The organism is Ruegeria sp. SAZD011, assembly GCF_059612545.1.
The window spans coordinates 276688-319879 of the sequence record NZ_JBXWQU010000041.1; the positions used below are offsets into that span (position 1 = coordinate 276688).

The following is a 43192-nucleotide window of genomic DNA, read 5'->3' on the forward strand; positions in this document are numbered from 1 at the left end:
GTTCTTCCTCGACCTCGATATCGTCGTCGTCATCCTCGTCGAAATCCGGGCTTTCGAAACGCAGGCCGAATTCCACCGACGGATCGACAAAGGTGCGAATCGCGTCATAGGGGATGTAGAGGGGTTCCGGCGAGTCGCCGAAATTGAGCGTGATGGCGAACCCGTCCTCGCCCACGTCGAGATTCTCGTACCAATGCTGCATCACGATGGTCATTTCGCCCGGATAGCGATCGGCCAGCCAGTCTGCCAGCTGAACCCCCTCGTACCGGGTATCGAATGTGATGAAGAAGTGATGCGCGCCCGGCAGGCCATGCTGTGCCACATCCGCCAGAACCGTCTTGATCAGGCCGCGCATCGCGGTGTGCATCAGGTTGCCGTAGTCGATGTCTCGCGACATGTAGTGTCCCCATTCCGTCTTGAAGCTCAGCATAGGGGATTCGGCTGGAAACAAAAGAGATCCCGGGCGCATTTCGCAGTTAGGGCGCGTCAGAGGAAATGGCTGCCAGCGCCGGCCAGCGCCAGCAGCAGCACGGTCTCGCCCATACCTCTGCGCAGCGGGATCATCCAGACCGCAGCCAGGGCCACCAGCGACAGGGCCAGCGGGTCCAGGCTGGTCCAGTCCGGCAGGGGCAGAGCGACCGGTCCTGCGCGCAGCTCCGAGATCTCGGTGAACAGGACATGCAAGGCGAACCAGAGCGACAGGTTCAGGATAACGCCAACCACAGCCGCAGTTATCGCGGCCAGCGCAGCCGCGGGGCGGGGACGTCCGGCGATATGGTCAAGGTAGGGCGCGGCGGTGAAAATCCAGAGGAAACAAGGGACAAAGGTCGCCCAGAGTGCAACCAGACCCGCGGCGACAGCCAGTGCCGGACCGCCGGCCAGATGGGCGCTCAGCATGGCCACGAACTGGGTGACGAGGATCAGCGGGCCAGGGGTGGTTTCGGCCAGCCCAAGCGCGTCGATCATCTGGGCGGTGGTGATCCAGTGGTATTGGTCGACCACAGTCTGTGTCATGTAGGCCAGTACGGCATAGGCGCCGCCAAAGGTTACCACGGCGAGCCGGGCCATGAACCAGCCGATATCGGCCAGCAGCGGCGGACCCGAGAGGTCCAACAGAACAAGCGGGACAAGCCAGAGCGCCAGCAAGGTCGCGGCGATGCGGAAGGGCGGAGGCGGCAGGACGGATTTGCCGGCGACGCCCGGCTTGGTCCCAAGAAAACCCCAGAGCGCCGCTGCGGCGACGATCAGTGGAAACGGCAGCGACAAGGCGAAGATCGCCGAGAAGGCGAGCCCTGCGAGGATCCATGCCGCCTGTGAGGTCAGCGCCCGCGCCGCCAGTTTGCGCAAGGCTTCGATGACGATGACGATGACTGCCGCCTTGACGCCCAGAAACCCGGCCTGCACCACAGGCACGGTGCCGATCTGCACATAGACCGCCACCAGCGCGGCGATCACCAGCGCGCCGGGCAGCACAAACAACGCTCCCGCCAGCAGGCCGCCCGTCACCCCGCGCAGACGCCAGCCGGCATAGGTGGCCAGTTGCATGGCTTCGGGGCCGGGCAGCAGCATGCAGAGCGACAATGCGCGCAGAAAGGTCTGCTCGTCCAGCCAGGCGCGGGCCCCGACCAGTTCGCGATGCATCAGAGCGATCTGCGCCGCCGGTCCGCCAAAGGAGAGCAGGCCGATGCGGCCAAAGACACGGGTCAACTGGGCAAGCGAAGGCGGCGGGCGCATCCCGGATGTCGCGGCCTCTCCGCCTTGCGCGTCAGATGCCGTCATGCCAGCGCCCCCTTCGCCATCCCGCCAAGTGCAGAGTGCGGAGCAACCCGGATCGGGAGCTTGCAGCGCTGCGGCCTCTCGCTATCGCGTCGGAGGGCGGGGCGTCAATGCCGCGGCGCGGTCACGCCCATTCCAGCCGCTGGCCCGTCATGCAGATGGGCAGGGTATCGGCCGGCATCTGCCCCAACTGTTCGAACAGCGAGATCAGGTCGAACTGGTTGTATGCCTCGACGATCTTGCCGTCCTTGTAACGGGCCATCACCTGACCCGTGACCTCGATCGGGGCGCCATTGTCGGCGCGCGAGGTATGCACATGCAGGATCGCCGACAGCCAGTCGCCGTTTTCGATCGTCTTGGGGATGTCCACCCGGATATTGCCCAGGTGATAGCGAAAGGCCGAAACGAATTCGCGGAAATCGTCGGCGCCCACCTGCATCTCGGGGATCAGACCCTCGGCCATCGTGTCGCCGGCAAAGAAATCATCGATCGCATCGACATCGCCTTGTTCCCAAACCCGGGCATACCATTCCTTCAACAACTCGGACTTGTTCATCTGAGCCTCCATCGTCGCTGTCTTCACAATGGGCCCGATTGGTGAACGAATGCTGAATGGCGTCGATGAAACGGTCATTAAAAACATACTTATTGAGAGAAAGTGCAGGTTTCTGTTGCCAGGTACCTGCGAACCCCGCCTTACGCTGCTAGGCGCAAGGGCTTAGATTTCGGTGTTTCGGACTGCTTACGCAGCCAGAGCGACCGGAGCACGATTGTCGTTGGCAATTATGCTTTACGGACCGATAACGGTGGTACCCCGCCGAGACAAAGCTAACCCCTTTAGACGTCCGTCGATCCTGTTTCGGCCCCAAGGTCCCCCAACGAGGGTATCTGGTGGAGCCGCCGGGTACCGCCCCCGGGTCCGATCCGCTTATTACGAGCGCGTTTATGTCCATAGTTCCCGAGGGAACGGCTTGAATATAGTCGCTCCAGCAGCGGTTGCAACGGCAACCGACATCCTGCGAGGATGTCGGCCTGTTTTCCTGCAAGGAAAACAGGCTGGCGGGGCGCGTCCGGAAATCCTCGCAGGATTTCCGCCCGTTTTCCGCGCCGGAAAACGGCTCAGACAAGGCGGCGGATCGGGGCGCTGTTGCAGAAGATGATGACCTGTTCGCGGTTCTGCACCGCCTGAAAACCACGCTGGCGGACTTCTTCCAGGAACCGTTTCATACCGACATATCGTTCGATATCGCGGGTCTTGCGGCGGATCACCTGACCATGGGTGACGGCCTTGCAGTCAAAGACATCCCGGAGCCAGATTTCGGGGGAGAATGGGCTGGTTGAGGCGAACATGCCCCGAACTTGCCCGGCAAGGGTAAATGCGCGGTTAAGACCGCGCCGCCGCGCGGGCCGCCATGACATCATCCTTGAGCGACATCGTATAGTGCATCAGCTCTGCCAGCGCGGTGTCGGCCTGCGCCGCATCCCGTGCGTCGATCGCCTCGGCGATCCGTGCGTGCAACGCCACGATGGTTCCGCGCGAACGGGCAGTAAAGGTGATCATGTTCATCAGCGGCTGCATCGCCTCGACCGCGCCGGCCAGGTGATAGGATAGCACCGGATTGGCGGCCGCATCGACCAGCGCACGGTGAAAGGCCACGTCCGAAGCACAGAACGCCTCGTCGCTGAGCTCGGGTGCGCCTTGCCGCCGAATCTCGGCCCGCATCGCGGCCAGATGCGTGTCGCCGCGCCGTTCGACAGCCAGGGGCGCACAGGCGCGCTCCAGCGCGAACCGCGCCTCGCAGGCGGTGTCGAAACTGACCGCGTTCATCGACAGAAGCAGGGTCAAGGTGGTGATCTGCTGCGCCTGCGCATCCTCGAAACTCAGCCGGTTCACGAAAGCGCCGCCAAAGGCGCCGCGCTGGGTCCGGATCAGCGATTGCGCCGCCAGTCGTTTGAGTGCCTCGCGCACCGTAGGACGAGACACCTGGAACTGTTCGGCCAGTTCCGCCTCGGATGGCAGGCGCTCGTCCACGATCAACGCGCCCGAGACGATCGCATCCTTGATCGCCTGGGCGATCTGAACCGGAAGATCGGTGGCGCTGTTGGGGTCTATCCGCATGTTCAGGGCCCTGAAACTCGAGAAAGCCGGCGCGGCGCCGACAAGAAATCATTTGTCTGACATTTAAAAGTCTGACATTTAGACCCTAGGACGTGAGTCGGTCGAGGGCAAGAGCCGGAATCGAGTTCCGCGGCGAGGGCGAACCGGCAGATCACCGCTGCGCCACGACATGCGCTCTTGTTTGGCCCACGTCCATGAACGCTCATCTGGAGGTCTGAGCATGGCAAGCATTTTCCCGTCCCGTCGGGTCCGGCGCACTCCCTTTTCGTCTGGTGTCGAGGCGGCTGGTGTCAAAGGTTATACCGTCTATAATCACATGCTGCTGCCCACGGTGTTCGAGAGTCTGCAAGCGGACTGCGCGCATCTGAAGCAGCATGTGCAGGTTTGGGATGTGGCCTGCGAACGGCAGGTCAGCATCAAGGGACCCGATGCGCTGCGGCTGATGAAGCTGATCAGCCCGCGTGACATGGATCGGATGGCCGATGATCAGTGCTATTACGTGCCGACGGTCGATCATCGCGGCGGCATGCTGAACGACCCGGTGGCGGTGAAACTGGCCGTCGATCATTACTGGCTGTCGCTGGCTGACGGAGATCTGCTGCAATTTGCGCTGGGGATCGCCATCGCCCGCGGCTTTGATGTCGAGATCGAGGAGCCCGATGTGTCGCCGCTGGCCGTCCAGGGGCCCAAGGCGGACGATCTGATGGCGCGGGTCTTTGGCGATGCGGTGCGCGATATCCGCTTTTTCCGCTACAAACGGCTGGCCTTTCAGGGGGTCGAGCTGGTGGTGGCGCGCTCTGGCTGGTCGAAACAGGGCGGCTTCGAGATCTATGTAGAGGGGTCGGAACTGGGCATGCCGCTCTGGAACGCGCTGTTCGCGGCGGGCGAGGACCTGAACGTGCGCGCGGGTTGCCCCAACAACATCGAACGTGTCGAAAGCGGGCTGTTGAGCTATGGCAACGACATGACCCGCGAGAATACGCCCTATGAATGCGGCCTGGGCAAGTTCTGCAACTCGCCCGAGGACTATATCGGCAAGGCCGCTCTGGCCGAACAGGCCAAGAATGGACCGGCACGCCAGATCCGGGCGCTGGTGATCGGTGGCGATATTCCGCCCTGTCAGGATGCCTGGCCGCTACTGGCCGATGGTCGCCGGGTGGGGCAGGTGGGGTCTGCGATTCATTCCCCTGAATTCGGCGTGAATGTCGCGATCGGCATGGTGGATCGCAGCCACTGGGCGCCCGGCAGCACGATGGAGGTGGAGACACCCGACGGCATGCGGCCGGTTACGGTGCGCGAGGGGTTCTGGCGTTAGAAGGGGGCGCTGCCCCCGCCGCGGCAGGCCGCGGCTCCCCCGGGATATTTTTGGCAAGAGGAAAGCTCCTCTGGGAAGGAAGTGATCAGATGTTCAATGCTTTGGTGGTCGACAAGGACGAAGAGAGCGGCAAGACACAGGCCGCAGTCAAGCAATTGTCGCTGGCGGATTTGCCCGAAGGCGAGGTGACAGTGGCGGTGGAATATTCCACGGTCAACTACAAGGACGGTCTGTGCATCGGGCCGGGGGGCGGTCTGGTGCGCAAGTATCCGCATGTGCCGGGGATCGATTTTGCCGGTACGGTCGAAGCCTCGTCCGATGCGCGCTATCAGCCCGGTGACAAGGTGGTGCTGACCGGCTGGCGTGTTGGTGAGGCCCATTGGGGCGGTTACAGCCAGAAGGCCAATGTGCGCGCCGACTGGCTGGTGCCGCTGCCCGAGGGGCTGGATACCCGTCGGGCGATGGCCGTGGGCACCGCCGGTTTCACCGCGATGCTGGCGGTGATGGCGCTGGAGGATCACGGCCTGACACCGGGTCACGGGCCGGTTCTGGTGACCGGCGCCGCGGGCGGTGTCGGCTCTGTCGCGACTGCGATCCTGGCTCATCTCGGCTATGAGGTGGCCGGGGTCACCGGGCGGCCCGAGACCGCCGATTACCTGAAATCGCTGGGTGCCACCCAGATCGTGGCGCGTGAAGAGATCAACGAGACCGTGAAACGCCCGCTGGAATCCGAGACATGGGCGGGCTGTGTCGACGCGGTCGGCGGTGCCATGCTGGCGCGGGTGCTGGGCCAGATGAAATACGGCGCCTCGGTTGCTTCGGTCGGTCTGGCCGGGGGCGCGGGCCTGCCTGCCACGGTGATCCCGTTCCTGTTGCGCGGGGTCAACCTGTTGGGCATCGACTCGGTCATGCAGCCTTATGACAACCGGGTTCGGGCCTGGGAGCGGATCGCCCGCGATCTGCCGATGGACAAGCTGGAGGCGATGATCCAGCCCGCCACCCTGTCCGATCTGCCTCAGCTGGGGGCCGATATCCTCAAGGGGCAGGTCAAGGGGCGCGTGGTCGTCGACGTCAACGCCTGATCCGGTATGAATGACATGAGGCCCCCGGAGACATTTCCGGGGGCCTCTCCTTGTCAGGCAGCGGCGGTTTCGAAGAAGCCCACCGAATTGCCGTCGAGGTCCTTGGCGTAAAAGAACCGCCCGGCCGGGAGCGGGATGGCGGGCGAGAGCACCTCGCCACCGGCTTCGGTCACGCGGGCCATGGTCTGTTCCAGCGCACCCTGGGCCGCAAGGTGCAGGGTCGGGCCGCGCCCGTCACCCGCGGGTTTTCCGGGATAAAGATGCAGGGCCACGCCGGTTTCGGTATTGGCGGGTTTGAACACGGCCATCGGGTTCGGGCCGCTGGTGTCGATCGTCAGTTCGGCGCCGGTGACGGTCTGATAGAACGCCAGGCTGCGCTCCATGTCGGTCACGGGCAGTTCGCCCCAGACCAGGAAATGCGCGGGTTTGTAGCTCATCGTCTTACCTCATTGTTTGCGATGAGGGCTATATCACCCGGCGTGTTGACAAATCCTGTCATCAGCGGAGTGGCTTGACCCCGCCCCAATCGGAAGGCATCCATTTGCCAGCAGAAAAGAGGGTCAAGATGGCGCTGGATATCGACTTTGTCCGCAAGCAGTTTCCCGCATTTGCCGAGCCGTCGCTGAACGGTCAGGCGTTTTTCGAAAACGCGGGCGGGTCCTATACCTGTCAGCCGGTGATCGACCGGCTGACCCGGTTCTATACCCAGCGCAAGGTACAGCCCTATGCGCCCTACGAGGCAAGCCGGCTGGGTGGTGCCGAGATGGAAGAGGCACGCACGCGCATGGCCGCGATCCTGGGGGTCGAAACTGACGAATTGAGCTTTGGCCCCTCGACCACCCAGAACACCTATGTTCTGGCGCAGGCGTTCCGGCAATGGATGCAGCCGGGCGAGGCGATCATCGTCACCAATCAGGATCACGAGGCCAATTCCGGCCCCTGGCGGCGGCTGGCCGAGGCGGGGATCGAGGTGCGCGAATGGCAGATCGACCCGGAAACCGGCCATCTCAACCCCGAGGATCTGGAGGATCTGCTGGACGAGACCGTGCGGCTGGTCTGTTTCCCCCATTGCTCCAACGTGGTGGGCGAGATCAACCCGGTGACCGAGATCACCGCCATCGCCCATGCCGCCGGGGCCTTTGTCTGTGTCGACGGGGTGTCCTATGCACCGCATGGTTTTCCCAATGTCGGAGAGCTGGGGCCCGATATCTATCTGTTCTCGGCCTACAAGACCTATGGCCCGCATCAGGGACTGATGGTGATCCGCCGCCCGTTGGGCGAGCTGTTGCCCAATCAGGGGCATTATTTCAACGCCGGGGTATTGTACAAACGGTTCACCCCCGCAGGACCCGATCACGCGCAGGTGGCGGCCTGTGCGGGCATGGCCGATTATATCGACCAGCTGGCGGCCCATCACGGGGTTGCCGAGACCGATGCTGCGGCGCGTGGGGCGGCGGTGCATGACCTGATGCGTGCGCATGAGGTGGCGCTGCTGCAACCGCTGCTCGATGCGGTGTCGGCGCGCAATTCGGTGCGCCTGCTTGGCCCGGACCGGGCCGAGAGGCGGGCACCGACCGTGGCGCTGGCGCTGAACCGCCCGGCGGAGCCGGTGGCGGCGGACCTGGCGCAATACGGCATCATGGCGGGGGGCGGCGATTTCTATGCGGTGCGCCCATTGGGGGCGATGGGGGTCGATCCGGCGCAGGGTGTGCTGCGGCTCAGCTTTACCCATTACACCAGCAAGGACGAGATCGCGCAGCTGATCGAGGCGCTCGACCGGGTGTTGTGATCCGGGAACGCCTTCGTCTCGTAACACCTTTGATGAGACGGAGATTTGCGTGACCGATACCCGACCGATCCTGTACTGGCTGCGGCGCGATCTGCGCCTTGCCGATCATCCCGGCCTGACCGCCGCCGCAGCCAGCGGGCGCCCGGTGATTGCGGTGTTCATCCATGACCAGACGGTGTCGGAACTGGGAGCGGCACCTGCGTTCCGGCTGGGCCTGGGGCTGGAACGGTTTGGTGCCACGCTGGGCGAGATCGGCAGCCGGCTGATCCTGCGGCGCGGCCCGGCGCTGGAGGTCTTGCAGGCGCTGATTGCCGAGACCGGCGCGGGGTCTGTCTGGTGGACCCGCGACTATACCCCCCAGGCCATCACCCGTGACAGCGCGGTCAAGGCGGCGCTGAAACAGGCGGGGATCGAGGCACGCTCGTTTGGCGGCGCGCTGCTGTTCGAACCCTGGACGGTAGAGACCGGCACCGGCGGTTATTACAAGGTTTACACACCATTCTGGCGGGCGGTCAGCCAGCGCGAGGTTGCCGTGCCCGATGCGGCGCCCGCGCGCCTGCGGGCGCCAGCGTCATGGCCGGGATCCGATGCGCTGTCCGACTGGCGGCTGGATGCGCCGATGCGCCGGGGCGCGGCGGTGGTCGCGGCGCATCAGGCGCCTGGAGAGGCGGCGGCGCTGGAGCGTCTGGACCGGTTCGTCGAAACAGGGATCGGCGGCTATGCCAAATGTCGCGACCTTCCCGCTGGTGAGGGCACCTCGACCCTGTCGGATGCGCTCAGCCTTGGCGAGATCGGGCCGCGCACCCTTTGGCATCGCGCGACCGAGGCAGCACGGCAGGGCGCCGCCGGGGCCGAGACCTGGATGAAGCAACTGGTCTGGCGCGATTTTGCCTATAACCTGATGTATCACACACCGCATCTGCTGAGCGACAACTGGCGTCCGGGCTGGGACGCGTTTCCGTGGAGTACCGAGCGAACCGATCCCGGCTTTGTCGCCTGGACGCGCGGGCGCACCGGTATACCGCTGGTCGATGCCGCCATGCGCGAGATGTATGTGACCGGGCGCATGCACAACCGCGCCCGGATGATCGCCGCAAGTTACCTGACCAAGCATCTGATGATACACTGGAAACTGGGGATGGACTGGTTTGCCGATTGCCTGACCGACTGGGATCCGGCGGCCAATGCGATGGGCTGGCAATGGGTGGCGGGCTGCGGGCCGGATGCCGCGCCCTATTTCCGCATCTTCAACCCCGAGACTCAAGGAAAGAAGTTCGATGCCGATGGCTGCTATCGCAAGCGCTGGATCGCCGAGGGGCAGACGCACCCGCCCAAGACCGCGCTTGCCTATTTCGACGCGGTGCCCATGCATTGGGGGCTGCGGCCCGATGCGGCCTATCCGGCGCCGGTGGTGACACTGAATATGGGGAGAAAACGGGCACTTGCGACCTATTCCGACGCCTTTCAGCGGGAGGCTGACGGAAAACTTGCCTGAGTCGGCATCGCGTCCTAACCTGTCGATCGAACCGCAACGGGGAGGGGCGGATGATCCTGACGTCAACAGAGGGGCAGCAGGGCCTGCCCAGATATTTTCCTCAGGTAATGCAGATGCTTGCCAGTATGGAGGCTGGTCGGCTCGACATTGCCTTGCCGGATGGGCGGGTGTTCCGGTCCGAGGGGGCCGAACCCGGTCCGGTGGCCCGGGTCGATATCCACGATACCGATGTCTTTGCCCGGCTGATCCGCGAGGGTGAACTGGGCTTTTCCGACGCCTATCTGGAGCAGGAATGGAGCACGCCGGACCTGCGCGCCTTCATGGATCTGGTGCATCAGGGCAACGAGACCGTCTATGACGGGTTTACCGGCCAGTTCCTGGCCCGCGCCTATGAGCGCCTTCGGTTCTGGCTGCAACGCAACCATCGCAAACAGGCCAAGAAGAACATCTCGTACCACTATGATCTGGGCAATGAGTTCTACGGGCTCTGGCTGGACGAGACGATGACCTATTCCAGCGCCCTGTTCGAGACCGGGCAGGAAAGTCTGGAAAAGGCGCAGGAGGCAAAATATGCCAGCCTGCTGGACGAGATGGGCGCGCAGCCAGGTGATCACATCCTTGAAATCGGCTGTGGCTGGGGCGGCTTCGCCGAATATGCCGCACGTGAGCGCGGGATGCGGGTGACCGGCCTGACGATCAGTCAGGAGCAGATCAAATTTGCGCGCGAGCGTATTGAAAAAGCAGGACTTTCCGAACAGGTAGAGTTCAAGTTGCAGGATTACCGCGACGAGCGTGGCAGCTATGACGGGATTGCCTCGATCGAGATGTTCGAGGCCGTGGGTGAGAAATATTGGCCGGTCTATTTCGACGCGGTGCGCGCGCGTTTGAAGCCGGGCAAGCGGGCGACGTTGCAGATAATCACCGTGGCCGACCGGCGGTGGGAGATCTACCGAAACGGCGTCGATTTCATCCAGAAATACATCTTTCCCGGCGGCATGCTGCCAGCACCGCGTATCCTGCGCGAGCAGGTGGCGAGGGCGGGGCTGGATTTCGTGCAATCCAAGGAGTTCGGCAAAAGTTATGACCTGACGCTCAGACGCTGGTACGAGACCTTCAACGACAAATGGGATCAGGTGGCGGAACTCGGCTTTGACGACCGGTTCCGGCGGATGTGGAATTTCTACCTCACGTCCTGTGGAGCGGCCTTTGACACCGGCACCTGCGATGTGACACAGATGACGGTGGCACGTCCGAACCACAGCTGAGACCGATCTCCCATGCCTACAGCCGCTCGCCTAGTCGCCGCCCTTTGCCTGGCCCTGCTGGCATTTGTCGTGTCCGAACAGGTCAAGCCGCAACTGCCCGAGGGAACCGATTTCGGCTATTTCAACTGGGTCAATTCCGGGTTGGGCGTGCTGTGCGGCTGGATCGTAATGGGGCCGCGCGCCGGGCGCGGCTTTGTCGGCGGCATCAACAACGGGCTGACCGGGGTTGGGGCGCTGCTGTTCTGGGGTCTGCTTGTGCACGGCGCTTATGAAATGTTCCGGTTGGCCATGCGCAATCGCTATGACGGCCCGTTCGACGCGGTACTGGCAATTTTCGAAGAGGGGGTCGAATTCGGAACCGCCCTGCTGGTGCCGCATATTTTGATAACTCTGTTGATTGGGGCGGTCTTGTCCGGCCTGGCCACCGATATTGCCTGGAAACGGTGGCGCTGACTTCATTTTCATCGAAGGATAGAGACATCCCGTGAGTGATTTGTTCTTTTATGGCACGCTGCGCCACGCGCCGCTGCTGAAACTTGTTCTGGGAGAGGCCGATCCCCTGCCGGATATCATGGCGGCCAGCCTGGCCGATCACGCGGTATTCGGCGTGCAGGATCAGCCCTTTCCGATGATACAGGCAAGGCCGGGGGCGCAGGCCGAAGGGCTGTTCGTGCGGGGCCTGACACCGCTGCAGCTGGACCGGCTGAATTTCTACGAGGGCGGTTTCGACTACGACCTGCGCCATGTCGAGATCACGCTTGCGGACGGGTCCCATGCCAGCGCGCAGGTCTTCTTTCCGCAACAGGGGCTCTGGACGCCTGACACACCGTGGCAGCTGGAAGACTGGATCGCGCAATGGGGGCCGCTCAGCCTGCATGCGGCGGCCGAGGTGATGGATTTCCATGGCCGCCTGACCCCGGAGCAGATCTCTCGCAGTTTTCCGGCGATCCGGCTGCGCGCGGCGGCGCGGCTGGCGGCGGCGGCGCGCCCGGCCGACCCTGACCGCGATCTTGCACGCGACGTCGTGGTCGAGCGCCATGAACGGGCCTATGTGAACTATTTTGGCCTGGACGAACTGGATCTGCGCTTTCGCCGTAACGATGGCACGATGAGCGAGTTGCTGAACCGTGGCGCGCTGGTCACCGGGCAGGTGGCCATCGTGTTGCCTTATGATCCGCTGCGCGACCGGGTTCTGCTGGTCGAACAGTTCCGCGTGCCGGTCTACATGATCGGTGATCCCGCCCCGTGGATGCTGGAGGCGGTTGCCGGCATGATCGACCCGGGCGAAACCCCGGAACAGGCGGCCGAGCGTGAGTTGCTGGAAGAGGCGCATTTGACCGCGCATCGTCTGGAACCGGCGGGCAGGGCCTATTCCTCATGCGGGTCGTCGACGCAATTCGCCCATCTCTTCGTCGCTTTGGCCGATATTTCCGAGGTAACCGACAGTGGCGGGCTGGAGAGCGAGGGCGAGGATATCCGCACCCATATCCTGACCTTTGACGCGCTGATGGAGCTGATCGACACCCAGCGGATCAAGGATCTTGGCCTGGTGGCGGTGGCCAACTGGCTGGCCCGGCATCGCGACCGACTGCGTGGCTGATCGCGCCCGCGCGCCGTTCCTCGCTTGAGGTCGGGGGCGCGCAGGGCTACATCGGGTGCAACAGGACAAGTTTGTGAGGGCGACATGCGCATTGCACGCGATCTGGCCGAGGCCGTTGGACATACCCCGCTGATCCGGCTGCGCCGGGTCAGCGAAGAGACCGGGTGCGAGATCTACGGCAAGGCCGAATTCATGAATCCGGGCCAGTCGGTCAAGGATCGCGCCGCGCTCTACATCATCCGCGACGCCATCGCGCGCGGTGAATTGCAGCCGGGCGGCACGATTGTCGAGGGCACCGCCGGAAACACCGGAATCGGCCTGGCGCTGGTTGGTGCCTCGATGGGGTTCAAGACCGTCATCGTGATCCCCGAGACCCAGTCCGAGGAAAAAAAGGACATGCTGCGCCTTGCGGGGGCCGAACTGGTGCAGGTGCCCGCCGCGCCCTATCGCAATCCCAACAACTTCGTGCGTTATTCCGAGCGACTGGCGCGCGAACTGGCCAAGACCGAACCCAATGGCGCCATCTGGGCCAACCAGTTCGACAATATTGCCAACCGGCAGGCGCATGTGGAAACCACCGGTCCCGAAATCTGGGAACAGACCGACGGCAAGGTCGACGGGTTTGTCGCGGCGGTGGGCTCGGGCGGTACGCTTGCGGGCGTGGCCGAGGCGTTGCAACCCAAGGGGGTCAAGATCGCGCTGGCCGACCCGATGGGGGCGGGACTTTACAGCTATTACACCACCGGTGAACTGGCGATGGAGGGCGGCTCGATCGCCGAAGGCATCGGTCAGGTGCGGATCACCCGGAACCTCGAAGGGTTCAAACCCGATTTCGCCTATCAGGTGCCCGATGCCGAGGCGCTGCCCTATATCTTTGACCTGCTGCGCCAGGAAGGGCTGGTCATGGGCGGCTCGACCGCGATCAATATCGCCGGCGCGGTGCGCATGGCGCGCGAGATGGGGCCGGGGCATACTATCGTCACCATGCTGTGCGACTATGGAACCCGTTACCAGTCCAAGCTGTTCAACCCGGATTTCCTGCGTGAGAAAAACCTGCCCGTGCCCGACTGGATGACCCGCGCGCCCAGTTCGATCCCTGGCGTGTTCGAGGACGTCTGACATGACGATGGGCCGGGCGCTGCGGTATCTGCTCACCGCGTTGCTGCTGTTGACGGCGACCGCGCTCTCGGCCCAGTTGACCGACGAGAGCCGCGCCTACTACGACCGGTGGGTACGTACGGCCGAGCGCGCGGAGGAGGTTATCAAACTCAACCGTGCGTCGCAGGCCGCGTTCGAGCAATTGCGTGCCGAGGTAAGATCTTACCGGGATACCTTTAACCGGGTTCGAGGCGAGAATTCGGACCGGATCAAGACGCTCGAGGCACAGATCGCGGCGCTGGGGCCCAAACCCGGTGACGGCGAGAGCGAGGCCGAGGACATCGCTCGGCTGCGCACCCATCTGAACGACCAACTCGCCAAGCTGACCGTGCCGCGCATCATCTCGGAAGAGGCCTATAGCCGTGCCAATGGCCTGATCAACGAGATCGACCGCATCGTGCGCGCGCGCGACACCAAGGAACTGCTCAAACGCGGGCCGTCGCCGCTCAATCCCGAATATTGGCCGGACGCGTGGAAGGACATCAAACAGGCGATGACGGCGCTGGCCAACGAGGTCGCGTTCAACATGCGCTCGGACGTGGTGCGCGAACGGCTGAAAAGCAATGGTCCCGGCATCTTGCTCTTGAGCGTCGTGGGGCTGGTTTTCCTCGCCCGCGGGCGCAGGTGGTCGGAAAGGGCGGGTGATTTCCTGCGCTCGCTGGGCGGCGTCGGAACCGGGGTCTGGTCCTTCGTGGTGTCGCTGCTCAGGATCCTGATCCCCTGGATCGGTGTCATGTTCCTGGTCCAGTCGCTTGAGATGATGGACATCACCGGCTTGCGCGGAGCGCTGATTCTGGAGCAAGTGCCCTATTGGGCGGCGGTGATCCTGTATTTCAACTGGATCGGCCGACAGGTCTATCTGTTCAATGCCAGTACGGGCTTTCGCTATCTCAGCCAGTCGCAAGTGCAGGTAACGCGCCTGTGTGTCGATCTTCTGGCCGTGATGCTGGTGCTGCACGACCTGATCGTGCTGTTCGAGCGGCTAGAGAACATACCCGAGGCCACGCGCGCGGTGACCGGTTTCCCGATAATCGTGATGACCGCGCTTCTGCTGCTCAGGCTTCAGCGGGTGCGTGCGCAGGGGCAGGTCAAGGGCGGCACGGTGGACGGCACAGAGGCCGCGCGTGGCGGTGCGGGATTCAGCCGCCTGATCGAGTTCCTACGGCGCGCGCTTTACCTGCTGGGCATCGCGTCGCCTGTGCTGGCGATGCTGGGCTACAACAATGCCGCCGAGGCGCTGGTCTACCCGGCAGTCAAGACATTGGCGCTGATTGCGGTGCTGGTGATCGTCCAGCGGTTTCTGACCAATGTCTATGGATGGCTGACCCGCAAGGGCGACGAGGCGGGAGATTCGCTCTTTTCCGTGATCCTCGGTTTTCTGCTGGCGATCCTGGCGTTGCCGCTGCTGGCGCTTTATTGGGGTGCGCGCGAGGCAGAGCTGACCGAGATCTGGTCGCGCATCATGATGGGGTTCGATATCGGTGGCGTGGTCATTTCTCCGTCGAATTTCCTGACCTTCGCGCTGGTCTTTGCCATCGGTTACACCGTCACCCGGCTGTTGCAGGGGGGGTTGCGCAACTCTTTACTGCCCAAGACGCGGCTTGATCCGGGTGGCCAGAACGCCATCGTGGCCGGGACCGGGTATCTGGGCATCTTTCTGGCCGCGCTTCTGGCGATCACCACGGCGGGCTTCGATCTGTCCTCTCTGGCGATTGTCGCCGGTGCGCTGTCGGTCGGGATCGGTTTCGGGCTTCAGACCATCGTGTCGAATTTCGTCTCTGGCATCATCCTGCTGATCGAACGGCCGATCTCCAAGGGTGACTGGATCGATGTGAACGGGAAAATGGGCTATGTGCGCGACATCTCGGTCCGCTCGACCCGGATCGAAACCTTTGACCGGACCGATGTGATCATCCCGAACTCGGACCTGATCAGCGGCAGCGTCACCAACTATACCCGCGGCAATACGGTGGGCCGCGTGATCGTACCGGTTGGCGTCGCCTATGGCACCGACACCCGCAAGGTCGAGACGATCCTGCGCGAGATTGCCGAGGCGCATCCGATGGTACTGGCCAATCCTGCTCCCAGCGTGGTGTTCCAGCGCTTTGGTGCGGATTCGCTCGATTTCGAGATTCGGGCGATCTTGCGCGACGTGAACTGGGCATTGTCGGTGAAGTCCGACATGAACCACGAGATCAACCGACGGTTCGTCGAAGAGGGGATCGAGATACCCTTTGCCCAGCGTGACATCTGGCTGCGCAATCCCGAGGCGCTGAGCGGGGCCGCTGCGGCAACACAGGCGGCGGTGGAGCCGGGCACCGAGACCCCGCCTGCCATGCTGACCGAGACCGACATGGATGGAGGCACCGGAGATGACTACTGAACCCCTGTTCATGCAGGATGCCTATCGGCGCGAGGCCCCGGCGAGGGTAACGGGCCTGACCGAAGAGGGCGGTCTGATCCTCGACCGTTCGGTGTTCTACGCAACCGGCGGCGGCCAGCCCGGTGACAGCGGGTGGATCCGCTGGGAAGGGGGTGAGATGGCGGTCGAAACGGCGATCAAGGCGGGTGAGGGCGCCATCGCGCTGATCCCGGCCGAGGGCGCCATGCCGCCGCCTGTCGGGGCCGAGGTATCGCAGCATCTCGACTGGGACCGCCGCCACGCCCATATGCGGGTTCATACCGCGTTGCATCTTTTGTCCGTGGTCATTCCGCTTGAGGTTTCAGGCGGGGCCATCGCGGCCGGGAAAGGTCGGCTCGACTTCAACATGCCCGAGGCGCCCGAGGACAAGGGCGCGCTGGAACAGGCGCTTCAGGCGCTGATCGACCGCGATCTGCCGGTGACCGAGGATTGGATCACCGATGCGGAACTGGACGCCAACCCGGCGCTGGTCAAGACCATGTCGGTCTCGCCGCCGCGCGGCAGCGGCCGGGTGCGGTTGGTGCGGATCGGGCAGGGGGAGGATCAGGTCGATCTGCAACCTTGTGGCGGGACCCACGTGGCCCGCACCGGAGAGATCGGGACGATCCGGCTGGGCAAGATCGAAAAGAAGGGCCGCCAAAACCGCCGCGTCTATCTGCATCTGGACGGGTAGAGGCAAAGGGAAAAAGCCCCTTGCAAATCCCGGCCCGATGGTCGAAATACGCCGTCACGGACAGTTGGCCGAGTGGTCGAAGGCGCACGCCTGGAAAGTGTGTAGGCGGGGAACCGTCTCGAGGGTTCGAATCCCTCACTGTCCGCCACCGACCCCCGTCTCACCAGCCCATAGCAAGATTGCACGGAATTTCCTCGACACTAAGGGGACTTGCGGCTGCGCGCACCTGCCTGAGACGCACCGTGAGGGCTGATCCATACCGGTTTCGGTGCGCGGTCTCTGTTGCCCAGTTTGGCCGGTGAGGTCTTCCAGGATTTCCCTGATAACAGGCAGTTTACAGGGAAATTCGCGGAATCGAGGTAGTCGTCAGCGATTTTTTGGCTAAATTTTATATTATTTTCAGATACTTGAATGGTATTTCCCTGCGCGAGTTAACAGGGAATTTTCGAGGCCGAACAGGGAACTGTTTCGAAAGATCAGGGAATCCCGTGCGGCGAACAGGGAAACCGTTCATGCGGCAAGTTTGAAGCGCTTCTCCTGGCTGGCCCAATCGAGGGGCAGTCGGGTCCGCACCAGCGTCTCGAGGGTCAACTCGAGCGGTTGGGTCCCGGTGACGATCGCTTCCTGGATCCGCGGCGAGAGTGTCGCCAGCGGGAGGATCCGAGCGACATAGCTCTCGGAGAAGCCTTCTCGTTGGGCAATATTTCTGAGCGCGACGCCGCTCTTCAGCATCGCTGCCCAGCGATGCGCATTGCGAAGAGCGCGGAGAAGGACCGGATCTGGCGTCGGCTGTCTCTCGCCGGCGACAATCTTCATCTCGACGCCGCGCCGTCGGCACGTGAACGGCGACTCCAGATCCAGAACTGCGAGATCGATATCCCCGGGCGTCAGTCCAAGAACATGGGCCAATGAACTCTGGTCGAAGCGGATGCGCAGGGCCCCAGAGCTTACCTCGCCCGAGGCGATGGCGGCGGATATGATCGACACGCCGCCCTCTCGAAGGGACGCCGCGAGGTCCATAGCTTTGCTGGTCGCCGCGATCGATTCCTTGGCGCTGACATCCCGGAGGATGGCGTGCCTCCCGGCCAGTTCCTCGAGGTGGTCTGCGATCGCCGATGCGACGGCCTGCTCGAATGCAGGCGCCGGAAGGCGCCATCCCGAGGCATCGGTCGTGCCGGTCACGAGACGGTTGGAGACGTAATAGCGAAGTCGCCGATCATGGCGTTTCGTGTGCGTCGGCGTGAGCGGATCGCCCGTCTCGTCCCGGAACTTGCCGATCAGCGGCGCGGAAAGACCGACACCGGCCTTTGATCCGACGAAGGTGCGTGCTCCACGTCGGCGCGCGCTGGCGGATTGCAGCCTGGCCTGTACCCGATCCCAAAGCTCGTCGCCGATGATGGCCTTATGTGGGCCTGGCCAGACCTTGTCCCTGTGCCGGATGAGGCCGCGATAAACCGGATTGGTCAGAATCCGATAGATCTGCCCGCGGCTGAACACAGCGCCGCCCTGCCGGCGGCCACTGGCAAAGACCCGTCGCTTCGACCGGAGGCCGGCCTTTCGAACGGCCTCGGCCGTCGCGTTCAGGCAGCCATGTTCGAGGTAGAACCCGAACAGCCTGCGCACCGTCTCGGCCTCGGTTTCGTTGACGACGAGTTCACGCCGGTTGGGGTCGGGATGCGGGTCATAGCCAAGCGGGGCCAGCCCGCCCATCCAGAGCCCCTTCTTCTTCGACGCCGCGATCTTGTCCCGGATCCGCTCGGCAGTGACCTCGCGCTCGAACTGAGCGAAGGAGAGCAGCACATTGAGCGTGAGGCGGCCCATGGACGAGGACGTATTGAAGGCCTGCGTGACCGAGACGAAGGAGCAGCTGGCCGCCTCGAGCCGATCCACCAGCCTGGCGAAGTCTGCGAGCGAGCGCGTCAGCCGGTCGATCTTGTAGACAACGACCATGTCGATCCGGCCGGCATCTATATCGGCGAGAAGGCGCTGCAACGCCGGGCGCTCCAATGTGCCGCCCGAGAGGCCGCCATCGTCATAGCGGGCCGGCAGCATCTTCCACCCTTCGTGGCGCTGGCTCGCGATGTAGGCGACGCAGGCTTCGTGCTGAGCGTCGAGCGAGTTGAAGTCCTGGTCGAGACCCTCTTCGGAGGACTTTCGCGTATAGATTGCGCAGCGGACCATGGACTTGGTCATGACCGGGCCTTGCCGTTCAGGCCGAAGAACCGGGGACCGGACCATTGCGCTCCGGTGATCTCTCGCGCGATGACCGAGAGCGACCGCCACGTCTGTCCCTTCCAGACGAAACCGCCATCGGTGACATCGACGACATGGGTCACCCCGTTCCATTCACGCAGCAGACGTCCGCCTGACTTGAGGGCCGGTGAGGGCATCTTCGGCTTGACGTCGCTCGATGGCCGCGTGAGCGCCCTTACCACATGCTTGGGAAGGCCGCCGCGCTCTTGCACTTGGAGTTCGTAGGCGATGAACCGCCGCAGGAAAGTCCGGCTGATCCCTTTGGGTGCTGGAAACCCGAAGAGGTCCGACCAGGCCGCGAGAAGCGCGGCCCGGCCCATGGTTTCGAGGTCGTCGATCTGGATCATTCGGCGGTCTCGGGCGCCGCAGTGATCCGGTAGATCGAGCTTCCGCCCTTCCCATCACCGGCTGCCTCCCGCTCGATCGTGTAGCCGGCCTTGCGCAGGCCGCTGAGCGCGGCTCGGGCGGAGTGCGGCTGCCAGCCGGTCGCCTTGCAGATCGCGTCCATCCGCGCGCCCTGGGGGCGGGCGAGTATCGAACGCACCTTGTCGATCTTTGATTGGTTTGCCTTGGCCATGTCTTGTCTCCTCTGTTTACGGTCCGGCATCGTGCCAGTCCTTGTACCGAGGAGAGCCCGGTGATCCGTCCGGGCGCAGGGACAGTGCCGCTCCGTTCAGCCCAGTAGTCCAGTCCGAATTCCAAGCGTGATGGCGGTCTGCGATCGCGCCCAGAGGTAAAATGTAGGATCAGCAGGGCGGCTACAGGCCAAGCAAGATCAGACGTCCACCTGTTCCGCGTCGATCTCGGCTGCCGTGAACACGCCGGGCGGCAATGTAAGGGGACCATGTGACGAGGGGTTTTCAATGAACTCGCGCTGGAACCAGTCTGCCTGTTCCCGCAGCTCCGCCATCTGGTGCTTTTCGAATGCGGCCTGTTCGTCCGGGGTCAGCGGTCGCGCGCGAGGCGGCGCGAAGACATCCTGATCGCCGAAGACCTCGTGCTGCATGTAGTTCGCCTCGGGCACCGGCGTGAAGACGAGCTGCGGATAACCGTGGCCGGAGTCGACGAAGAAGGCACCGCTGCGTTGCTCGTCAGGCGAAGAGTAAACCCGTGGATCCTGCAGGTACTGTCCCGAGAATACCCTTGCCCCGACCGCCTTAAGGCGCTGGCGCAACTGATCCCGGTTTTCCATATCGGGCGCGAGAGGTTCGCCGCGTCGGCGATTGATGACGCGTCCATCCGGGAGCGTCCAGCATTCGTCCTGCAGCGCGATTGCCGGAAGGGACAAATGCTCCCAACGGTCGGGTCCCGACAGCAGGTGGCCTGTCAGATCGTCCGGATGCAGCCGTTGCATGACGACGATGACGACGCCTGATGCCTTGTCGTTGAGCCGCTGGATGACTTCTTCATCGAACCAGCGGTTGACCGCCACACGCGCAGTATCGTCGTTTGCGATGGCGGGCGGCATCGGATCGTCGATGATGACAATATCAGCACCGCGCCCGATCTGGCTGGCCTGTGACAGCACCGGCATGCGCCGTCCGCCCTCTGGCAGAACGATGGCTCCTGGCTTCGGGCCGGGCCTGAGATGCGGAAAGACGGCACGCAGCCTGGTCGAGCGCAGCAGCCTGTCGGTGCTCTCGCCAAGATCACTGACCAGAGACCGAGTGCCGGCTATTGCCATGATTTTCCTTGTTGGATCTCGACCGAGAACCCAGACCGGAAACGCGACGCTCGCAGTCAACGACTTCAAGCTGCGTGGTGGGACGTTGATGATTAGCCGCCGAATCTCGCCCCTCGCGCAGCGCTCAAGACGATCGGCCATGAGGCTGATGTGCCAGTTGTCGTACAGCGTTCGGCCCGTGTGCAGCTCGTGAAAAGCGAACCGATTGAAGGCGCCGAAGTCGGAGCGATAGAGGCGTAGAACGAGGTCAGACCGACTGATCTTCATCGGCGCCTCCCTTCATCATCCCGGCGAGCTTTGCCGTAAGCTCGGCCTCATCCTCAGCGGTGACGCGAAACGGCTCCGGGTCATTGCGGCCCTCAAGATGCCGGAACAGGAACTGCAATTGGCGCAGGTCGCCTTTAAGGGCGCCCTGGATCATCTGCTTGACGATCGCCTCGCGTGTCGAAATTTGTCTCACGCCATTGCCGTCACGCAGGGTGATCAACCTGTCGAGTTCCTCGTCTAGCAGCGTGTTCATGTTCTTGGACTTCGGCGGCCTACCCCTCGGATTTCCGGACTCCCCCTTCTTGAATTGCCTTGCCTTCGGAGGCTTGCCGAAGCCGACCTCGTAATCTGCATCGGCTCTTTTGGACTTCTTGCTCATGCTTCTTCCTCCGCACCGCGAATGCCTTTCACGACGCCGAACGGATCGCCGGTTGCCGCCAACGTGGCCGCCACACCTGTTTCCTGTTCAAATCTTCGGATCGCGACATCGACGTAATGCGGATCGATCTCCATCCCGGCGCCGCGCCTGCCAGCCCGCTCTGCGGCCAGGAAGATGGTGCCGGAACCGGCAAACGGATCGAGGACAATCTGGCCCGTCTTCGAGCAATCCATCATGGCATCCGCTATCATGGCCACGGGCTTTACCGTCGGGTGCGCCTCGAGATCGAACATGCGGCCTTTACCAAAGCTGTTCACGCCGGGATACGACCAGACGTTGGTCCGGTAACGCCCATGACGGCCGAGCTCGACGTTGTTGACGTGGGGAGCCGTGCCCGACTTGAACACGGCCACCAGCTCGTGCTGCGACCGGTAGAGCGATCCCATGCCACCGTTGTCCTTGACCCAGACGCAGAGGTTCTTGAACTCGGTGTAGGTGCCGCGACAGGCGGTCAGGAGCTCGTGGAGGTGCCGCCAGTCCTTGCAAAGGAAATGCATCGATCCGTCGGCACTGTATTCCACCAGCCTTTCCGCGACGGTCTTAAGGAAGGCGGTGAAGGCCTCTTCCGACATTTCGCCAGATGCCATCGCAAATTCCCGGTGACGGATTCTTCCTGACCCGCAAACGTGACCATCGATCGGCACGTTGTAAGGCGGGTCGGCAAAGACCATTGCGGCTCTCTCATCTCCGAGAAGCTGACAATAGCTGTCTCGATCGAGGGCATCACCGCAGAGCAATCGATGCCTGCCGAGCAGCCATAGGTCGCCTTCGCGAGCCACGGCGGGCGCATCCGTCGAGACGGCGGGGATATTCTCGTCCTGCGGATCGGGCTCAGCCGCGTCCCAGCTGTTCTGCAGGATGAGGTTCACCTCGGGGATCTCGAAACCGGTGATCTCGAGTTCGAAGCCATCGTCGATCAGCTCAAGCATCTGCTCCTGCAGGATCTCGATGTCCCAGCCTGCGTTGAGGGCCAGCTTGTTGTCGGCGATGACAAGGGCCTTTTTCTGTGCCGGTGTCAGCCCGGCAAGGCAAATGCAGGGCACCTCGCGAAGGCCGACTGACCTGGCGGCTTCGAGGCGTCCGTGTCCGGCGATGATCTGATCGGCTTCGTCGATCAGGATCGGGTTTGTGAACCCGAATTCCCTGATGCTGGCAGCGATCTGCCGGACCTGCTTTGCAGAGTGTGTGCGCGGGTTGCGCGGGTTTGGCCGGATCTCTTCAACGGCCAGATTGGTGATAGTGAGGTTCCGCATGGCGGTCTCCTTTGTCGGGAGCCGCCCGAAAATGAAGACGGCGCGGCTCCGGTTTCCCGAAAACCACGCCGTGCCATGCAAAGCGTTCGGTCTTATCGCTGGCACTCAACCCCATGGGTAAGATACAGCGGCGATGCGGCTTAACCCGGCCCACGGCAAGGATCACAACGCACCTTCAACACTTCTAGGCTACGATATTTGCAACCAAACTTCAAGTTGCCCATCCAGAGCAACCTGAGGGATTTGGCCTCCTATAGCTCCTCGGCGTGGCAATTGTGCGAAACCAGCAGAGGTGGCCTCTGCAGATCATAGACATCGCCGTCACGCGCAAAGGCGCCAAGCAGTGTTTGGTGTTCTGTTGCTGAAATCAATGTAACCGGAGTGGTTTGGCCGGCTCGTCCCGCATCGAGACCTGCATCTACCCTCAGCCCGCCTTTCTCGGTTAGGATATATCTCGCGTGAAATTGCTCTCCACCACGGCGCTCCCGCCAAATGTAGAATACAATAGAGAGTGGCTCTGGTATCACGCCAGCCAATTGTTCTACACAGGCGGATCTGAACGCGGAAGGGTCGAGGCCATTCTTCCCGGTGATGTGGAATTCAATTCGCTCTGGCGTCCGCGCACTATTGGCGATGAGTTCCAGGAATGCTCGAAGGGTGCGACGATACTCCAAACGGTAAGGGCTAAAGTAGGGATCAATAAATATGGCGTCCCTCCCGCAGGACAGTAGACGTCCGGCTGCCTTCAAAAGTCCCGCCTCCGAGCGTTCAAATCTTCCCTCGTGAGACACTTTTAGCGTGTCGTTTTCGTCGTCGAGATCATCAGGGACTACAATCCAATGGGGCAGTTCTCTGTTTTCTGACGCCAGCACGCCATCGAAGGGCAACTTCTTATGCTCTTTTTCAGTATTCTGGATCCAAGTCTCCGCTTCCGAGTACTTCCGGTTACTGGTTATCGCCGAGGCTTCAATAAGTCTGCGGGCCTTCGCTTTGATGCGATTTCTTTCATTCACTCCAAGTTCTTCATTTGAGTTTACCTGTTCAACAAGCTGCTTGAACCAGTTTCGATTGAAGACTTCGACAACGCGGCCTCTGTCAAAACCAAACAAGGCTGAGACTTGGCTACAAGTCTGCCAGTCTCTAGCAATCGACTTTGGGTCTAAGGCATAAAAACGCAACATCAAAAGAGCTCTTCGTCTCTTTCCTCAAAGAAGCCATCTGGCCATCGATCAACAAAATCACCGTCGCCAGAGACTCGAAGCTTTTTGAATTTTGGCCCTTTTTCTGTGGGTGTTACATAAACGACTGATAGCTCTTCTTGGGATAATCCTAGTACTCCTGGGGGCAATTCATGATTGGCACTCTCTCTAAGTCTACGCAGGAGCCGTAGCATGATATGTTCGCTATGGGTCTCCACCAACAAAGTGCGCTCTGGTCCCGTAGCCGGTTGTTCGCTTTGGGTCGCGGTGATGAACAGATCGCCGAGCCCCACTTGAATTGCCGGATGAATATGTAGTTCGGGTTGCTCGATCGCCACAAGTCCGGTGGGTTCCTTCAAGCAGGCAACAACAACCGGCACCATCTGAGAAATTCCAACGCCAACATCACTTGGAGCGACAGGGATACTGCGAACCACATCCATCAGGCTTATCTCAGATTTGCTTGGAATTGCCTCATACAGCTCCTGCAAGTCACCAAGATCATCTTCGTTGATTCCGCGCTTGAACAACCGATGAAGGCCATCTGCGGTAGAGATTTGTTTGTATTCTGACTTCACGATCACGTAGCCAGTGCGAAGTCGCTCCTCCGATGACATCCATTCGTTGACAGTGTTCAACAGGTCGTCACCTGCGTGCGTGTATAGAACATCCCACGCGGCTAGTCCTTGAGCCCACCTGGACTCGTCAGGCGAAAGACGAGGTCGATAGCTCCTGCTTGGGATCTCTCGCAGAGGGCCAATGTATGTGACGGTCCTAAGATAGTCGCGTGCAATGCGTGCAGGCCCAAGCACAAGTTCGTCCAGCAGCGCAGCAAGCGCGTCTCGTCGCGCGTTCTCTAGGGCAATCGCTTGATTGGTCGTGCCGGCTCCGGGGACCTGCAGGTGTTGCGGCAAGGCGGCGCTGGCTTCTTCTACGTCGGCTGGTTCAATGTCACGAAGGTCAGGTGCGAGCGGTTTGTCCAGATCGGGCAGAGCCCCCAATGGCGTGTCGATCGCAACCGCATATATCGAGTTCTGTCCTTCAGGATTCTCAGCTTTTTCTTCGCTTGGCTGTCGTGCTTCGTCAACTTCTGCCAACCTCTTTTCAAGCTGATCACGCAAAGCACTTCTTTCGCGTGATGCGCGTTCCCAGGCGTCCTTGTCGGACTGCTTAATCGAAGACACCAGTCTTGAGAGGTCATAGATTTCCTGCTGAAGGGGCGAGCCCGCCTCAAACCCAATACCCTCATCTTCGCCCAGAATTTCTTCGGGTAGCTCGAGGTCAGATTGTGGGTCAGTAATCTCAGATAGGAGGGGATGGTCGAACGCAAAGTTGCACAGTCTGGCACGCCCTTGCTGCGCAGGCGAGATGATTTCAGCGATCGTCTTGCCATCCATTTCTGCAGTCAGGCGTGAGATAAATGGCGCGTCGATGAGATGGCTCCATCGCACTTCGACGCCGAGCCCAATCTCCTGGACGACTGCATAGTCACGCAACTCCGTGTTTTCGCCAACGATGTAGCGGATCCCGAGCCGCTCGAAATCTCGATCGCCAAGCCGATTTCCAGAGTTCAAGGGGAGTCGCTCGCTGCCCTGATCCTCGGTCATATCGATCCGCACCTTTATGCGGATAGGGCGATTGCGGTCGTGGTTGTGGACGAGCGTGGCGAAGCCGCCGAGGTCGGTCAGGCCGCCGGCGATGGTCTGATCGGGGTCGGGGTTATTGCGCTCGAGGATCTCGCGAAGGTAGTGCAGCGCTTGAAGGATCGTACTCTTGCCGGCGCTGTTAGGGCCAAAGAGCAGCGTGATCGGCGCGAGGTCTATGCTCTGCTTCGTGCCAATGCCTTTGAAGTTTTCGATTTCGATGTGGCTCAGGCGCATGGTAAAATCCTATAGCTCGCCACGGAAGGCACGTTGAGAAATAGACCCAAACAGCGCTTTGGCCTCTGTTTGATTAGCGATCATTTTCGAATAAATACTGGTCACTCTTCTTTCGATTTCGGTGAATTCTCTCTGCACGTCTAGAGGGGGAACCGGGATTTCCAGGTCCCCAATCTGCCGCGCAGTCAATTGCGGGACGGCCGAGCCAGATTTCGTGTCAGTGAGCTTGTGTTGGATGACCGGGTGCGTCATCAGACGGTGCAAATAGGTTGGCATCAGATCTTGAGATGGGCGTAAAATCATGAGTTGGGCATTTATAAACCCAGTTTCATATTCGCAGTCGAATATTGCACACTGACCGATGCTGCCTCGAAGCGTTACGACCAAATCGTGTCTCTGCAACTTTCCGCGGCTTAGAGAATCGAACTTTTCTTTGGTAATGAATTGCTTATTTGAAAAAACAATTCGGGAGTTTGAAATATTTTTGGTGCTCAGGAAAAGAACCCCGTCAGCCACGATGTCCTTTCCACTGGGATAGTTGCTGGAACGGTCGCCGTTTATCAGTTCTGCGACCGAGCGCATTGTAGCCGTAGGCCATTCTACGGTTTGGCCGAAGAACATCTCCAGAAACACCGACTTCAGAAACTCATCCGCCAGGTCGAGAGCCTGCTCGCGTTTGCGGCGGATTGCGTCGGCCTTGTCGAGGATCGCCGCGATCCGGCGTTGTTCATGGCTTGGGATGTCGGGTAGTTCAATTTCCCTAATGGACTTCACCGACAAGTGCTTAACCGTCACGAAAGGGGTTTGATCCTCAATTTCCTTTAGCTTTTTAGGCAAGAAGTGCTTCAGGAAGCTGCGATCGACTCGCTCATCTTTTGGCTCAACGCGACAAACCCGTTGGTTCAGAAGCGCCTTTCCGCCACGCCATTCCGCGAGACGGAATTCACCATCCATCGAAATCAGAAGATCGCCGTCATTCACCAAATACCGAGGATCAAAATCTCCATCAAATTTCAGATCAGTTCGTCCGCGAGCTACGTCTCGAATCCGAATTATCGGGGTGCCGGCGGACTCGCTAAATTGCTTTGAACTGAAGGCAAAGCCAGATGTGATGTCTGAGACGTCGCCTAGATTGGTTGAGTCAGTCATCCGAGCATCTCCTCCAGCTCGGAGAGGTCCCTTGCAATGTCATCATTCAGTTTCTTCATGCGCGACAGGATTTCAGCGGGCGGATCGTAGGTCTCTTCTACGTAAACTCGCTCCTTATATTTGCTCAGCGAGAGATCGTAGTTCGACTGGCGAATTTTTTCGGCCGGCACAAAAAACGCCTTCTGCGTCCGATCTATATCCCTCTGCGAATCGCGTTTCTTCCAGGCCTCCAAGCAGTCCGGAAGGTCGTTTGCTTCGATCGGATCCCGCTTGTCGTCGAGGGAGAAACCGTCGGCTTCGACATCGTAGAAGAAGACGTCATCGGTCCGACCGCCCTTGGTGAAGACGAGGATGCCAGTGGAGACGCCCGCATAGGGCTTGAAAACACCACTCGGCAGGGAGATCATAGCCTCAAGCTGGTTCTCATCAAGCAGTTGCCGGCGCAGCGCAACATGGGCGGTCGATGAGCCGAAGAGAACCCCATCGGGGACAATCGTTGCGGACCGGCCCCCGGTTTTCAGCATGCGAAGGATCAGGACGAGGAAGAGTAGCTCTGTCTTCTTTGTCTTCACCTTGCGCAGCAAACCGGGATGCACGTCCTCGAAGTCTAGCTGCCCCTTGAACGGCGGGTTGGCGAGTATGACGTCAAACCCTTCGCTTGCCGCCTGCGGATACTTGTCGCTGAACCCGGTGCTGAGCGTGTCCTGGTAGTGGATGTCTGGGTCATCCACGCCGTGCAGCATCAGGTTCATGGCCGCGATCCGTAGCATCGTCGCGTCGAAATCGAACCCGTGGAACATCTTGCTGCGAATGTGCTCGCGGTGATCCTCCAATAGGTCGCCGGTGTAGATCTTCTCGGTCTTGCCTGTTTCGGGATCGGTCTCCTCGATGATGCCTTCCTCGGAGGTGTGCTCCTTCACCAGATACTGCATCGTTTCGACAAGGAAGCCGCCAGTGCCTGCCGATGGGTCGCCAACGATTTCGTCCGGCTGTGGATCGAGTAGTTTGACCATCAGCTGGATGATGTGCCGCGGCGTCCGGAACTGGCCGTTGATGCCGGCGGTGGTCAGCTTGCTGAGCAGGTATTCGTAGAGGTCACCCTTTGTGTCCCCTTCGGTCAGCGGCAGCTTGTCGATCATATTGACCGCTTTCACCAGAAGGCTGGGCTTCTGGATCATCAGCTGCGCGTCCTTCATGAATTCTGCGAAGGCGGATCCGCTGGTCGACGACTTGCGAAAATGCGGGAAGACTTCGTCTCGAACGAGCGGCAGCATTTCCTCGGCGCCGAGGTGCCGGAACTGCGACCAGCGCAGATGCTGTTCGTCGTCGTCGAAACGCCGCTTGAATGGCTTTTGCGTACGTCGCATGCGGTTTTCATCGCGGGTTTCGTTGATGTCGAGAAGGCGCGCGAACATGAGGAAGGTAACCTGCTCGATCACCGTGAGCGGGTTCGTGATCCCGCCCTGCCAGAATTCCGTCCAGAGCGCGTCGATGTCGCGTTTGAGGGCACCTGTAATCATTGGTCTTTCGTCCTTTCAGAGGCTTCTTGTTCGTCGCCGCTTACCGTTGCGGGCGGCGCAAACTGGTCGACGATTTCCATGAGTTCATCGACGTCTTTTTCATTATCGAACACCCCGTCGGGCCCGTCGGCATCGACGACCGTGAAGGGATCTTCATAGAGCTTTGCGCGGGTGATCGAACCGTAGCGCGCGATGTGGTTCTTGAGCAGACCTAGGAAGCGTGTCTGCTTGGCTTTCAAACTTGGATGCGTCCGTGCGAAATCCGCGAATTTTGCTTCAATCGCTTCGGGATCGAGGCCAATTATAGAGCGAATAACGAAATCCAGAGGGGCGGCCGTCTCGGAGAAGAACTCCTCGAGAATTTCCCGGTTGACGCCTGGTGTCTGGGCCAGGATCAGCGACACGAGCTTCTGGATGTCATCTTCGGAGACAGGCTCGCCGCGGCTGATCTTCTGAAGCGTCGGGTTCTCATCGAAATGCTTCCGCAGCTCTTCCTCGACAACCTGCCGGTAGGCCTTCATGTTTACCGCATCGAGACTGATCTTGCGGCGGCCTGACTGAACCTCGGACGCGGTCTCAGTGATGTCGATGATCTTTGGCGGCACTGCCGTGCCCGACGTGCGCTCCCTGTACCGCATGATTTCACGAAGCGGCCTTCTGACTTCTTCGAGCTTTTCGAAAGTGAGATTGTCCCAGAACGCATCCGATTTGACGGTCTTGATGACCGCGGCCTTCTCCCGGACGGGGTTCAGGTGCATCTGAAGCGCACCAAGGCGTTCCAGCATGTCGATCTTAAGATCTCCGACCGTGTTGGATTGCCGTAGGACGGCAATCTGAATGCGGGCAATCAGGAGGTCGAGCGCATAGGCGTCGCCGTGTCCGCGGATATTCCGCCACTGCATGAGCGGCGCGATCACCTGGCGCAAGGCAACGACGGTCGCTGGCGCAAAGGCCCTCAAGGTTTCCGGCACCCCGAGCGACCGCTTCTCACGCCACTTTTCGCGGACAGCGACAGAGTCCTCCGGCAAGTCGTTGATGTCCTTGCCGATCAGCTCGATGATGGCATCAAAAGCCTCGATTTCGCTCTTCTTCAGCGCCAGCTCAGCCAGATTGATGCGCTCCTCAAAGACAAGCTGCATCAGTGATTTGGACTGTGCGGGTTCCGCCGGCCGATAGCCTGTCTCGAAGCGTTCGAAGTTCCCCCAATGGTCAAAGATCCGGAACACGGTCTTGTGCCGTCCGGGTCCGAACAGGTCTTCGCAGAGCCGCGTGCCTCGCCCGATCATCTGCCAGAATTTCACGGGCGATTTCACGGGCTTCGCAAACACGAGATTGAGGATCTCCGGGATGTCGATCCCGGTGTCGAGCATGTCGACCGAAATCGCGATGGTGAGCTCGTCGTTCTTGCCGTCGTCATTGCCCTTGAAGTCATCAATCAGCTGCTCGGCACGCGGATCATAGTTGTCGATGACCTGGCAGAAGCGGCCACCGTACTGGGGGTACATCTCATCAAAGAGCTGCCGGAGCAGTACAGCGTGCTGATGATTGCGCGCGAAGATGATGCTCTTGCCAGGGGTCTGCCCCGTCGCATCTCGCAACCCATTCTCCATCAGGTTCCGCAAGATCGCCCGGTTGGTGTCTTTGTTGTAGATCACACTATCGATCTGGTCGGCGGCAAAATCATACTGAGACGGGTCTTCGCCCTGATCTTCGAGTTCCTTGATCTGCTCAGCGGTCAGGGTGTCCAGGGTTATCCCCTCGCGCATGAACTGGGTCGTGTGCTCAAACACCTCAAACGGCGTCAGGAACCCATCACGCACGGCTTCTTCCAGGTCGTAGTTTGCGGTCGGAAGCTGACCCTCGCACTGGAACAGATTAAAGGTACTGCGCGTCACGAAATCGACCGGTGTCGCTGTCAGACCGATCTGCAGGCTGTCGAAGTAGGTGAAGATGTCGCCATAGACATTGTAGATGCTTCGATGGGATTCGTCGGCGACAATGAGATCGAAGTACCCCACATCGAAAGACTGAAACACTTTCTTCATCGCCGGATAGGTTGCGATGAAGATGCGTTCCTTTGCTGAGCTGTCGATCCGTCCGCTGACCACCCTGATCGGTTCAGAGGCGAGAAAATCCCCGAAAGCGTTCTTGGCTTGCTTCCTGAGCTCGCGCCGGTCGCACAGGAAGAGCACGCGTTTGACCCATCCCGCCCGGATCAAAAGTTCGGTCAGTGCTATGGCAACGCGGGTCTTACCGGTGCCGGTGGCCTGAACGACAAGCGATTTGCGGTGGTTTCCGGTAAACCGTTCCGACACGCGCTTGATCGCTTCGATCTGGTAGAGCCGATTGACGATGTCGGAACGCGGCTCGACCGTATTGAGCGCCTTCCGGCTCTTGCGCTGGAACTTGACCAGGTACTGAAGACTGTCCTTGGAATAGTATCCATAGACCTTCCGCGGCGGGTAACCGCCGGCGTCGTCCCACATCCAGATGTCGTAACCATTGGTGTAGAAGATCACCGGGCGCTGTCCGTAAACCTTCTCCAGACCGTCCGCATAGAGTTTAGCCTGCTGCCGACCTTTCTCAGGATCGACCGAGGTCTTCTTTGCTTCGACGACTGCCAGCGGCGCGCCATCATCATCCCAGAGCACATAGTCGGCATATCCAATGCCACTCGCAGTCGGCTGGGAGGGAACTTCGACCTCTTTGCCGACTTCGCTTGTGCTGGTGGCACCAGCCGCAACATTCCAGCCAGCCGTCGCGATCAGGCTATCGATGATGCGGGCCCGCGTGGTGGCCTCATCGAACTTCAGCAGGTTCGCAGCTTCCGCGGCGGACGACGCCAGAGCCTCGATCTCCGCAGCCTTCTTCTCCGCGGCCGTAGCCGTCTTGCGCGCGTCCTCAAGCTCCTGGAGAAGCTTCTCCATCTGAGCTTCCTGGCCCACCAGCTTTTCGAGCAGTTCGCGTTTTTCGCGCTTCAGCTTGCCTTTCGTCTCGTCGTCAGCTGACTGCGGAACCTCTGCGAACTTGGGCAGCTCATCAGGTGTGCCCTTGCGCGCCTGGACGAAGATCCAGCGCGAGAGGTCGAACGCTTCCTTGATCAGCCAAAGGGCATTCGTCGTGCTCGCGGGATGGCCGTGCGCGGCTTTGTTTCCGTGGATGCGAAGCGCATGCAGCTTGTCGAGAACCACCTTTGGCACGATCGCCGAAAAGGCGTCATTGCGCAGAAGATCGATGAACGTCGCCTGGTCTGGCTTGGGAAGTCGGAGGTCCCGATAGATGTCCTTGGTAAGGTTTTCGGCAAAGAGCCTGAGCTTCACCAGCGCGCTTGCTGGGTCAGCATAGGCATAGGCCTCAGCGAATGCGCCAAGTTCCGCCAGCTCTTGCCACTCCGGGCGCAGGAATTCGAAGTTGCGCGATTTCATCATCGCCTCCCCTTAGGCTTAAAGGGGGGCGGCAAGTCCTGCCTCAGGCCGACCTCATTGGACGACGTGTCTGCAAACTTAGGATACGCCATATTTCGTCATCCAGTTTGTCAGCGTTTGATAGCTTGGCAATCCAATCAGTTTTGCTGCGTTTGTCTTGTTCCCTTCGGCATGCGCGATCGCGCGCGTTATGTAATGCCTGGCAACCTCCGCCATGATTTCCTGGAGGTTCACGCCTTCGTCGATCGGTTGATCAAGAATACTGTTCTGCGTCCCCGCCGGCGCCGGCGCGGTAAAGACGGCATCCCAGATATCGTCTTCCGTGATCTGAGACCCTTCGCTCCAGATCGCGGCTCGGCGCAGAGAATTTTCAAGTTCGCGGAGGTTTCCCGGCCAGGGACGCTGAAGCAGGACGTTCTTCGCCCCGGGTGAAAGGGTCTTCTTCTCAAACCCGGGCTCATCCGCGCTTTGCTCATTGATGCGCTCAAGCAGCATATCGATGAGCGGGCCCAGGTCTCCCTTGCGCTCTCGAAGAGGGGGGATCTTCAGAACGAGTACAGCAAGTCCGAAGAAGAGCTCTTCGCGGAAATCGCCAGCGGCCACAACATCGATCAGTTGCTTTCTAGTGGCAGCAATGATCCGCACATCTGCCTTCCCGCCCTTCGAAGTCACAATCTCATCACCAGCCATCTCATCGAGAAGAATCTGAAGACGAACCTGTGCTTGCGGCGGCAGAAGTTCGACCTCATCGAGATAGAGAGTGCCGCCCGACGCCTCTGCGAGGGCGCCGCCGCCATCGCCAGATCCGAATATCTCGGCGTCGATCTGGTCGAGCTTAAGGGCGCCGCAGTTCAACGAGACGAAAGGCTTGTCACTTCGTGGGCCGAAATCATGGATGGCTCGCGCCAAGACTTCCTTCTCTGTGCCTGCTTCGCCCTCGATCAGAACAGGCACATTGCGGACGGCAGCCTTCTTCGCCTTGCGCGCCATGCGGTCCATCGCCGGGCTTCTGAAAATGAGGTCGCCGAATGTCCTCGTATCAAGGCCGCCGCTGAGCTTGGCGAGCCTCGCATCCGCTGACTCAATTATCTTTGGAAGGAGTTCGGCTGAGACGTCGAACGGAACTTCTATCGTCTGAACGCCGCCTTCCCGCGACGACTGCAGCAATTCAGCCGGAAAGCGCGTTGCGCCCAGTATGGCCCAGACAAGCGCCATGGCCCAGGTGCCCGGGCTCAGATGAAAGGTGAGTTCAGGGATGTCAGGGGCAGCGGCCCGCCGGCAGCGGTTCACAACATCCACCGTGATCTCGTGGATCGCCGCGATATCGGTTGGATCGCTCAGCTGGACGCTCTCGACGACGATTTCCGCCGGAATCCGCTGGCTCAGCCAATCCGTGTAGGCTGCTACCTTCGAGCCGTCCTGGTTCGCGATGAGAACCAGGCGGTCAAAGCGCCGCTCCTCTACCGCACTGCAGATCGGGCCCGTCTGCCCCTCAGGGTGGGTCGGGGCGACGAGGTCCTGCGTGCCTATCCATGCCATTAGAATCTTCATGTGGACCCAAATAGAAGGAATCTTGCGCTAATGCAAGACCCTTTATGTTTTTTCGATAGGACGCCCCGGATCCATCTCGTCGAATTTATGGTAAATAAAACTTATACTTAGCGAGACTCTAGGTGGGGATCGGCTCGGTGCCATAAGAAAATTTGCGCTGAAAAACAAAAAATATCTTGCAACATGACGTAAGGTTTCTTATCTCGGGGTCAGCAGCGGCGAGGCCGCAATTTTTTGGGGATGTCGCAAGATGGCGCAGCGAGAGAGAGACGAGCTGGAGGAGGTCACCGCTAAAGTGAGTGCGCTCACCAAGGCGCTTCTCGATGAGGGCAACGATCCCTCGATGGTCGCCTTCGCGCTGACCTCGGTGGCGACCGACATGGGGCTGCAGGTCTGTGGCGACCCGATGCGGGTCATCCCGGTGCTGCTCGGCGCAATCTCCCAGCAAGCGCACATGCGCGCAGGAGGTGCTGCCGAGAAGGACGCCGAAGAGCCGGCGTGTGTCCCGCTTGGTGCGACTGTTCACTGAGTTGGGGCGGGTGTGGATCCAAGGGAAGGGAGAGGCGAGATGAAAACCAGGCAAAAGCTCCGGGGCGTGTCCCTTCTTTCGGCAGTCTTTGGTGAGCTGTCGCAGCAGCTGCCTGAGGGCATCATTTCGACCGAGGAGTTGCTCGGGGCAGCCCAGAAACTGATTGAGCTCTCGAAACGAGAGTACATCACCGACGGGCATCCTGAGGCGCGGCGTCATCAGGGATACTATTCCTATGATCTCTGCACCGCATTCGACAAATTCCAGGGGCGGATTCTGGAGACAGAGACGGGCCTGCAATACGACCGCATCGCTGGCTGCAGCCGGCTTGATGGTTTGAAGGAGCTGCTGAATGGCAGCCGTGAAGACATGGTTTTGGAGGAGATCTATGGCTGAGTACAAAGCGGCATCCGCCCTGCGAGAGCACATGCTGGAGGGGCATCCGGTCACACTTTTGGAAGCGATCCTGCTCTTCGGAGTTCAGGGGCCGAACGCAGAGTTCGGTCGCATGAAGAAGGACGGATTTCTGGTCGCATCAAGGCAGGTCCCGATGGCGAAGGTGATCCGCCGGATCAACGAATACACGGTCTGCAAGGTTCCTGAGGGCCTTCCCTACAAGGAAATCCAGCTGACCGAGTACTGGATCAAGAAATGAGGCGTGCGTTTACACCTCGTCAAAGGCGCGTCCTGCGGATGCTCGCCGGCAACCTCTGCCAGAAATGCGGAGCGGTGCTTGATGCGGATTTCCATGCGGATCATGTGCGCGCCCACTCGAAGGGTGGACCCACGATACTGGAGAACGGGCAGGCGCTCTGTGCGAGCTGCAACCTGAAGAAAGGTGCGAGCCATGACGACGATTAATCTGAGACCCTGGCAGGCCGCCTGCGCCAACAAAGCAATGGACTGGCTCAAGGCCGGCGAAGATCGGCATTTCCTGGTCAATGCGGCACCGGGCGCCGGCAAGACCATCTGCGCCTCCGTCATCGCGCAGCGTCTGCTTGATGCGGATCTGATCGATCGGGTGATCGTGATCGCCCCGCGCAAGGCGGTCGTGAAGCAGTGGGCGACTGAATTCAAGCTCGTGACCGGGCGTCCGATGCTTCAGATCACCGGGGCCGACGAAGAACCCGAAGAATATGGCGTCGACCTGTGCGCGACCTGGTCGGCGATCCAGAGCTCGCTCGATGGACTTCAGGCCGTGTGCCGGAAGGACCGGACGCTCGTCATCTGCGATGAGCATCACCATGCTGCCGTCGCGGCGGCATGGGGGGATGGCGCAAACGGTGCCTTCGCGGACGCTAAGTATGCGTTGATCCTCACCGGAACCCCGATCCGGTCCGACGGAAAGGAATCCGTCTGGCTGGCCTATGATGATCAGGGGCTGATCGATCACCCCGCGGGAGGGTCCTACACACTCACCTATGGTGAGGCCGTCGACCTCGAGTATTGCCGGCCGATCACGTTCCACCGGCACGAAGGAAAGTTCTCTGTGAAGCTGGATGACGGGGAAAACATTTCCGTGTCCGGCACGGAGGACACCCACTTCTCGCCCGCGCTGAAGCGGATCCGGGGACTTCAGCAAGCCTTGGACTACTACAAGCTCGCCTGCACACCGAAGTATCTGGCCTCGGGCGCGGCAGATCCTGATTCCTATCAGGCCAGCATGCTTCAGTGGTGCATCGACAAGCTGAATGACCTTCGGCTTCGCATGCCCGAGGCCGGCGGCCTCGTGATTGCGCCCAACATTCCGGTTGCGGAGTACATGGCGGAGCTGCTCGAGCTCCTTGATGGCGAGAAACCCGTGGTCGTCCATAACCAGGTCGCCAACCCTGAAGGCAAGATCACGGCGTTTCGCAACAGCAAGAAGCGTTGGATCGTGTCTGTGGCCATGATCTCCGAGGGCGTCGATATCCAGCGCCTGCGCATCCTCGCCTATCTGCCGAATGCGCAGACGGAGCTCTCTTTCCGGCAGGCTATGGGCCGGGTTGTACGGAACTTCGGGCCGCAGGACGACTCTCGTGCCTATGTGGTGATGCCGACGCATCGCATCTTCGAGGAGTACGCGCGCCGGGTAGAGGCCGAAATGTCGCCGGCCAAATTGCGCCCGTCGGATACGCCAGACACCAAGGTCTGCCCGGACTGTGGCGCAGAGTGCGCGAAGGACGCGACCGCCTGCCATGTCTGCGATGCGGAGTTTCCTGTCCGTCAGCCCAGGATGAAGACCTGCGACGCTTGCGGGGCGCTCAATCCTCTCAGCGCCAAGGACTGTCAGTCTTGCGGCGCGGCGTTCGCACATGCCTTCGAGATCTCTCTGAATGAGGCCTTGCGGGTTGGGGCCATCATCCGGGGCATGGAGCTCGAGGAAGAGGAGGTTCAGGAGGGGGAAGCCATCCGCGATGTCTTCCGGAAGGGCGTTCTGAGCAGCGGGGATGACCAGCTGATCAAGATCCTCAAGCTCCTGCCCGAGGAAAGCTATGGACGCCTCGCCCGCATGTTCGAGGAGAACAAGTGATGCGCGTTGCGGTTGACAGGAAGCAGGTGGCGCGATGAACGATCAAAGTCTCTTTGCGATCGGTGCAGAGCACGTCATTCAGAGCGGGGCGCAAGCCCATGCGGATGATTGGCGGCTCCTTCGCCGGCTTGCTCTGCCGCGCCGCCTGAATGATCCACGTGGCGGTACGGTCAAGCGCGCCCTGGTCATCGATGTTGAGACCACCGGCCTTTCGCTCGAGGGTGACGAAGTGATCCAGCTGGCCATGCTGCCGTTCTCCTATGAGCTCGAGACCGGACGGATCCTCGAGATCGAGCACGACAGGGCCTTTGAGGGACTTCGCGAGCCAGGCGTCCCGATCTCGGACGAGGCCAGTCTGGTCACCGGACTGACGGCTGAAACGGTCGCGGGACGGACGATCAACGGTTCTGACGTGGAGGCGCTGGTGGTGGATGCGGACCTGATCATCGCCCACAACGCCAGTTTCGACCGGGTCATGGTCGAGAAGCTCTGGCCCTGCTTTGCCGGGAAGCCCTGGGGGTGCTCTCTCACGAGTATCGACTGGCTGCGCGAGGGCTTCTCGGCGGGCAAGCTCGACTATCTCGGCATGCAGTTCGGCTGGTTCTACGATGGCCATCGGGCGCTCGCGGATTGCGAGGCCTGTCTGGCCCTGCTCGCGCAGGAGCTGCCTCTGTCGGGCCAGCGTGTCATGTCAGCGGTCCGGGATGCCGCGCTCCGGGAAGAACACCTCGTCCGGGCGGTCGATGCTCCCTTTGACGAGCGCCAGAAACTGAAGGAGCGCGGGTATCGCTGGCGGCCGGCTGAGCTTCCGCTGGGAAGGGTCTGGTGGACGATCACCGCCGACCCCTCGTCGGAGATCGCCTGGCTCCGGGCTGAAATCTACGGTCGGGACGCCAATGTGCCGATGCACAAGGTCACAGCGTTTAACCGCTTCTCGGAGCGTCTCTGGGAGGCGCAACCATGAAAAAGCATGTCGATCAGATCGTCCTGAGTGCATCCGACCTCGTCGGCCATCTGAACTGCGGCCATCTGACCGAGCTGGATCTTCAGGTTGCTGAAGGAGCGCTTGCGAAGCCGAAGCATTGGGATCCGCTTCTCGAGGTTCTTCGAGAGCGGGGTGACCAGCATGAAAACGCCTTCATCGCGCACCTTGAGGCTCAGGGCCTGACGTCCATCCGGATCGACGGAGTCGACATCACGCCAGCGGCCGTCACCGAGACCCGGACTGCGATGGAGTCTGGCGCTCAGATCATCGTCCAGGCGGCGCTTGCACATGGCAGGTGGGTCGGGCGGGCCGATATCCTGCGGCGGGTCGAGAAACCCAGCCATCTCGGGTCGTGGTCCTACGAGATCATCGACACGAAACTTGCCCGCGAGACCAAGGCTGGCTCGGTGCTTCAGCTTTGTCTCTACGCCGACCTGTTGGAACAGGTGCAGGGGATCGCGCCTGAATATGTCTACGTTGTGGCGCCCTGGTCCGACTTCGAACCTCAAGTGTTTCGATACGCGGACTACGCTGCGTATTTCCGGAAGGCCAAGGCCGCCGCTGAAGCGGCGACTGCCGGCGGAGTGCTGGGAGGTCAGTATCCTGAGCCGAAGGAACACTGCGACATCTGCAGATGGCGGATCCAGTGCGACGCACGGCGCCGTGCAGATGACCATCTCTGCCTGGTCGCCGGGATCAGCAAGAACCAGACTGCCGAACTTCAGGACAACGGGATCACGACCGCAGCAGCACTCGCGGAAATGCCGACGCCCATGCCCTGGAAGCCTAAGAAGGGGTCGCCGCTCTACTATGAGAAGGCACGTGAGCAGGCCCGCATTCAAATGGAGTCTCGTGAAGTCGGGGAAGTCCGGTATGAGCTCCTGCCGATCGTTGAAGATATCGGCCTGTGTCTGCTGCCTGAACCTTCTGACGCAGATATTTTCTTCGACATCGAAAGCGATGCGTTCGTTGGGGAACACGGCCTCGAGTATCTCTTCGGCTATATCTATCGCGATGAAAGTGGCACCTGGACCTACACGGCGGACTGGGCGTTTGATCGGGAAGGCGAGAAGGCGATCTTCGAGCGCTTCGTGGACTTCGTGAATGCGCGCAGGGAGCAGTATCCTGACCTGCATGTCTTTCACTATGCACCCTATGAACCCGGGGCGCTGAAACGCCTGATGGGCCGCTACGCGACCCGGGAAGGCGAAATCGACGACTTCCTGCGCAGCAATCTGCTGGTCGATCTCTACAGCGTCGTGCGCAATGGGCTGCGCGCCGGGGTCGAGAGCTACTCGATCAAGAAGCTGGAGCCGATCTACGGCTTTGTACGGGATACCAGCCTGCCAGATGCGAACGTGGCTCTAGCGCGCCTGCAGGCCGGGCTCGAACTGGGCGACATCGATGCCATTGACGGCGAGGTGCGCGCGACCGTGCAGTCCTACAACTACGAGGACTGCACCTCTACCATTGCCCTCCGCGACTGGCTTGAAGACCGTCGGCAGGAGCTCGTCGACGCCGGAACCGATGTGCCGCGTCCCTTGCCGTCGGTCCGGGAGCCAAGCGAAGCGCTGACTGAACGTCAGGAAGCAGTGCAGGCTCTGATCGAACGTCTCACGGCCGACGTGCCCGCGGATATCGAAGAGCGGAGCGAAGAACAGCACGCGCGCTGGATCCTCGCGAATATCCTCGACTGGCATCGCCGCGAGGACAAGGCCGCATGGTGGGAATACTTCCGTCTCTCCGCGCTCACGCCGGAAGAACTCGTCGACGAGCGCGCCGCGCTGTCGCAGCTGACGTTTGTCGGAGACGTCTCGCCACCGGGCGCGCGGACGCCGGTTCACCGGTATGCTTTCCCGCAGCAGGACACGGATCTCCGCGGTGAAGAAGAACTGCGGATGAACGGCGGCGACAAGATCGGCAGCGTTATCGCGGTTTCTGCGGATGACCGGACGGTCGACATCAAGAAGATGGGGAAGACGGCCGACATCCACCCCGAGGGCGTCTTCGCGCATCAGATGTTCGACACCAAGGAACAGGCTGACAGCCTGATGCGACTGGGCAAGTATGTCGCCGACCATGGCATCGAAGGGGACGGGCCTTATCGTAGCGCCCGGGCGCTCTTGCTTCGTCTCAGGCCGGAGCTTAGCGATGGACCGATCCGCCAGTCGGACGAAACGACCCTGCAGGCTGCACTTCGCGTGGCACGCGAGCTTGAGGACGGCATCTTCCCGATCCAGGGCCCTCCGGGAACCGGCAAGTCACACACGGGCGCGCGCATGATCTGCGAGCTCGTTAAGCGTGGAAAGAAGATCGGAATCACGGCCAACAGCCACAAGGTGATCCGAAACCTGCTCGACAAGGTTGTCGAGGCGGCGCCGGAAATGAAGGTCGATCTCTGCTGTGTTCAGAAACCGAAGTCTGGGGACAAAGAACCAGATCAGGATCGCCTGAAGTTCGTGACCAAGAATGATGCTGTTTACACGGCGCTCCGCTCAGGATCGGCGCAGGTTGCCGGTGCGACGCACTTCCTCTCGTCAAGGGCTGACGCCCATGAAGTGCTTGATGTGCTCGTGATCGACGAAGCCGCCCAGATGTCACTTGCCAATGTCCTGGCGGTGGCCCAGAGCGCGAAGGCCGTGATCCTGCTAGGGGATCCTCAGCAGCTAGACCAGCCCACGCAGGGCACGCATCCGGACGGGACCGGCGTCTCCGCGCTGGAGCATGTCCTCGGCGGCGCGCATACGATTGCCGGGGATCAGGGCCTCTTCCTCGAGGAGACGTGGCGCCTGCATCCCGAGATTCGCCGGTTCAATTCGGAGCTCTTCTATGACGAAAAGCTGCATTCAGTAGCAGGATGCGAGCTGCAGGAAATCCGCGGCGCCGGTTCCCTCACGGGCTCAGGGCTGAGGTATCTCCCCGTCGAGCACACGGGCAATCAGAGTTCGTCGATCGAAGAGGCAGAGGCTGTTGCGCGGCTCGTCCAAGAGGTTCTGTCTGGTCAGCCGACGTGGATTGACCGAGAGGGTCAGGAGAGGCCACTCACGCTCGAGGACATCCTGATCATCGCGCCGTACAATGCGCAGGTCTTTGAGATTCAGCAACGTCTGCCCGGCGCGCGCGTTGGGACTGTCGACAAGTTCCAGGGCCAAGAGGCGCCGATCGCGATCTACTCGATGGCGACTTCGAGCCATGCTGACGCACCGCGGGGCATGGAGTTCCTGTACAGTGCAAACCGCTTCAACGTTGCAATCTCACGAGCAAAGTGCGTTGCGGTCCTGGTGGCCTCGCCTAAAGTGTTCGAGGCGGAATGTCGGACACCGCGGCAGATGCAACTGGCAAATGCGTTTTGTAGGTATCTTGAATGCTCAACAGAAATCAATTCTCCCGTTTCCTAAAAAAGACAATACCTCAATTACAAAAGAGGGCAGATCGCCCTAGCGAAAAAAAATGCGTCGAGCAGCTATCAAATGAAGATACTTGATGAAGTCCTAGACGAAAGCGGAGGTTTAGCCGCGCCCGACGGCAGACCAATGTTTTCTTACAGTTACTCAGCCGAAGCTCATGCCCGTTTGGGGTCAATACTGCCTGCTCGGTTGTCCATCGGACAGGCTTTGCCCGAGACTTCCGCCGCGTTTGTTCTTTGGGCTTCAGAACACATACGAGCGAACTTTCTCGGGGGCCAGCTGACTTGGAGCTTCGTATTTGATGGACTGGGGATCGCCGAGGATCGCGACCTAGCGGTGTCTTTGGTTGCTCGGGGATTGAAGTGGTGGCGCAGAAAAGTCCGTATGACTGAAACTGGGATACACCAATATCTTTACTCGTTGATGTCAGAGGGCGGACTACCACAGGCACTTCTGCAGCAGCAGGGCCTGTACAACAGAGTTGTCGTAGGGTTCTTGAGAGAGATTGAAGCTGAGGGCGGAACTCACGCACGAGTTATCGCGCCAACGATTGCGGGCAGATATATCGTCAGTCTTCCGCAGGCCTTTCACAATACAGACTGGGTTAAGGCTCTCTCAGAGTTCGGTATGTCGCTCGTCGAGCTTCGCGAGCAAGTTCCTGAAGGAGTCGAGCCGGAACTGATCGAGAACTGGCTCGACGACAATGTCCGTGATTGGAAAAAAACTTTGCCGTTGCGTCTCTCATCTAAGGCGTATGAGGCTCTGATCAGACCAGCTCTCAAGTCTGAACGAACTCGCCTCGTCAGGACGGACGTGCCAATAGCACGGCAGTTGCGCCGAGGCAGTGATGGTATCTGGCGGGGCTATGTTAAGTACGCGCCGAGTGGCACCATCCCTGGAGACTTGCTGCCGGAGGCGGTGGGGCAGAGGCTGAGGCTGGTCGCCACGTCCGATCTGGGGGGCGCATCCGTTAGCTACACTGCGTCGCCTGAGGAAAAAGCATGGAGTCTACGTCGATTTGGGGCGCAGAAAACGACGGCTTCTCAATGGGATATCTCAGAGATGATCGTTCTCGAAGCATATGCGGACGGGCGTTCTCTCGGCTCGGTTGTCATGGACCCCGGGCTACCTCACCCTCTAGAGGCTCCAAGCATTTGGAGGGCTGCGGATCAAGTTGAAGGCTTGGGGCCCGATACATTGCTTCCATCTTCAGGACGCACGCAATCAGAGGCGCTTTGGATCCTCACAAATGCTGACTGCCAACCTTCCGTCAGTGACGGGCTATGTGTCGGAGACCCCCAAGAAGCCGAAAATGGACAACTTTGGCCTGTGTCTGGAACCGGCGTTGTTGCAGTTCAAGGCCTACAACTTCGCATAGGTACAGGGCTCGAAAACGCTGAAGATCATGCCCGCATCATGCCGATCGGCGACACTCTGACCGTCTGGCGCTTAAAGGACGGAAGCCCGATTTTTTTGGGTGAGCCAACAGTACTGGCAGGTATCGGTGACGCTCCCTTGCGCGCTCCTGATCAATCTTCAGTAATTGTGCGCGATGGTCGGAGCTTGGGAACGAAAGTCATCTCTTGGAGCGGCGACTCTTTTGGCGTCGCTCAAATGCGGATTGTCTGTCTTCCCTCAGAAACGAGCCTGGTTCTAAGGGAGGTGTCAGCGGGAACGGTGGAGCTGTCCGCGGATGGGCTCCCTGGTACCTGGACGCTTGCATTGTCTTTGGGAGACCAGGTGGTTCGCCAGGAAGTTGGTTGTGCCCTAGGCAAACTGAGCCTAACCGCGCCAGGGTCTCCAATCGGGCTGATCACGTTGAGGCTCTCAGATCCAGGATCTGGTCGACACTTGGAACTTCTTGCCGCCTGGCCGTCACGCGAGGGAATGCTCCTGGATCCGAACGGAAACCGGCTTCAAGACAATAGGCCAATCGTCCCCGACGCCCTGCGCGGATGGCGGGCAGTCGTCCCATCTGGATCGACCGGCGATATTCAGCTGAAACTCAACAATGAACAGCCGATCGCGCTCAGAATTCAGGGCGAAGCGTCGCTGGGAGCAATGTCTCAACTGGTGTGGCTCATGCTCGCCCATGGCGGGCCTGACGCTCAGGTCGATATACGTCTGATTGTTCGAGGCAACGAGGGCAGACGACTGGAAGTTCGGCGGTATCAAAATCACGCCGCTGTTAGAGGTTCTATCCTGAGGCTCGGGCAAGAGCGTGATCCACAGCGGCCGGGTGATCTACCGCAAATCGTAATTGAGAGCGAAGAAGATCGCGCCGAAATCACAGCCATCAGCCTTACATCAGATGCTACGCCGGTCTCCGCGAGATTTACAGTTTCGGATATCGATCTGTCTGATTTCCTAGGCTCCAGACTCGTTCTTTTTCATAGCCAGAACAAAACGGTTGCGGCGAGAGCGATGGCTGAGAAGAAGGTTTCC

At 60.7% G+C, this 43192-nt stretch carries 36 protein-coding genes, 1 tRNA gene and 1 other RNA gene (1 of these 38 cut by a window edge); 19 read left to right on the forward strand and 19 right to left on the reverse strand.

Annotated elements, in window-relative coordinates:
* The 6 genes from AC2FLM_RS21920 to AC2FLM_RS21945 form a co-directional block, all read right to left on the reverse strand.
* A protein-coding gene (locus AC2FLM_RS21920; RefSeq protein WP_234218128.1) for an SspB family protein crosses the window boundary here: on the reverse strand, positions 1 to 397 show its 5' portion. 59 nt of this gene lie to the left of the window's left edge; 397 of the gene's 456 nt are visible here — the first part of the coding sequence; the start codon lies at positions 395 to 397; the stop codon falls past the left edge of the window.
* 89 nt (positions 398 to 486) lie between these two features.
* Positions 487 to 1779: a chromate efflux transporter gene (gene chrA / locus AC2FLM_RS21925; protein WP_496859945.1), complete on the reverse strand. Its 1293-nt coding sequence runs from the start codon at positions 1777 to 1779 to the stop codon at positions 487 to 489.
* A 121-nt stretch (positions 1780 to 1900) separates the two neighbouring features.
* The gene (locus AC2FLM_RS21930; RefSeq protein ID WP_496859946.1) at positions 1901 to 2332 is read right to left on the reverse strand and encodes an ester cyclase; all 432 of its coding nucleotides are present in this window, start codon (positions 2330 to 2332) and stop codon (positions 1901 to 1903) included.
* Positions 2333 to 2433: 101 nt separating this feature from the next.
* Positions 2434 to 2782, reverse strand: a transfer-messenger RNA (tmRNA) gene (ssrA, locus tag AC2FLM_RS21935).
* Positions 2783 to 2895: 113 nt separating this feature from the next.
* Complete coding sequence (locus tag AC2FLM_RS21940) at positions 2896 to 3126, reverse strand: aspartate aminotransferase (RefSeq protein ID WP_234136603.1); 231 nt, start codon at positions 3124 to 3126, stop codon at positions 2896 to 2898.
* Between the two features lie 34 nt (positions 3127 to 3160).
* Positions 3161 to 3895 carry a FadR/GntR family transcriptional regulator gene (locus AC2FLM_RS21945; RefSeq protein ID WP_496859947.1) on the reverse strand — a complete coding sequence of 245 codons (735 nt, stop codon included), beginning with the start codon at positions 3893 to 3895 and terminating at the stop codon, positions 3161 to 3163.
* Between the two features lie 220 nt (positions 3896 to 4115).
* Here AC2FLM_RS21945 and AC2FLM_RS21950 point away from each other — a divergent pair, with 220 nt between their 5' ends.
* On the forward strand, positions 4116 to 5210 hold the full coding sequence (locus AC2FLM_RS21950; RefSeq protein WP_496859948.1) for a dimethylsulfoniopropionate demethylase: 1095 nt from the start codon (positions 4116 to 4118) through the stop codon (positions 5208 to 5210).
* Positions 5211 to 5299: 89 nt separating this feature from the next.
* Positions 5300 to 6292: an acryloyl-CoA reductase gene (gene acuI, locus AC2FLM_RS21955; RefSeq protein ID WP_234136606.1), complete on the forward strand. Its 993-nt coding sequence runs from the start codon at positions 5300 to 5302 to the stop codon at positions 6290 to 6292.
* 53 nt (positions 6293 to 6345) lie between these two features.
* Here the strand turns inward: acuI and AC2FLM_RS21960 are convergent, their stop codons facing one another.
* Positions 6346 to 6729, reverse strand: coding sequence for a VOC family protein (locus AC2FLM_RS21960; RefSeq protein WP_234183412.1), 384 nt, complete (start codon positions 6727 to 6729; stop codon positions 6346 to 6348).
* A gap of 128 nt (positions 6730 to 6857) precedes the next feature.
* Between AC2FLM_RS21960 and AC2FLM_RS21965 the strand changes: the two genes are divergently transcribed.
* From AC2FLM_RS21965 to AC2FLM_RS22005, 9 genes are all read left to right on the forward strand, one after another.
* Positions 6858 to 8081 carry an aminotransferase class V-fold PLP-dependent enzyme gene (locus AC2FLM_RS21965; RefSeq protein WP_496859949.1) on the forward strand — a complete coding sequence of 408 codons (1224 nt, stop codon included), beginning with the start codon at positions 6858 to 6860 and terminating at the stop codon, positions 8079 to 8081.
* 49 nt (positions 8082 to 8130) lie between these two features.
* Positions 8131 to 9576: a cryptochrome/photolyase family protein gene (locus AC2FLM_RS21970; RefSeq protein WP_496859950.1), complete on the forward strand. Its 1446-nt coding sequence runs from the start codon at positions 8131 to 8133 to the stop codon at positions 9574 to 9576.
* A gap of 50 nt (positions 9577 to 9626) precedes the next feature.
* Positions 9627 to 10841, forward strand: coding sequence for a class I SAM-dependent methyltransferase (locus AC2FLM_RS21975; protein ID WP_496859951.1), 1215 nt, complete (start codon positions 9627 to 9629; stop codon positions 10839 to 10841).
* Between the two features lie 12 nt (positions 10842 to 10853).
* Positions 10854 to 11294 carry a TrgA family protein gene (locus AC2FLM_RS21980; RefSeq protein WP_496859952.1) on the forward strand — a complete coding sequence of 147 codons (441 nt, stop codon included), beginning with the start codon at positions 10854 to 10856 and terminating at the stop codon, positions 11292 to 11294.
* A 31-nt stretch (positions 11295 to 11325) separates the two neighbouring features.
* Complete coding sequence (locus tag AC2FLM_RS21985; protein ID WP_496859953.1) at positions 11326 to 12441, forward strand: NUDIX domain-containing protein; 1116 nt, start codon at positions 11326 to 11328, stop codon at positions 12439 to 12441.
* An 84-nt stretch (positions 12442 to 12525) separates the two neighbouring features.
* Positions 12526 to 13560 (forward strand): cysteine synthase A, encoded by a 1035-nt coding sequence (locus tag AC2FLM_RS21990; RefSeq protein WP_234136613.1) that lies wholly within the window; start codon positions 12526 to 12528, stop codon positions 13558 to 13560.
* A 7-nt stretch (positions 13561 to 13567) separates the two neighbouring features.
* Complete coding sequence (locus AC2FLM_RS21995; protein ID WP_496859977.1) at positions 13568 to 15982, forward strand: DUF3772 domain-containing protein; 2415 nt, start codon at positions 13568 to 13570, stop codon at positions 15980 to 15982.
* Complete coding sequence (locus AC2FLM_RS22000; protein WP_496859954.1) at positions 15972 to 16694, forward strand: alanyl-tRNA editing protein; 723 nt, start codon at positions 15972 to 15974, stop codon at positions 16692 to 16694. Before AC2FLM_RS21995 ends, AC2FLM_RS22000 begins: the two co-directional genes overlap by 11 nt.
* A 58-nt stretch (positions 16695 to 16752) precedes the next feature.
* Positions 16753 to 16842, forward strand: a tRNA-Ser gene (locus AC2FLM_RS22005).
* Positions 16843 to 17204: 362 nt separating this feature from the next.
* Here the strand turns inward: AC2FLM_RS22005 and AC2FLM_RS22010 are convergent.
* From AC2FLM_RS22010 to AC2FLM_RS22065, 12 genes are all read right to left on the reverse strand, one after another.
* A complete protein-coding gene (locus AC2FLM_RS22010) occupies positions 17205 to 18887 on the reverse strand; it encodes a recombinase family protein (RefSeq protein WP_496859955.1) in 1683 nt (560 codons plus the stop codon).
* Positions 18884 to 19294: a DUF2924 domain-containing protein gene (locus AC2FLM_RS22015; RefSeq protein WP_496859956.1), complete on the reverse strand. Its 411-nt coding sequence runs from the start codon at positions 19292 to 19294 to the stop codon at positions 18884 to 18886. Before AC2FLM_RS22015 ends, AC2FLM_RS22010 begins: the two co-directional genes overlap by 4 nt.
* The gene (locus AC2FLM_RS22020; protein ID WP_228687306.1) at positions 19291 to 19524 is read right to left on the reverse strand and encodes a DUF3489 domain-containing protein; all 234 of its coding nucleotides are present in this window, start codon (positions 19522 to 19524) and stop codon (positions 19291 to 19293) included. Before AC2FLM_RS22020 ends, AC2FLM_RS22015 begins: the two co-directional genes overlap by 4 nt.
* Before the next feature lie 198 nt (positions 19525 to 19722).
* Positions 19723 to 20898: a hypothetical protein gene (locus AC2FLM_RS22025; RefSeq protein ID WP_496859957.1), complete on the reverse strand. Its 1176-nt coding sequence runs from the start codon at positions 20896 to 20898 to the stop codon at positions 19723 to 19725.
* Positions 20879 to 21277, reverse strand: a complete 399-nt coding sequence (locus AC2FLM_RS22030) for a DUF5681 domain-containing protein (RefSeq protein WP_496859958.1) — start codon at positions 21275 to 21277, stop codon at positions 20879 to 20881. Before AC2FLM_RS22030 ends, AC2FLM_RS22025 begins: the two co-directional genes overlap by 20 nt.
* Positions 21274 to 22590 carry a site-specific DNA-methyltransferase gene (locus AC2FLM_RS22035; RefSeq protein ID WP_496859959.1) on the reverse strand — a complete coding sequence of 439 codons (1317 nt, stop codon included), beginning with the start codon at positions 22588 to 22590 and terminating at the stop codon, positions 21274 to 21276. The genes AC2FLM_RS22030 and AC2FLM_RS22035 overlap by 4 nt, the downstream gene beginning before the upstream one ends.
* A 251-nt stretch (positions 22591 to 22841) precedes the next feature.
* Complete coding sequence (locus AC2FLM_RS22040) at positions 22842 to 23771, reverse strand: hypothetical protein (RefSeq protein ID WP_496859960.1); 930 nt, start codon at positions 23769 to 23771, stop codon at positions 22842 to 22844.
* Positions 23771 to 25669, reverse strand: coding sequence for an AAA family ATPase (locus tag AC2FLM_RS22045; protein WP_496859961.1), 1899 nt, complete (start codon positions 25667 to 25669; stop codon positions 23771 to 23773). The genes AC2FLM_RS22040 and AC2FLM_RS22045 overlap by 1 nt, the downstream gene beginning before the upstream one ends.
* A 9-nt stretch (positions 25670 to 25678) precedes the next feature.
* Positions 25679 to 26818, reverse strand: coding sequence for a restriction endonuclease subunit S (locus AC2FLM_RS22050; RefSeq protein WP_496859962.1), 1140 nt, complete (start codon positions 26816 to 26818; stop codon positions 25679 to 25681).
* Positions 26815 to 28338, reverse strand: a complete 1524-nt coding sequence (locus AC2FLM_RS22055; RefSeq protein ID WP_496859963.1) for a type I restriction-modification system subunit M — start codon at positions 28336 to 28338, stop codon at positions 26815 to 26817. Before AC2FLM_RS22055 ends, AC2FLM_RS22050 begins: the two co-directional genes overlap by 4 nt.
* Positions 28335 to 31763, reverse strand: a complete 3429-nt coding sequence (locus tag AC2FLM_RS22060; protein WP_496859964.1) for a DEAD/DEAH box helicase family protein — start codon at positions 31761 to 31763, stop codon at positions 28335 to 28337. Before AC2FLM_RS22060 ends, AC2FLM_RS22055 begins: the two co-directional genes overlap by 4 nt.
* Before the next feature lie 78 nt (positions 31764 to 31841).
* Complete coding sequence (locus AC2FLM_RS22065; protein ID WP_496859965.1) at positions 31842 to 33302, reverse strand: sigma 54-interacting transcriptional regulator; 1461 nt, start codon at positions 33300 to 33302, stop codon at positions 31842 to 31844.
* Positions 33303 to 33564: 262 nt separating this feature from the next.
* On the opposite strand from AC2FLM_RS22065, the gene AC2FLM_RS22070 reads away from it, so the two are divergent.
* The 8 genes from AC2FLM_RS22070 to AC2FLM_RS22105 form a co-directional block, all read left to right on the forward strand.
* A complete protein-coding gene (locus AC2FLM_RS22070) occupies positions 33565 to 33843 on the forward strand; it encodes a hypothetical protein (protein ID WP_496859966.1) in 279 nt (92 codons plus the stop codon).
* 39 nt (positions 33844 to 33882) lie between these two features.
* Positions 33883 to 34239 (forward strand): hypothetical protein, encoded by a 357-nt coding sequence (locus AC2FLM_RS22075; RefSeq protein ID WP_496859967.1) that lies wholly within the window; start codon positions 33883 to 33885, stop codon positions 34237 to 34239.
* On the forward strand, positions 34232 to 34498 hold the full coding sequence (locus tag AC2FLM_RS22080) for a hypothetical protein (RefSeq protein WP_282370188.1): 267 nt from the start codon (positions 34232 to 34234) through the stop codon (positions 34496 to 34498). The genes AC2FLM_RS22075 and AC2FLM_RS22080 overlap by 8 nt, the downstream gene beginning before the upstream one ends.
* A 38-nt stretch (positions 34499 to 34536) precedes the next feature.
* On the forward strand, positions 34537 to 34704 hold the full coding sequence (locus tag AC2FLM_RS22085) for an HNH endonuclease (protein WP_496859968.1): 168 nt from the start codon (positions 34537 to 34539) through the stop codon (positions 34702 to 34704).
* Entirely contained in the window at positions 34691 to 36355 is a 1665-nt protein-coding gene (locus AC2FLM_RS22090) for a DEAD/DEAH box helicase (RefSeq protein ID WP_496859969.1), read from the forward strand. Before AC2FLM_RS22085 ends, AC2FLM_RS22090 begins: the two co-directional genes overlap by 14 nt.
* Before the next feature lie 34 nt (positions 36356 to 36389).
* Positions 36390 to 37319 (forward strand): 3'-5' exonuclease, encoded by a 930-nt coding sequence (locus AC2FLM_RS22095; RefSeq protein WP_496859970.1) that lies wholly within the window; start codon positions 36390 to 36392, stop codon positions 37317 to 37319.
* The gene (locus tag AC2FLM_RS22100; RefSeq protein ID WP_496859971.1) at positions 37316 to 40738 is read left to right on the forward strand and encodes a TM0106 family RecB-like putative nuclease; all 3423 of its coding nucleotides are present in this window, start codon (positions 37316 to 37318) and stop codon (positions 40736 to 40738) included. The genes AC2FLM_RS22095 and AC2FLM_RS22100 overlap by 4 nt, the downstream gene beginning before the upstream one ends.
* 72 nt (positions 40739 to 40810) lie before the next feature.
* On the forward strand, positions 40811 to 43192 hold a 2382-nt coding region (locus AC2FLM_RS22105), incomplete at its 3' end, for an STY4851/ECs_5259 family protein (protein WP_496859972.1).

Excerpts from the sequence above, each read along its gene's own strand:
- AC2FLM_RS21995 (WP_496859977.1), top strand. The coding sequence starts at position 13,568 with ATGGGCCGGGCGCTGCGGTATCTGCTCACCGCGTTGCTGCTGTTGACG.
- AC2FLM_RS22080 (WP_282370188.1), top strand. The coding sequence starts at position 34,232 with ATGGCTGAGTACAAAGCGGCATCCGCCCTGCGAGAGCACATGCTGGAG.
- AC2FLM_RS22100 (WP_496859971.1), top strand. The coding sequence starts at position 37,316 with ATGAAAAAGCATGTCGATCAGATCGTCCTGAGTGCATCCGACCTCGTC.
- AC2FLM_RS22095 (WP_496859970.1), top strand. The coding sequence starts at position 36,390 with ATGAACGATCAAAGTCTCTTTGCGATCGGTGCAGAGCACGTCATTCAG.
- AC2FLM_RS22065 (WP_496859965.1), bottom strand. The coding sequence starts at position 33,302 with ATGGCATGGATAGGCACGCAGGACCTCGTCGCCCCGACCCACCCTGAG.
- AC2FLM_RS22030 (WP_496859958.1), bottom strand. The coding sequence starts at position 21,277 with ATGAGCAAGAAGTCCAAAAGAGCCGATGCAGATTACGAGGTCGGCTTC.
- chrA (WP_496859945.1), bottom strand. The coding sequence starts at position 1,779 with ATGACGGCATCTGACGCGCAAGGCGGAGAGGCCGCGACATCCGGGATG.
- AC2FLM_RS21980 (WP_496859952.1), top strand. The coding sequence starts at position 10,854 with ATGCCTACAGCCGCTCGCCTAGTCGCCGCCCTTTGCCTGGCCCTGCTG.
- AC2FLM_RS22090 (WP_496859969.1), top strand. The coding sequence starts at position 34,691 with ATGACGACGATTAATCTGAGACCCTGGCAGGCCGCCTGCGCCAACAAA.
- AC2FLM_RS22045 (WP_496859961.1), bottom strand. The coding sequence starts at position 25,669 with ATGCGCCTGAGCCACATCGAAATCGAAAACTTCAAAGGCATTGGCACG.
- AC2FLM_RS22085 (WP_496859968.1), top strand. The coding sequence starts at position 34,537 with ATGCTCGCCGGCAACCTCTGCCAGAAATGCGGAGCGGTGCTTGATGCG.
- AC2FLM_RS21960 (WP_234183412.1), bottom strand. The coding sequence starts at position 6,729 with ATGAGCTACAAACCCGCGCATTTCCTGGTCTGGGGCGAACTGCCCGTG.
- AC2FLM_RS21975 (WP_496859951.1), top strand. The coding sequence starts at position 9,627 with ATGATCCTGACGTCAACAGAGGGGCAGCAGGGCCTGCCCAGATATTTT.
- AC2FLM_RS21950 (WP_496859948.1), top strand. The coding sequence starts at position 4,116 with ATGGCAAGCATTTTCCCGTCCCGTCGGGTCCGGCGCACTCCCTTTTCG.
- AC2FLM_RS22035 (WP_496859959.1), bottom strand. The coding sequence starts at position 22,590 with ATGCGGAACCTCACTATCACCAATCTGGCCGTTGAAGAGATCCGGCCA.
- AC2FLM_RS22070 (WP_496859966.1), top strand. The coding sequence starts at position 33,565 with ATGGCGCAGCGAGAGAGAGACGAGCTGGAGGAGGTCACCGCTAAAGTG.
- AC2FLM_RS21930 (WP_496859946.1), bottom strand. The coding sequence starts at position 2,332 with ATGAACAAGTCCGAGTTGTTGAAGGAATGGTATGCCCGGGTTTGGGAA.
- AC2FLM_RS22010 (WP_496859955.1), bottom strand. The coding sequence starts at position 18,887 with ATGACCAAGTCCATGGTCCGCTGCGCAATCTATACGCGAAAGTCCTCC.
- AC2FLM_RS22050 (WP_496859962.1), bottom strand. The coding sequence starts at position 26,818 with ATGACTGACTCAACCAATCTAGGCGACGTCTCAGACATCACATCTGGC.
- AC2FLM_RS22040 (WP_496859960.1), bottom strand. The coding sequence starts at position 23,771 with ATGTTGCGTTTTTATGCCTTAGACCCAAAGTCGATTGCTAGAGACTGG.
- AC2FLM_RS22075 (WP_496859967.1), top strand. The coding sequence starts at position 33,883 with ATGAAAACCAGGCAAAAGCTCCGGGGCGTGTCCCTTCTTTCGGCAGTC.
- acuI (WP_234136606.1), top strand. The coding sequence starts at position 5,300 with ATGTTCAATGCTTTGGTGGTCGACAAGGACGAAGAGAGCGGCAAGACA.
- AC2FLM_RS22055 (WP_496859963.1), bottom strand. The coding sequence starts at position 28,338 with ATGATTACAGGTGCCCTCAAACGCGACATCGACGCGCTCTGGACGGAA.
- AC2FLM_RS22000 (WP_496859954.1), top strand. The coding sequence starts at position 15,972 with ATGACTACTGAACCCCTGTTCATGCAGGATGCCTATCGGCGCGAGGCC.
- AC2FLM_RS21965 (WP_496859949.1), top strand. The coding sequence starts at position 6,858 with ATGGCGCTGGATATCGACTTTGTCCGCAAGCAGTTTCCCGCATTTGCC.
- AC2FLM_RS22025 (WP_496859957.1), bottom strand. The coding sequence starts at position 20,898 with ATGAAGATCAGTCGGTCTGACCTCGTTCTACGCCTCTATCGCTCCGAC.
- AC2FLM_RS22015 (WP_496859956.1), bottom strand. The coding sequence starts at position 19,294 with ATGATCCAGATCGACGACCTCGAAACCATGGGCCGGGCCGCGCTTCTC.
- AC2FLM_RS21990 (WP_234136613.1), top strand. The coding sequence starts at position 12,526 with ATGCGCATTGCACGCGATCTGGCCGAGGCCGTTGGACATACCCCGCTG.
- AC2FLM_RS22020 (WP_228687306.1), bottom strand. The coding sequence starts at position 19,524 with ATGGCCAAGGCAAACCAATCAAAGATCGACAAGGTGCGTTCGATACTC.
- AC2FLM_RS21940 (WP_234136603.1), bottom strand. The coding sequence starts at position 3,126 with ATGTTCGCCTCAACCAGCCCATTCTCCCCCGAAATCTGGCTCCGGGAT.
- AC2FLM_RS21945 (WP_496859947.1), bottom strand. The coding sequence starts at position 3,895 with ATGCGGATAGACCCCAACAGCGCCACCGATCTTCCGGTTCAGATCGCC.
- AC2FLM_RS22060 (WP_496859964.1), bottom strand. The coding sequence starts at position 31,763 with ATGAAATCGCGCAACTTCGAATTCCTGCGCCCGGAGTGGCAAGAGCTG.